Here is a 57671-nt window from a genome sequence, read left to right on the forward strand (position 1 = left end):
GATATTCGAAACAAAAACAGCCGAAAACCTGTGTTTAGGTTTCGGCTGTTGGGGGAAAGGAATTTTGCAAAGGTCTCCATCTACTCATCTATCGACATTTCAATGCCAAGCTGCTTATCTTCAGGCAAATAAAAAAGCACAACATTTCGTTGTGCTTTTTCTTGATGAACCCACATTACTTGTTTTTTTGCGAACGAAGGTAGTCCAAAGTTTTCAGCTGGGCAATGGCTGCTGCCAATGCTTTGTGCGCTTCGGCCAATGATTTTTCGTCTCTGGCTTCAGAAACACCAGTTTCGGCTGCTTTTTTAGCTGCTTCAGCACGCGCCTGATCCATTTCGGTACTGCGGACGGCAACGTCTGCCAATACGGTAATCTTATCAGGCTGTACTTCTAAAACGCCACCGGAAACGGCAACCAGCACTTCTTCAGCTTCACCCGGAACAGTCAAACGCAATGCGCCGGGGCGTACCAAACTCATAATCGGCTCGTGTCGTGGATAAATACCAAGCTCACCTTGAACGGTCGGAACCACTACAAAGCTGGCCTCGCCCGAATAGATGTTTTGCTCGCTACTAACCACTTCAACTTGCATGGTGCTCATGCCGGCCTCCTTAGTTTAAGGTTTTCGCTTTCTCAGCCGCTTCTTCGATGCCGCCTACCATATAGAACGCTTGTTCAGGCAGATGGTCGTATTCGCCGTTCAAGATGGCTTTAAAGCCGGCGATGGTGTCACGCAATGAAACGTATTTACCTGGAGAACCGGTAAATACTTCGGCAACGTGGAACGGTTGAGACAGGAAGCGTTGGATTTTACGGGCACGCATCACAGTCAGTTTGTCTTCGTCAGACAATTCGTCCATACCCAGAATGGCGATAATGTCACGCAATTCTTTGTATTTTTGCAGAGTAGACTGTACACCGCGCGCTACGTCATAGTGCTCTTGACCCAATACCATCGGATCCAATTGGCGTGAAGTAGAGTCAAGCGGGTCAACTGCCGGGTAAATACCCAAAGATGCAATATCACGGCTCAATACGACGGTGGCGTCCAAGTGGGCGAAAGTTGTCGCTGGAGACGGGTCAGTCAAGTCATCCGCAGGGACATATACGGCTTGGATGGAAGTAATGGAGCCGGTTTGGGTAGAGGTAATACGCTCTTGCAAACGACCCATTTCTTCAGCCAATGTCGGTTGGTAACCCACTGCAGAAGGCATACGGCCCAACAGTGCAGATACTTCGGTACCGGCCAAAGTGTAACGGTAGATGTTGTCAACGAAGAACAATACATCGCGACCTTTACCGTTTTCGTCTTTTTCGTCACGGAAGTATTCGGCCATGGTCAAACCGGTCAAAGCAACGCGCAGACGGTTGCCTGGAGGTTCGTTCATTTGGCCATACACCATGGCTACTTTATCCAATACGTTGGAATCTTTCATCTCGTGGTAGAAGTCGTTACCTTCACGGGTACGTTCACCCACACCTGCGAACACGGACAGACCGCTGTGCGCTTTGGCGATGTTGTTAATTAATTCCATCATGTTCACGGTTTTGCCCACACCGGCACCACCGAACAGACCTACTTTACCGCCCTTAGCAAACGGACACAGCAAGTCGATCACTTTAATACCGGTTTCCAGCAATTCGGTAGTTGAAGACAACTCGTCGAATTTCGGAGCAGTTTGGTGAATGGCGCGGCTCTTGTCGGTATCGATCGGACCTGCTTCATCAACAGGCGTACCCAATACGTCGACAATACGACCCAATGTACCTTTACCTACCGGCACAGTGATTGGCGCACCAGTATTGCTTACAGACATGCCGCGTTTCAGGCCGTCTGAACTACCCATTGCAATAGTACGGACAACGCCGTCACCCAGAAGCTGTTGAACTTCCAGAGTCAGACCGTTCTCGTCCAATTTCAGGGCATCGTAAACATGCGGGATAGCGTCGCGTGGAAATTCCACGTCAACCACCGCACCAATAACTTGTACGATTTTGCCTTGGCTCATTATCGTATCCTAATTTCCTGTTCAGGCTTCAGACGGCATTAAACTGCCGCTGCACCTGCTACAATTTCTGACAATTCTGTGGTAATCGCGGCTTGACGCGATTTGTTGTACACCAAGCGCAATTCTTTGATGGCATTACCTGCGTTGTCGGTTGCGGCTTTCATCGCTACCATACGCGCGGCTTGTTCAGATGCCATGTTGTCGCTCAATGCCTGATAAACCACAGACTCTAAATAGCGGCGAACCAAATATTCCAATACGGCGATAGGGCTCGGCTCGTAGAGGTATTCCCAAGTAAATGAAGAATGACCTGTTCCGTCGTCAATAACGTTTTCACCGATAGGCAGCAAAACTTCCATACGCGGCTCTTGGCGCATTGTGTTGATAAAACGTGAGTAAACCATATGGATACGGTCTAATTCATGTCTCTCATAACGTTGGAAGATTTCGGTCAAAGGGCCAAGCAACGCTTCCATTTTCGGGGTATCGCCCAAATTGGTTGCACTGGCAATAACGTTCAAACCGATGCTTTGGCATGCAGCCAAACCTTTACTACCCAGGCACACGACTTCGACTTCGATGCCTTGTTCCTGATACTCTTGAACTTGCGCCAAAAACTTTTTCAGTACGTTTGCGTTCAAGCCGCCGCACAAACCTTTATCCGAGGTAATCAAAATGAAACCGGCACGACGCACTTCGCGGTGTGGCTCCAACAATTTGATACCATGATCGGCATTGGTCTGTGCAAGATGGCTCATCACTGTACGCACTTTTTCGGCGTACGGACGCGCTAAGCGCATCCGGTCTTGAGTCTTCCGCATTTTAGAGGTCGACACCATTTGCATCGCTTTAGTGATCTTTTGGGTATTTTGAACACTACGGATTTTGGTGAGAATCTCTTTTCCGACTGCCATTTCAGACTCCTTTCATCTCAATACTTATGCTTGGTAAGCGTAAGAAGATTTGAAAGATTTCATGGCTTCGGTCAATGCTTTTTCGCTTTCGTCAGACATTGCGCCTGATGCATTAATCGCATCCAGAACCTCAGGATGTTGCGTACGTACGAAACTCAGGAATTCTGCTTCGAAAGCCAAGGCTTTGGATACCGGAACATCTGCGTAAGAACCGTTGTTGATCGCCCACAAAGTCAATGCCATTTCGGCAGTGTTCAATGTGCTGAATTGTTTTTGTTTCATCAATTCAGTAACCACTTCACCGTGTTGCAGCTGTTTGCGTGTTGCTTCGTCCAAATCGGAAGCAAATTGGGAGAACGCCGCCAATTCACGGTACTGCGCCAACGCCAAACGGATACCGCCACCCAGTTTTTTGATGACTTTGGTTTGTGCCGCACCACCTACGCGCGATACGGAAATACCGGCATTGATTGCAGGACGGATACCGGCGTTGAACAAGTCGGTTTCCAAGAAGATTTGGCCGTCTGTAATCGAAATTACGTTGGTTGGTACGAATGCTGATACGTCACCGGCTTGGGTTTCAATAATCGGCAACGCAGTCAGAGAACCGGTTTTGCCTTTTACTTCGCCATTGGTCAGTTTTTCAACTTCGTTTTCGCTGACGCGGGCTGCACGTTCCAACAGACGGGAGTGCAGGTAGAATACGTCGCCAGGATAGGCTTCACGACCAGGTGGACGGCGCAGCAGCAGGGAAATTTGACGGTATGCAACGGCTTGTTTAGACAAGTCATCGTATACGATCAATGCATCTTCACCGCGGTCACGGAAGAATTCACCCATGGTACAACCGGAGTAAGGAGCGATGTATTGCAGCGCAGCGGCTTCAGAAGCAGTCGCAGCAACCACGATAGTATGTTCCATCGCGCCATGCTCTTCCAATTTGCGTACTACGTTGGCAATAGAAGATGCTTTTTGACCGATAGCCACATAAATACAGATAACGCCTGTACCTTTTTGGTTAACGATGGCATCCAGTGCTACGGCTGTTTTACCGGTTTGACGGTCACCAATGATCAGCTCACGTTGACCGCGACCAACCGGAACCATAGAGTCAATGGCTTTCAGGCCGGTTTGCATGGGTTGGTCAACCGATTTACGCGCAATCACACCCGGTGCGATTTTTTCGATTGGAGCAGTCAAAGTTGTATTGATTGGACCTTTACCGTCGATAGGACGACCCAATGCATCAACTACGCGGCCAACCAATTCGCGACCGATCGGCACTTCCAAAATACGGCCGGTACAGGTAACTGTATCGCCTTCTTTAATGTGTTCGTACTCACCCAACACTACGGCACCGACGGAGTCGCGCTCCAAGTTCATGGCCAGACCGAAAGTGTTACCGGGGAATTCGAGCATCTCACCTTGCATCGCGTCTGACAAGCCATGAATGCGCACAATGCCGTCTGTAACAGAAACAACGGTACCACGGGTACGCACTTCTGCATTGACGGACAGATTTTCGATTTTGGCTTTAATCAAATCGCTAATTTCAGCAGGATTAAGCTGCATGAAAACTCTCCTAATTTGTCATAGTCGCATACAAAGCATTCAGTTTGCCTTGTACGGACAAATCCAAGACCTGATCACCCACTTCTACTTTGATGCCGCCGATTAATTCAGGGGCAACTTTAGTTACCACATCCAATTTGCTGTTGAAGCGTTTTGTCAGGATATCGGTAACATCGGCCAGCTGCTGAGAACTGAGCTCATACGCGCTGTAAATTACTGCCGATTTCGTATTGTTGTGTATCAAGGTCAAATCTTGATATTGGGCATAAATTTCCGGCAATACCAGCAAACGCTTTTGCTCGGCCAAAACGGTAATAAAATTTGCCAATTCGACATTTTTGATACCGACAAGACCTTTGAGCGTTTCTGCCTTTTCGGAAGCTCCCGTTTCCGGCTGCTCGATGAAAGCAATGACTTTCTCATCCTGAACAACCGCTGCGAGTTCTTTCAGTTCGCCCAACCAAGACTCGATTTGGTTTTTTTCCTGAGCCAGACTAAACAATGCTTTCGCATAAGGTCTGGCAATCGTTGCGAACTCTGCCATAAGATTACAGCTCCTGTTTTAAGGCACTGAGCAGATCTGCATGTTTGGAAGCATCGACTTCTTTACGCAGGATAGATTCCGCACCTTTAACAGCCAATGAAGCGACCTGTTCGCGCAACACTTCGCGTGCACGGTTAACTTCTTGCTCTACATCAGCTTTTGCTTGGGCTGCAATGCGTGCTGCTTCATGAGAAGCTTGCTCTTTGGCTTCTTCTACAATTTTCGCAGCACGTTTTTCGGCGTTGGCAACCATTTCGGTTACCTGATTACGCCCTTCGGCCATAAGTTCTGCAACTTTTTTCTCTGCCTGCTCAAAATCGCTCTTACCGCGCTCGGCGGCAGCCAAGCCCTCGGCGATTTTTGCGGCACGCTCATCCAATGCTTTGGCAATCGGAGGCCATACGAATTTCATCGTAAACCAAACCAAGCCAAAGAAAACTAGGATTTGCGCAAATAAGGTTGCATTAATATTCACGTTACTTAACCTTCGTATCTGGGTTAATCAAACAGACGGCAAGCCTGTATCTGAACGGATCGCTCCGTCTTGATTACGCACCACCAAACGGGTTAACGAAGGCGAACAACAGGGCAATAGCCACACCGATCAAGAAAGCCGCATCGATCAGACCAGCGATCAAGAACAGTTTGGTTTGCAGCGGACCGATCAGCTCAGGTTGGCGAGCAGAAGATTCCAAGTATTTAGAACCAACCATTGCAATACCGATAGAGGCACCCAATGCGCCCAAGGCAACGATCAAACCACATGCGATAGCAATCAAACCCATTTTTAAACTCCTTAAAATAGTAAAGGTTAAACTACAAAAAACAAACTACAAAAAAACTACTTGATTAGTGTGCATCATGCGCCTGTCCGATATATACGAACGCCAACGCCATGAAAATAAATGCCTGCAAGGTGATGACCAAAATGTGGAAAATCGCCCAAGCCAAACCGGCAATCAGGTGGAACACAAATAAAATCGGATCCAAAGTTTCGACACTGCCGGTTGACGCCCATGCACCGCCCAACAGGGCGATCAACAGGAACACCAGCTCACCGGCATACATATTACCAAACAACCGCATACCGTGGGATACGGTTTTGGACAAAAACTCTACCAAGTTCAGCAGGAAGTTGGCCGGAGCAAGCCATGGACCGAAAGGTGCGCAGAACAACTCGTGAATCCAACCGCCAAGGCCTTTGATTTTGACATTGTAGTAAATACAGATCAGCAATACGCCAATCGCCAGAGCCAAAGTCGTATTCAAGTCAGCTGTCGGCACAACGCGCAACAGGGCATGATGATTACCGGTAATGCCTTGCCATGCCATCGGCAGCAAATCAACCGGCAGCATATCCATGGCATTCATCAAGAGAATCCAGACAAACAAGGTCAGACCCAACGGGGCAACGGCTTTACGCGATTGTTCGTTATGGATAATGCTCTTACACATGTTATCCACGAATTCAAACAGAATTTCAACAGCCGCTTGGAAACGACCGGGAACACCGGCCGTCGCTTTTTTGGCACCGCGCCACAAAAGGAAGCTGCCGATTACGCCCAACAGAACGGCAAAAAAGATTGCATCAAGGTTAATGAACGAAAAATCAGCAATGTTTTTCAGTCCTTGACCCTGAGTAACATCCGACATACTGGTCAAGCTTTGCAAGTGGTGCTTGATGTAGTCGGCAGCGGTCATAGTTTCACCTGCCATAGTGTTTTACTCTCAACAATACTAAAAAAACCAAATGACTGACGCCAAGAAACGCCAATAAAAATGGGTAAAATACCAGTGATCGATGCCATATCGCAAAAACGACCAACATAGATACCAGCGACAGCACTACTTTTAAAACCTCTCCGCCGATAAACATCGAACTTTGCAGATCGGGATTTCGTCGGGAAAACTTTAAAAGTAAAACTGCAACTAGGGTAGGCAAAATGTACGAAAATCCTCCCGCCAAAGCAGAGAGGAAGCCGGGCAATCCGGAAAATAACGCACAAACAACTGAAATTATTAACAATACAATTACTTGCAATGGGACTATCCGATTCATTGTACTCCACACCCCAAAAACGCAAGGCAAATTAATATAATCAAGAAGTTTGTTAACGTCAAGCAATATGTTAATCTTTGTGAACCTTTCACAGATAAATGATTAACACATATAAAACAAATCTTTGCAGGAACGGAGTTTAACACAAATTACATGTTGCTACACAGATTTTACAGAAGATTTTGATTTGTATTGTAAGCATCTGTACGACCAGTCCTTTTATCAAAAACTCAGGCCGTCTGAAAATTTTTTTCAGACGGCCTGTTTATCAAACCGTTAAAACTCTTGATTAATGCCTAACTGTTTCAGCAGATATTCGAACGTTTCCGGCGTATCAAAATGCAGTACGATTTTGCCTTTTTTCTGATTACTGGTTTTGACTTCGGCATTGACACCCAATCTCTCGGTCAGGGCATCATTAATACGGCGGATATCCGGGCTGATGGTTTTGGCTGCTTCGGGCTTGGCTTTTTGATGTGCCAACTGGCTGCGGCGCTCTACCTCACGCACCGACCAACCGTTTTTGACTGCTTTTTGAGCCAACTCCAATTGGTCAACCACATGCAAGGTCAGCAATGCACGGGCATGACCCATTTCCAGACGACGTTGATAAAGCATTTCCTGAACCGGCTCAGGCAAACTCAACAGACGCAGGCTGTTGGAGATGGCACTACGGCTTTTGCCGACGGCTTTTGCGATGGTTTCGTGAGTCAGGCCGAATTCGTCGGCAAGGCGTTTCAAACCTTGCGCTTCTTCAATCGGATTGAGGTTTTCACGTTGCAGGTTTTCAATCAAACCCATGGCCAACGCGGTTTCGTCGCTGATGGTTTTGATGACGACGGGAATTTCAGTCAAACCGGCCAACTGGGAAGCGCGCCAACGGCGTTCGCCGGCAATCAATTCATATTGAGACAGACCACGTTCGCGTACGATAACCGGCTGGATAATGCCTTGCGCTTTAATGGAATCGGCCAACTCCTGCAAAGCTTCGTCATCAATTTGCACACGCGCCTGATAACGGCCGGGCTGAATATCGGCGATGGCAACCGTTGTCAGGCGGTCGCTACTGCTGCTGTCCACTGCATTGGAAATCAACGAATCCAAACCGCGTCCCAATCCACCTTTTGCTTTTGCCATATTGTTTTCCCTTTCAGACGGCCTCATTGTTGAAATGACGTATTCTATCGGATATTGCCGCTTTACGACAATTTGAATCACAATGATTTGACTATTGCCATTTATTTACGGAGCGAAACCGCAAACATGCCCCTTAAAGCGTTACTCAAGCGGATTTCTTCCGCATTTTCCAACATGGTGCGCGTGATGTGGGTTTCCTTGATTGTATCCGTACCTAAATATAGCTGCGGTTGCTTCAATACCGCTTGGCGCATTACTCCGTTCAAAATATCCAAATCCAAAGACGGCGTGAGCCATTGTCCTTGATATTTGACGAACACATTGCTTCTTCCGCCCTCTAACAAAAGGCCGTCTGAATTGAAAAACAGGCTGTCAAATGCGCCCTGCCCTTCTGCCGTTTTCCATGCTTGGTCAAAAATTTCACGGCGCGTGGTTTTGAAACGGCGTAGATAATCGCGTTGACTTAATGTGTGCTCACTCAAGATGACGTATTGTTGCCCATCCAATTCGGAAACAGCCGCATGGCTCAATGCAAGGCCGTTTGAAAACAAAGCAGCTTTGACTCTAAATAACCCACTTGGCAATGCATCTATATAGTGTTGGATTTGCTCTATTGCATTTTCAGGCCAAGCTAGATTGAGCGCTTGTACCGAGCTATTCAGACGGCCTAAATGCAAATCAAGCAAACGGCATTGTTTGTCTTCCACGCGCATGGTTTCAAAAATACCGAAATCAGGCCGCAATTCATTGAGAAAACGCGCCTTCCAACCGCACTCGCGATATTCGGCTTCAGGATCGCTATCAATCACAATCCCCGAACCCACACCATAAACACCTTGATAAAGGCCGTCTGAAACCGGTTTCAGGGATAAGGTACGAATCACAACATTAAATACGCCTTCAAACCCCAAACCCGTATCACACGGATGTAAAAAGCCGATGCTGCCTGTGTACAAACCGCGCGGTTCGGATTCAAGGGACTCAATAATCTGCATACTCATGCGTTTGGGCGCACCGGTAATACTGCCGCATGGGAAGGCTGCACGGAGAGTATCGGCAACCGAAACATCAGGCAGCACCTGCGCCTCGATGGCACTGGTCATCTGCCAAACACTGCCGAAACGGGAAACTTTAAACGGTTCAGGCACGCGTACTTTGCCCGTTTGCGCGATTTTGCCGAGGTCGTTTCGTAATAAATCGACAATCATCACATTTTCGGCGCGATTTTTCGGGTCATTTTGCAATTCAACGGCGCGGCGTTCATCTTGTCCGTCATGAAGAATCGGCGCAGTGCCTTTCATCGGCTCGGTTGTGATCAGTCCGTCCGAATCGATTTTGAGGAAAAGTTCGGGAGAAAAACACAAAGTCCACGCATCGTGCCCTGCCCCGTCGGGCAGACAAGACAACACGGCATACGGCACAGGCTGACGCAAACGGCGGTAAAGCTGAATCGGATTGCCGTAAGTTTGCAGGTGCAGGCGTGCGGTGTAATTGATTTGATAGGTATCGCCGCGGCGGATGGCTTCGTGGATTTGACGGATATGCTCGAGATAATCGGCTTCGGATACGGAGAATCGGGGAGTAGAGATACCTGCCTCAAGGCCGTCTGAATGATTGGCCAGCCAGCTTTCGGCATCGATTTCGGAATAATCGGCAAACCAGTGCAAACGCAAATTGCCACTGCGCGCGGATGAAATATCCATCAGTGGCAATCCGAATTCGTAGTCTGCAAACAACACTGCATGCAGGCCTTTTTTCCAACCTGCCTGCAAAACATCATCCAACGACGCCAGTTCGTTATGATGAAAAAGGCAGCTTTCCACATGATTTTGATAGAGTTTTGCACGACCGCTTAACGCATCGTCGAACAGGGCGAAATAAGGCATGATGTATGATACAAATAGGCTGATTATACGCTGGTTTTACAAAAATTATCAAACAAACCGGAAAAAATTGCTTATGTGTAATTTTATGTAGGCTAACACAGCATAAAGAGGTAAAATCAAGTCATACCACACCATATCATTTAAAACTTAATCGATAAGGAGACTTTATGGCAGACCACCAATTAGAACCGTTCGAGAATGTTGAACTGGGCGAGAAACAAGACCAGCTGCAAGTATTCGAAAAGGCTGTTTTGGAACACGAAGGACGCGGCACTGACGAAGATTCCAGCAGTGCACCGCTTCCTGCCAATTACCCGTACAAACAACGTATGCGCCGCTCTGTTTACGAAAAAGAAAAACAGAAGCTGCAAATCGAATTGTTGAAAGTACAAAGCTGGGTTAAAGATTCCGGTCAGCGTATCGTCAGCCTGTTTGAAGGCCGCGACGCAGCCGGTAAAGGCGGTACCATCAAACGCTTCATGGAACACCTGAATCCGCGTGGCGCGCGCGTGGTTGCTTTAGAGAAACCAACCACTACCGAACGCGGCCAATGGTATTTCCAACGCTACATCCAAAACCTGCCGACCGCAGGCGAAATGGTATTCTTCGACCGATCATGGTACAACCGTGCCGGCGTAGAACGCGTAATGGGCTTCTGCGAACCTAACGAATACCTGCTCTTCATGCGTCAAACCCCTGAATTGGAACGTATGCTTGTTGCCAGCGGCATCCATCTGTTCAAATTCTGGTTCTCCGTATCCCGTGAAGAACAACTCCGTCGCTTCATCTCCCGTCGTGACGACCCACTGAAACACTGGAAACTATCCCCTGTGGATATCCAGTCGCTCGACCGCTGGGACGACTACACCGAAGCCAAAAACGCCATGTTCTTCCACACCCACACCGGCGACGCGCCTTGGGTCATCATCCGTTCCGATGACAAAAAACGTGCACGTTTGAACTGTATCCGCTACTTCCTGCATCAGCTGGACTATCCGGGCAAAGACGTGAAAGCCATCGGCAAAGTGGACGAGAAAATCGTTTTGGTTCCTGATACACGTTACAAAGACAAAACTGTCGATCTCGGACACGATTAATTTGTAACATTACCAAAGGCCGTCTGAAATTTCATCTTTCAGACGGCCTTTTCTTAATCCTCGCGATTCCAGTACGTTTTTTGTGCGAATACCAATTTATTGTCAGTGAATTTCAAACTGTCCAAATTCAATGCCCAAACATCGCTTTTCATCACTCGAGCAGCAGGATGCGCTTTGTAATACAAAGACTGCGCCGCTTTCAAATCCGCTTCATCCTCAATCAAAGCGGCAGTCGCCGCAAACTGAATGCCGCTGATTTTTGCGATGCTGTCAGGTTGTCCGGCAATGGTACCGGCTACTTTGGCAGAACGACTCATCATTCCGCCATGCTTCGTTTTCAAAGAAGTCAGCACAATCAATCGGGCATTCGCCTCATCAAACACATAAAAACAGCAAGCTGCCCAAACTTCGCCCTCTTCCGCAGCAGCAATACTGACGACATGATGATTGCTCAAAAACTTCACTATATTGGCAGGAATCGTTTGCATGGCTTTTATCTTCCTTCTCAGTCGTAACTTATGCTCAGGCCGTCTGAAACATCAACCTTGCCAGCGCGGCACATCGTTTTGAATGATGCCGAACAAGTCCAAAGCATGAGAGACGCTGTGTGTAATCATATCTTCGATGGATTCGGGCTTCTGATATAAAGCCGGAACGGGAGGAAACACGATACCGCCCATCTCTGTCACGCGGCGCATATTTTCAATGTGCGCCAAGTTTAACGGTGCTTCACGCACCATCAATACCAACTTGCGCCGCTCTTTCAACGTTACATCCGCCGCACGGCTGAGCAAATTATCGGCAAATCCATGGGCAACCGAAGCCAAGGTTTTCATTGAACACGGCGCAATTAACATTCCATCCGTCAAAAACGATCCGCTGGCAATACTTGCCCCGACATTACGGACAGAATGTACGACATCCGCCAAAGCATAAACGTCTTCTTTGGTGTAATCCGTTTCCAAAGCGCGGGTCATCTCCGCCCCTTGCGAAACCACCAAATGTGTTTCTACCTGATGCTCACGCAAAAGCTGCAAAGCCTTCACGCCATACTGAAAACCGCTGGCACCGCTGATGCCGACAACCAAACGCTTCATTGTATTTCCCTGTCTCGGCCTAAAAATAAATGAAAGGCAGATTCTCAAGACGAAAAAATAACCGCTAAAAAGCGGTTAGATTTTCTAATGTGGTGCCGACAGCGAGATTTGAACTCGCACAGCCTACGGCCACTACCCCCTCAAGATAGCGTGTCTACCAATTCCACCATGTCGGCATAAATTAAATTGTCTTACTGCTGCTGAGGATTCGGAGCAACAGGAGTTGTATTGTTTTGTGCAGGCGTTGCAGGCTTAGGAGCTTGCTGGGTCTGCTTCACATCGCTGAAGTCTAAACCGTGCTTACTGGAATGGGTGTGAATATACACCATTGCCATGCAGGTCGCAAAGAAAAATGTTGCAGCAATAGCAGTCGAGCGGCTGAGGAAGTTGGCATTACCAGCAGAACCGAATACGCCTTGCGCGCTACCACTGCCGGAACCGAATGTTGCGCCGGCATCCGCGCCTTTACCGTGTTGCAGCAATACTAACACGATTACAAATAGAGCGGAAATAATATTAATAATCCAGATAAGGGTTTTAAAGGCTTCCATATGTTTTCTACGAGGCTTGTGCTGCGTTGATGATGGCGGTAAAGGAGTCATATGATAATGACGCGCCACCAACCAATGCGCCGTCTACATGAGGTACTGCGAAGATGTCGGCTGCGTTATCCGCTTTCACACTTCCGCCGTAAAGAACGCGGATTTTAACATCGCTTCCGCACAAAGACAAGATTTCTTTGTAGATAAATGCGTGCATGTCGGCGATTTGTTCGACAGTGGCGACTTTGCCTGTACCGATCGCCCAAACCGGCTCGTAGGCAACGGCGATGTTTTTGGTGTTCAAACCTTGCAGGATGGAAAGCTGGTGAGCAATGACTTCGTGTTCTTTACCGGCTTCGCGTTCTTCCAAGCTTTCGCCGACGCACAACAATGGGATCAGGCCGACGTTGAGGACGTTTTCCATTTTGCGGCGTTGGATTTCGTTTTTCTCGCCGAAATAAAGGCTGCGCTCGGAGTGGCCGATGAGGACGATGTCTGTACCGATGTCGGCAAGCATTTCGGCGGACACTTCGCCGGTGTACGCGCCATTATTGGGAAAACGGCTCACGTCTTGCGCACAGGTCAAGATGCGATTGTTCAAAACAATCTGCATGGCGTTGTGCAGTTGCAACAGATAAACGGTCGGAGCGGCCAGGCCGATTAACACGCGTTCTGCGGTTGGCATGACACGGAAGCGGTGCATAAGCGCATTGTTGTTTTGGAGTCGGCCGTTCATTTTCCAGTTGCCGATAACCCATTTTTGGTCCCACATTCCGATTTGGTGATACATCTTTATTGCTCCGTGTGTTGGTTGTTGCTTGTTGTAGCGTCGTGTAATGTGAAAGTTTAGTGGATATATGTGCGCTTGGCAATTATTAACGGGCCTCCGGGGCCGTCTGAAAGATGGCACACTCTCCGACAAGGATTTATAATGTATGCTTCGATAAAATTAAGAATTGAACGGAGCACAAATATGGACTTTGAAAAAGCGCGTTTCAATATGGTTGAACAGCAGATTCGTCCGTGGGATGTCTTGGACTTCGACATTTTGGATGCTTTGGAGGAGATCGAGCGCGAACATTTTGTCGGCGAGGCTTTTCAAGGTTTGGCCTATGCGGATATGGAGCTGCCGCTGGCCAATGGTCATAAGATGTTGGAACCCAAAGTCGTTGCCCGCCTGGCTCAAGGTTTGAAACTGAAAAAAGACGAAACCGTCTTAGAAATCGGTACAGGCTCAGGCTATGCAACTGCCCTGCTGTCCAAACTGGCCAGCAAAGTCGTAACCGATGACATCGATGCCGAACAGCAGCAACGCGCCAAAAAAGTTTTGGACGAATTGGGCTTTACCAACGTCGATTATGTGCAAAACAACGGCCTGACCGAAGCATCGCAAGGCGCTCCTTTTGATGCGATTTATGTAGGCGGCGCAGTAGACAGCGTGCCTGAAATCTTAAAAGAGCAACTGAAAGACGGCGGCCGTATGGTGGTCATCGTCGGCCGCAAACCGGTACAACGCGCGCTTTTGCTGACGCGCAACGGCAATGAGTTTTCCGAAAAGGTATTGTTCGACACCGTCGTGGCACACTTGGAAGACAAATCGACCAATCCGTTCGGCAATTTCGATTTTTAAATAATAGGCCGTTTGAAAGTTCAGACGGCCTCATACTTTTATACCCGACCCTATGACCGACATTATCCAACTCTCGCCCACCGAATTGAAACAATGGCAGGACGAAGGCCGCGCATTTCATCTGCTCGACGTCCGCACCGATGAAGAACGCGCCATCTGCACCCTACCCGCCGCCATTCATATCCCGATGAACCTCATCCCCCTGCGCCAAAACGAGCTGCCTGACGACGATTTGCCCATCGTCATTTACTGCCACCACGGCATCCGCAGTCTGCACACGGCAATGTATTTGGAAGACGCCGGGTTTGAAAACCTCTACAACCTGCAAGGCGGTATTGATGCTTGGGCAATGCAGGTGGACAGCAAAATGATGCGGTATTGAATCGGCTTTATCAATGAAAGGCCGTCTGAAACTGGATTTCAGACGGCCTTTTCAATTATTTCACAAACCGTGCATCTGCCATAAACGGCCGTGTAGCGGCTGGTTTGGCGGAATAGAAGCGGGAGAACGTGCTGTCGATTTTAGTCTGTATCGGCTTACCGTCCAATGTTGCCGATGCTTCCAATTTCACACCACCGCCACTGGTTTCGCCCAATTTCATATTTGGCAACGTCAGTTTGGCAATATTGAGTTTCGCATTTTCCACTTTGGTATCGGGAGACATCAGCTGTTTGCCGACCGGACGGATTTTTTCACCCTCATCATGAGGCGCAGCACCACCGTTATCGTCAACCACGCCGATATTAATCAATCTGGCAGACGCCAAATCCATCTTGCCGTTTTTGACCGGAATACCGACAAACAGTTTTACGCCGCGATGAATGAACGTATTGTCCCGCCACTGAGTTTGGCCCTCTTTCGGCGGTTTGGTTTCTGCCGCCACCGAATAAGTGCGGCCCATAATCATCAATTTATAACCTGGAATTTTTTTCGAACCGAATCCATCAGTGATATCTTCGACCAGTTGCGGCGCAGTCAGGGTTTCGTTTGCCAAAATACGGGCTGAAGTTTCTGCCAAATGGGCAGGCTTGCCGTCTATGGTCAATGCCTGTTCATGGCCGAAATCAGATGCAAATGCAGGCACGGCGGCCAGCGCGGCGGCCAATGCCAGAATACGGATGGTTTTCATTGCAGACTCCTGATAAAAATGTAATTGGGTTGATTACCCGATAAAATCCGGGCAATATTGATAGGAATCGGTATTTTCATACAAATGATACAGATTATCAAGAATATTTGGCCTTTAAAATAAAAAAGGCCGTCTGAAAACCAAGTTTCAGACGGCCTTTCAAATTTGCTTAAAACCTTCTATCAGTCTTTGAAGCGTTTGAATACCAATGTGCCGTTGGTACCGCCAAAGCCAAAGGAATTGGAGATGGCAACGTCGATTTTCGCGTCACGCGCTTCGTTGGCACAGTAGTCCAAATCGCAACCGGCTTCAACGTCTTGTTCAAAGATGTTGATGGTTGGTGGAGATTTTTGCTCATGTACTGCCAATACACTGTACAACGCTTCCACACCGCCGGCCGCGCCGAGCAAGTGGCCGGTCATGGATTTGGTAGAGTTAACGATGACTTTGCGCGCATGATCGCCTAAAGCGCGTTTGATGGCTTTGGTTTCGTTGGCATCGCCCAAAGGAGTCGATGTACCGTGTGCGTTGACGTAATCAACGTCTTCAGGATTCAGGCCGGCATCTTTCAGCGCACGAGTAACCGCCAATGCAGGGCCTTCTTCGTTAGGCGCGGTAATGTGGTAAGCATCGGAGCTCATACCGAAGCCGACGATTTCGGCGTAAATTTTCGCACCGCGTTTTTTCGCGTGTTCCAATTCTTCCAACACCAGCACGCCAGCGCCTTCGCCGATAACGAAACCGTCACGGCCTTTGTCCCACGGACGGGAAGCGGTAGCAGGGTCGTCGTTGCGAGTGGAAAGTGCCTTCATGGCGGCAAAACCGCCAACGCCCAAAGTGCTGATCGCACCTTCTGCGCCACCGGCAATCATAACGTCTGCGTCGCCGTATTTAATCAGTCGTGCAGAGTCGCCGATAGAATGCGCGCCGGTCGTACAGGCAGAAACCATACCGTAGCTCGGGCCGCGGTAGCCTTTAAGGATGGTCACGTGGCCGGAAATCAGGTTAATCAGCGAACCGGGAATAAAGAAAGGATTGATTTTGCGCGCGCCGCCTTCGATAACGGCTTTGCCGGTCGCTTCGATGCTGGGCAGGCCGCCGATACCGGAGCCGATGTTGACACCGACGCGGTCTTTGTCGAGGGTTTCCAAATCGTCCAAGCCTGAATCATTGATGGCTTGCAGGGCCGCGGCGATACCGTAGTGGATGAACACGTCCATGCGGCGCGCTTCTTTTGCGCTGATGTATTGGCCGATGTCGAAATCGCGCACTTCGCCGGCGATTTGGCTGTTGATGTCGGATGCGTCAAAGCGGGTAATCCGTCCGATGCCGCTTTTGCCTGCGAGCAGATTGCTCCATGCGGTGGCGACGTCGTTGCCGACCGGTGATACTTGGCCAAGACCTGTGATGACTACTCTTCTCTGACTCATGATAATCTCGCTGTTGGTTGTCGGGATTTTCGCGGCAGCCTTGCTCTTTCTCTTTGTGAAACGGGCAAAACTCATGCCGTCTGAAATTTCAGGGGTTTAATAATAAGGTAAAAGCCTCTATTGCGATGGCGCAGCAGAGGCTGGATGTTTGGTGCGACCGATTAGCCTTGGTGGGCGTTGATGTAGTCGATAGCCAATTGTACGGTAGTGATTTTTTCAGCGTCTTCGTCAGGGATTTCGCAGCCGAAAGCTTCTTCCAAAGCCATCACCAGTTCTACGGTGTCCAGAGAGTCAGCACCCAAATCGTCTTGGAAAGAAGATTCGTTTTTCACTTCGGCTTCGTTTACGCCCAGTTGTTCAGCAACAATTTTTTTAACTTGTTGTTCGATGTTTGACATGTCAGTCGTTCCTTTTCGCCTTGCGGCAGGTTGTTTAAGGGAAATAATTCGTCGGTATTGTACCGAATTCGGATAGAGTTTTCCATCTAATCCTGCATTTTAGCACAGATTATTCAGTAAAAACCTGTTGTTGTGCATATTAGCATAGCCTGATTTTAACCTACAAGCGGGAATTTGTTTTGTTACGTATTAACATTAACATTATTAAAAAAAGGGGCTGTACTAGATTAGCAGATATGTTACCCTCGAAATATGAAGATAACACACTGCAAATTAAAGAAAAAAGTACAGAAAGAACTGCTTCGTTTTTTTGTACTCGAAGTTACCGCCCATTCCGCTGCCGATATTTTGGGCATTCAGCCCAACTCCGCTATTCTGTTCTACTGCAAAATTCGTATGGTTATCCGCCATTATCTGGCCTTGGTTGCCGATGAGGTTTTTGAGGGCCCTGTCGAGTTGGACGAAAGCTATTTCGGCGGACGGCGTAAAGGCAGGCGTGGTCGCGGTGTGGCAGGAAAAGTGGTTGTCGTCGGCATTCTGAAACGCAACGGACGGGTCTATATCGTTGTGGTGGATAATGCCAAGTCTGAAACGTTACTCCCTGTCATTAAAAAGAAAATCATGCCGGACAGTATTGTTTATACCGATAGTCCGAGCAGCTACGACCAGTTGGACGTGAGCGGTTTCATCCATTACCGCATCAACCATTCCAAGGAATTTGCCGACCGTCAGAACCACATTAAAGGCATTGAGAATTTTTGGAATCAGGTAAAACGTGTCTTGCGAAAATACAACGGAATCGATCGCAAATCTTTCCCGCTGTTCTTGAAAGAATGTGAATTTCGATTTAACTTCGGCACACCGTCCCGGCAGCTAAAAATCCTACAAAAATGGTGTGAAATTTAGGGCTAATCTACTAGTACAGCCCCTTAAAAAATTTTGATGGCGGTTGCTGCTGAAAAAGTAGGAATTGGATTTGAGAGAAGGTTTTTGCATATGCTGGTTTCGTGAAGGCCTACGCAGGATCAGCGTTGTCAGCGTTTTCATGTGTATGCTAACCTTCTGCAAGGTATCTGCTTAATCATATTTGAAATCGGTATAAAGCATAATTATCAGTATCCGAAATTCCAGTTAATTAAATATTCAGAGACAATCGTTAAGATTGATTTAAGGATGAAAATGCAAGACCAAGAAAACATTAAAAACCAAGAAGAACAAGAAAATCAGCCAAAAGAAGACAATGGTGCCATGACCAAGTTGCAAGATGTGTTCAATCTTGCGCATGACCAGGCCCATCCCGATAAAATTGATGCCGTCATCCGCGCCAATACTCGGGTGTCCGGAACCAATATGTGGGTATTGATGTTTGCCATTGCCGTGGCGAGTATCGGTCTGAATGTAAACAGCACGGCGGTAGTGATCGGCGCGATGTTGATTTCGCCGTTGATGGGGCCGATTGTAGGTATGGGTTACGGTTTGGCGGTAGGGGATACTGCGCTGATCCGTCAAGCCGTGCGCAATATTATTATATTCGTCGTCATCAGCTTGATTACCGCTACGTTGTATTTCCTGTTAACCCCGCTTAAAGAGGCGCAAAGCGAGCTTTTGGCGCGTACTCAGCCGACCCTTTGGGATGTGTTGATTGCCTTCTTCGGCGGTAGTGCGGGTATTGTGGCGCTGACTCGAAAAGAAGGAGGCAATGCCATACCGGGTGTGGCGATTGCTACCGCATTGATGCCACCCCTGTGTACTGCGGGCTACGGACTGGCACATGGCAACTGGCACTACTTTCTCGGTGCTTCATATCTTTTTGCCATCAACTGCGTGTTCATCGCTTTTTCGACCTTGTTGTTTTCCAAGCTGCTCAAGCTGCCGCGCAGGGGGTTGGTAACGGAATCCAAACGCCGGTTGCAAAGCATCATTATTACTGCCGTCGTGTTGTCTGTGATGATTCCGAGCGGCTATATGGCATCAGGACTGGTGCGTCAGGAGATCTTCAACACCAGAGCCAATGCCGCCATTGCCACTGCGCAGCAACAGGAAGGTTTTTTCGTGCTGCGTAAGATGTTGAACCACAGAGAAAATAAAGTCGGTCTGATTGTCAATGGAACGGGCAATGCCGAGAAAATTTCCGCCTTGCTGGTGAAAAGCCTTAACGCGTCGGGGGTGAAAGAGCCGAAGGTCAACGTGGTCTATGCGGGAGGGAACGATGCCAAAATCGAAGAATTGCTGGCAAGCCGAAACAACCCGGTTCAGCAGAAAAATGAGCTGAAAGAGCAGCAGGCCTATATCGATACCATACTGGCAGGCAAAGCCTCCGATATCGACGATGCAGCGGTACTCAAGGAATTAAAAGCCCAATATCCGGAAGCGGAAAAAATCGTTGTCGGACGCGGCTTGGCTTGGGATAAAGCGCAAACAACGCCTGTTTCCGAACAGTCTGAAAGCCAAAAAAACGCAGAACCGAAGACAGATACATATGACGATATCGTCGTTGTCTCTCTCGAATTGGAGCAGCCACTACCTGCCAAAGATCACGAGCGGATACAGGCGTGGTTAAGCCAGCGTTATGAGGGTAAGGTAGTGCGCATATTGCAAACGCACAAGTCTCAGACAGATAAACCGTCTAACGAATAATCGCCTTCAGGCTTTATCCATTTCCGAGAAATCATTGATTGTTCCTAGTACACCAAATCCGCCTCAAACACGCCTCTCAAGGCGTTGGAGAGGCGGATTTTTTTCTGCGCGTTCGAGCATGTCGCGGGTGATGTGCGTTTCGATGATGGTGTCCGCACCCAAGTAGGTTTGCAGCTGCTGCAACACGGCTTGGCGCATGATGCCGTTGAGGATATCCAAATCCAGAGACGGGGTGAAACGGGTGTTTTTGTGCATGTTCATGTTTCAGTATTCTCCTGGAAATACTGTAAACAACGCTACTAGTTTCTACAGCATCGAGTTGATAACGGTTCGCCCACACCGGCAAGGTTTTCTGCGCCGAGGACGAGTTTGAGTTTCTCAAAGTCGATTTGGTCTTCGCAAAAGACTTCGGGAAAGATTTGTTTGAATTTTAATATATTGTTTTGTTTGAAATTATTTTCTAAATCGTGTATAATCCTTCAGTTCGGTTGCCATAATTGCGTCTTCCATCAATGATTACTTACAAAGTGTCCATTTTATCGGGATATGTTGAAAGTTAAAAGAAAAGAAGGCCGTCTGAAAAACGAATATTAAAGTTTTTCAGACGGCCTTCTTTTCACTTGCCAAAACAAGAGTATTTTGTTTCTCAACTTTACGAAACAGTCAGTCCTGCTGCTTGCTTCTACCCCAAAAACTCTTTCAAAAACAGCAAGACGCAGGCGAGTTCATCGGCGGATTCGCGTTGCGTGCCGTTGCCGGTATGACCGCCACCGTCAGGAGAGTAGAGCCAAGATTGCGGCGAGGTTTCGCGCAGTTTGGCGTAGAACTTGAGCGCGTGGGCGGGATGGACGCGATCGTCGCTGAGGCTGGTGGTAATGAGCGCAGGCGGATAATCGATGCCGTCTGAAAGATTGTGATACGGCGACAATTCGCCCAGCCAGCGTTTGCAGACTTCGTATTTCTGCGGATTGCCGTATTCGTCCGTCCAGCTTGAACCGGCGGACAGCAGCGGATAACGGATCATGTCGGTCAGCGGCACTTCGCACACCAGCGCGCCGATACTTTGCGGCTCGCGCACGAAGGCGGCAGCGGTAATCAGGCCACCGTTGCTGCCGCCCTGCAAACCGATGTGTTTGGGCGAACTCATGCCGCGTTCGGACAAATCGCGCACGACTGCTAATAAATCATCAACGCTTTTGTGTTTGCTGATTCCCTGCGCCGCCTGATGCCAGCGTGGGCCGAATTCGCCGCCGCCGCGAATGTTCGCCAATACAAAGGCATTGCCCTCTTCCAGCCAATATTTGCCGACACTGCCCAGATAATGCGGCAATTCGGGAATGCCGAAACCGCCGTAGGCATAGACCAAAGTCGGCGTGTCAGGCGTAGAGTTTTTACCGACGTGGAAATAAGGAATGCGCTCGCCGTCAGCTGAAGTCGTCCAAAACTGCTGCACGTTGATACCGTCTGAATCGAACTGCTGCGGCTGACGGCGCATGACGGTCAGTTCCATCACGTTCAAATCCAGCGCAAACAGCGTCAGCGGCGTGGTGAAATCGCTGGCGGCAAGGTAAACCACGTCGCCGCCCCAAGGCTGGTCGGTCATTTCCAACGCACCCGAAGGCAGGCGCGGCAGTTCGACTTCCTGCCATTTGCCATCGCTAAAGCGCCATGCTTTCAGACGGCCTTGTACGTTTTCCAGCAGGCTCGCCACCACAAAACGCTTGGTCGTTTCCACGCTTTCCAATGCCTGCCTTTCATCGGGTGCAAACAAAAGCTGCGCCGCACCCAATTCGCCGCGATTTAATTTTACTGCCACCAATGCGCCGCTCGGATAGCTTTGGTTCGCGCGGTTCCAGTCTTTGCGCAACGTCAGTAAAAGATGTCCGGCCAGATAGCCGACCACGTCGCAATCATTGGGCAGGTTTAACGGTTTCGCCTCGCCTTCGGCCGACACCTGCAAATAGGTTTTGGTGTAAAAACCGTCCGACGCTTCAATCAAATCAATCGGCGAACCCTGCGGATCGAGATAGCGCCAAGCGTTCACCATCATGCCGTCTTCAGCAATTTGATACACCGGCAGGCTTTCCTCGAAACTTTTGCCGCGCTCCACCAGCCACACTTCGCGCGGATAGCCCGATTCGGTCAACTGGCGTTCGTCCCAAGCCGGACATACCCACACGCTGTTTTCATCGCGCCACGACACATGGTTTTTGCCTGCCGGAAAGTGAAAACCGCCTTCTACCAATTCCCCTGCTTCCAAATCCACTTCCAGCGTGTACGCCGTATCGCCGCCCGATTTGCTCAGTGTTAACAACGCGCGGTTGGGCTTTTCCACCAAGTGCGACACGCCGCCCAAATACACATCGTCGCCGAGCAATTCGTCGAAATCCGCCACTGAAAACAGGATTTTCCACTCAGGATAGCCGGAACGGTAAGTCGCCGCTGTACACACGCGGTACACACCCTTCGGATATTCTGCGTCCTGATGGAAATGGTACATCCGCGCGCGGTGTTCCTGACAAAACGGAATCTGCCGCGTGTCCTGTAGCTGCGCCAAAATGCCGTCAGACAATTCGCGCGCCTTGTCGTTTTCTAAAAAACGGGCGCGCGTTTCAGCATGAGCCGCGGCGGCGAAATTTTGTGTTTCGGGAGATTCGAGGTTTTCAAAATGGAGATAGGAATCGGGGTAAGATTTCATAGGAAAAGGCCGTCTGAAAGATTGGGAAACGGAATTATAACGGCAAAATCAAAAAAGGCCGTCTGAAACCTGCATTTCAGACGGCCTGAGACATTATTTGACTCAACGTCCGTATATTTTCCACAAACCTTCCTGCAAACCAAACGCAGGCTCGCCGTCTTGCGGCTGGGTGCGGACGTAGCTGCCGTCAGGTTGCATCAGCCAAGCCTGGGTATTGTCTTCCAAGGCCATTTCCAAACCTTCGCGGATCACGCGTTCTTTGAGTTCGGGCGTGGTAATCGGCGTGGCGACTTCAATGCGGCGGAAGAAGTTGCGACCCATCCAGTCGGCACTGGAGATAAAGGTATCGTCTGCACCGTTGTTATGGAAGCAATACACGCGCGAGTGTTCGAGTTGGCGGCCGATAATGGAACGGACGCGGATGTTTTCGGACAAGCCTTTTACACCCGGGCGCAAAGTACACATACCGCGCACAATCAGGTCGATTTGCACGCCTGCCGCGCTGGCTTGATACAGCGCATCAATCACGCTCGGCTCGATGAGGGAGTTCATCTTGGCGGTAATCCGCGCCGGTTTGCCTGCTTTGGCGTGTTCTGTTTCCTGCTTGATGCGGTCGATGACCATTTTGTGCAGGGTAAACGGGCTTTGATAGAGCTTGTTCAGACGGCCAGGCTTGCCCAAACCTGTGATTTCCATAAACAAAGTGTTCACATCGGCAGTGATTTGGTCGTCGGCGGTGATGATGCCGAAGTCGGTGTAGATGCGCGATGTGCCTTGGTGGTAGTTGCCGGTACCTAGGTGTGCATAACGCTTGAGCACACGGTCTTCGCGGCGGATAACCAAAGCCATTTTGGCGTGAACTTTGTAGCCGAATACGCCGTACACGACGTGCGCGCCCGCCTCTTCCAGCTGTTTCGCCCAGTTGACGTTGTTGGCTTCGTCAAAACGCGCCATCAGTTCGACCACGACGGTAACTTGCTTGCCCGCCAGTGCGGCCTTCATCAATGCGCGCACAAGCTCGGAATTGCTGCCGGTACGGTAGATAGTCATTTTGACGGCCAACACATCCGGATCGGCGGCGGCTTCGCGTATCATTTGGACAACCGGATCGAAAGACTGATACGGGTGGTGCAGTAAAATCGGCGACTGTTTGACCAGCTTGAACACGGAGCCGTTTTTGCGCAAGGCTTTCAGACGGCCTGCGTTGCGCGGCGGAAACTTCAAATCCGGCCTGTCCACCAAATCGGGGACGGCATTGAGGCGCACCAAATTGACCGGCCCTTTGACCTGATACAGCTCGGCAGAAGTCAGCTTGAACTGGGCAAGCAGGAAGTCGTGAATATGCGCCGGACAAGTATCCGCCACTTCCAAGCGCACGCCGTCGCCGTATTCGCGGTCGTGCAACTCGTTTTGAATCGCGGCACGCAGGTTTTTCAAATCTTCTTCATCAACCGTCAAATCACTGTCGCGCGTGAGACGGAACTGATGGCAGTCTTTAACTTTCATGCCGGGAAAGAGTTTGCCGACATGGGCGTGCAAAATCGAAGACAAGAACACAAAGCCTGCATCACCGCCGCAAATTTCAGACGGCATGGGGACGACGCGCGGCAAAATGCGCGGAGCCTGCACAATCGCCATTCCGGACGGACGGCCGAACGCATCCGTACCTTCGAGTTCGACGGCGAAATTAAGCGATTTGTTTAACGGGCGTGGGAACGGGTGTGACGGATCAAGGCCGATGGGCGTGAGAATGGGCAACAGCTCGTTGTCGAAATAGTTTTCGATCCATTTTTTCTGCACGGCCGTCCATTTGTGGCGGCGATAGAAATGAATGCCGGCGCGGCCAAGTGCAGGCTGCAATACTTTGTTAAACAGATCGTACTGCTCGCGGATCAAGGCCTGCGCCTCTTTCGCCACCGCTTCGATGGTTTCGGCCGCGGTTTTGCCGTTGTCGAGCGGCTGATGCGGACGCAGTTTGTTTTCGCGTTTCAACCACGCCATGCGCACTTCAAAAAATTCGTCCAAATTGGAAGACACGATGCACAAAAAACGCAAACGTTCCAATAAAGGAACTTTCGTATCCTGCGCCTGAGCCAGTACACGACGGTTAAACGCCAACAGGCTGAGTTCTCGGCAAAGAATGCGGTTTTGCTCGGGCATGGTTCACTCCTGAAACATCGGTCATTAACACCATCAAGTATAACGTTTTGCCGCTGTTCCGTCAGGTTTCAGACGGCCTTGACAGAAAACCTTATCCCTATTTGAGGCAAGACAAAGGGTTATCCGTTTTTTTCTATGCCGAAACAGCGGTTTTTGCTATAATGCGCAGTTTAATGCAACCGCAATACCACTGCTAAAGGATAAGAAAATGGGCTTTTTGCAAGGCAAAAAAATTCTGATTACCGGCATGATCTCCGAGCGTTCCATCGCTTACGGCATCGCCAAAGCCTGCCGCGAACAAGGCGCGGAATTGGCATTCACCTACGTTGTCGACAAACTGGAAGAGCGCGTCCGTAAAATGGCGGCCGAACTCGGCTCCGAACTCGTGTTCCGCTGCGACGTTGCCAGCGACGACGAAATCAACCAAGTCTTCGTTGACTTGGGCAAACACTGGGACGGCTTGGACGGCCTCGTTCACTCCATCGGCTTCGCCCCTAAAGAAGCTTTGAGCGGTGACTTCCTCGACAGCATCAGCCGCGAAGCATTCAACACCGCTCACGAAATCTCCGCATACAGCCTGCCTGCGCTGGCAAAAGCCGCCCGTCCGATGATGCAGGGCCGCAACGCCGCAATCGTTGCACTGAGCTACTTGGGCGCCGTTCGTGCCATTCCTAACTACAACGTTATGGGCATGGCCAAAGCCAGCCTCGAAGCCGGCATCCGCTTCACTGCCGCCTGCCTGGGCAAAGAAGGCATCCGCTGCAACGGCATCTCCGCAGGCCCAATCAAAACCCTGGCCGCTTCCGGCATCGCCGATTTAAGCAAACTCTTGGGCCACGTCGCTTCCCACAACCCACTGGGCCGCAACGTTACCACTGAAGAAGTCGGCAACACAGCCGCCTTCCTGCTGTCCGACCTCGCTTCCGGCATCACCGGTGAGATTACCTACGTTGACGGCGGTTACAGCATCAACGCGCTGAACGACGAAGAGAACTAAACAGTTTTCACGCCAAACGCACTTTCATCATGAAAGTGCGTTTTTTATGACTATTACATTATGGCTTGAATAACTGCATAACCAAAAAGGCCGTCTGAAATTCAAATACACGCATGAAACATGATTGTCGTATGCTTTGGCACATTATGTTAATAACATTACAACATTATCATTTTATATCATTTAAAAGGCAAGATAGAGCATTGATTCTAAAGATAACATTCATGTTATCTGATACTTAACCACTGATAAAAAGTGGTGCAAAAAAGTAACAGAAAAAATTCAGACGGCCTATTTTTCATACAGAAGGCATAGAAGCAGGACATTTTTGGCATAAAATACAAAATTTAACATTAATGAATTTTTCTTAACTGATAAAGCGTTAATATGCCTGCCGATTTATTGAATCACATCTGATTTTGACTCAAACACATACAGGAGATTAATTATGTCAATCGCTTCAGAATTTAAAGAATTTATTATGCGTGGCAACGTGATCGACCTCGCAGTCGGTATGGTTGTCGGTACAGCATTCAGCGGCATCGTCAAATCATTGGTTGACGATGTAATCATGCCTCCTATCGGTCTGTTGATCGGCGGCGTTGATTTCTCCAATCTGTTCATCACGCTGAAAGACGGCGCACAAGCCGCTCCTGAAGCCGGTTACGCTAACCTGGCGGCTGCTCAAGCAGCCGGTGCCGTTACCCTGAACATCGGTCTGTTCATCAACACTGTAATCAGCTTCCTGATCATCGCCGCTGCCATCTTCTGCGTGGTTAAAGCCATCAACTCTGTGAAAAAAGCCGAAGCTCCTGCTGAAGAAGCACCAGCAGAGCCTAGCGAAGAAGTTCTGTTGTTGCGCGAAATCCGTGACTCTCTGAACAAAAACTAATCACAATACCTAAACATACACACACAAACCAAGGCCGTCTGAAACCATTTCAGACGGCTTTTCTCATACCAATTTTCATTAAGCCCTTCCTATTGAAAAAACCATGCCTTCCCTTTCTCAGCAATCTATCCTGCTTTTTCAACCATGAAGCAATGCTCATGGTAAACACAAAGAAAATAAGAGCAGCATAACTCCTTGCCAATAAAAAAGCCCGATGCGTTCAACATCGGGCTTTTAACTGGAAAACCAATCTTAATCTTTGCGTGTTTCCACCAAAATCATTTCGACTGCTACGTCTTCCACTTCTACTTTAGGCACATCCGAACGGCGTGTTTTGGCAACCGGTTCAGGTTGTGGCTGCGCAGCAAAAGCGGCAACGGCTTGCGGATCGGTTTCAACGAAGATCAAATCGCCCAAGCTCTCAGGTACAACGATTGCGACAGGCGCTGCTTCAGCGACGGTTTCAGTTTGTGTGGCAACAGTTTCGGCTGGTGCTTCAACCGGTGCAACAGTAGCCGTTGCATTCGGAGACAATACCGCAGAAATGGCTTCTTTGACGTTGCTGACTGCAGAAGCAAGCAGGGCTTGTTCGGCATCAGCGCCTTCAGTTTGCGCTACGGCAGGCTCGTCTTCGCTTTCAATCGCAAATACGAATGGCTCTGCGTTGGTCACTTCAGGCTCGGATACCACAATCACCAGCGGCTCGGCTTGGTCGCTTTCAGAAGACAATGTCGCATTTGCAGCTTCAACCTTTTCGTTCAAACCTAAAACATGCGCTACGGCAAAGAGGACTTTGTCGGCGGTATCGGTAATGTTCAGGTATTGCTCGATTTTTGCCGAAGACGGAATATTGCGTTTTTTGCTGTTAGAACGGCGGTCGTTGCGGTTGTTGCGCTGACGGTTGTTGCGGTCACGTCCTTGACGGCCATTGTTTTTCACACCCTCTTCGCTGCGGACGTTGTTGTCCTCTTCGACTTGCGCCTGTTCGCCATCGGCTTGAACGTTCACGTCCTCAACACGGTTTTCCGCAGATTGATTACGGTTGCGCTCGTTACGACTGTTGTTGCGGCGGCGTTTATTGCCGTTTTGTTCCGCTTGGTTTTCAGACGGCATTTCAGCCAGTGCAGCCACTTCTTGAACATTTACGTCTTCAACCGTTTCCTCAACACGGTTGCGCTCGTTGTTGCGATCATCACGGCGGTTGTTACGGTTGCGGTTGCGGCGAGTGTCTTTACGCTCGTCATTGCGGCTTTCGTTTGATTTGCTTTCTTCAAACTTGCTGTCGGCAGCTTCGGCATTCACTTCGCGCACTTCAACTTTGCTGCCGTCGTTTTTGTTGCTGCGGCGTGGATTTTGACGGCGGCTGTTTGCGCGGCGGTTGCTGGAATTGCTGTTGCGGTTGTTGCTGCCCGAAGTGCGTTTTTCTGCCACTTCGGCAACAGGCGCGGTTTCGGCTGCGGTATTGCCGCCAAAAATACGTTTCAACCAAGCTTTGAAGCTGTCCCACCAAGAGGCTTTTTTCTCAGGGGCGACAGTCGGCGCAGGCTGGGTATGGCGCACGCCTTTGACAGCTGGCTCAGGACGGGAAGCTTTGGCTTTTTCGCTGCCGAAAGGTTTGGCGGATTCGTCTTCTTCCGGCTCGGCAACACGTTTGTAGCTCGGTTCGCCGTCTTCTTCTACGTCATCAATGCGGATGCGGTTGATTTCGTAGTGCGGATTTTCCAAGTGAATGTTTGGAATCAGGACGACGTTCACATCCAAGCGCTCTTCCATCGCAAACAGCTCGGCGCGTTTTTCGTTCAACAGGAAGGTAGCAACATCGACAGGCACTTGTGCGTGTACTTCGCCGGTGTTGTCTTTCATTGCTTCTTCTTGAATGATGCGCAAAACGTGCAGGGCGGTGGATTCGATGCCGCGGATGACACCGGTACCGGCGCAACGCGGACACGCAACATGGCTGCTTTCGCCCAAAGCCGGTTTCAAACGTTGACGGCTCAATTCCAAAAGGCCGAAACGCGAAAGTTTGCCCATTTGCACGCGTGCGCGGTCTTTTTTGAGCGCGTCGCGCAGGACGTTTTCAACATCGCGTTGGTGTTTCGGATTTTCCATGTCGATGAAGTCGATGACGACCAAACCGCCCAAGTCGCGCAGGCGCATTTGACGGGCGACCTCTTCGGCGGCTTCCATATTGGTTTTGAACGCGGTGTCTTCAATATCCGAGCCGCGTGTGGCACGCGCAGAGTTGACGTCGATGGAAACCAAGGCTTCGGTGTGGTCGATCACAATCGCGCCGCCGGAAGGCAGACTGACGCTGCGTGAGAACGCACTTTCGATTTGGTGTTCGATTTGGAAACGGGAGAACAGCGGCGTGTGGTCTTGATAGAGTTTCAGACGGCCTACATTGCTCGGCATGACATAGCTCATGAACTCGGCAACTTGGTCGTAAACTTCTTGATTATCCACCAGAATCTCGCCGATATCGGGACGGAAATAGTCGCGAATCGCACGAATCAGCAGCGAGCTTTCCATAAAGAGCAGGTAAGGGTCATGGTGTGCTTTGCCTGCTTCTTCAATGGCTTGCCAGAGTTGCTTGAGGTAGTTCAAGTCCCATTCCAACTCTTCCGCGCTGCGGCCGATGCCGGCGGTGCGGGCAATAATGCTCATGCCGTTCGGAATATCGAGTTCGGCCATGGCGGCTTTCAACTCTTGGCGCTCTTCGCCTTCGATACGGCGGGATACGCCGCCGCCGCGCGGATTGTTCGGCATCAATACCAAATAGCGGCCGGCCAGACTGATGAAAGTAGTCAGTGCCGCGCCTTTGTTGCCGCGCTCGTCTTTTTCGACTTGGACGATAACTTCCATGCCCTCTTTGAGCACGTCCTGAATACGCGCCCTGCCGCCTTCGTAGTCGCGGAAATATGAACGCGATACTTCCTTAAACGGCAAAAAGCCGTGGCGGTCGGTTCCGTAATCGACGAAACACGCTTCCAGCGACGGCTCGATGCGGGTAATGATACCTTTGTAGATATTGCCTTTACGCTGTTCTTTGCCCAGCGTTTCGATGTCCAAGTCCAAAAGGTTTTGGCCATCGACAATGGCAACGCGTAGCTCTTCGGCCTGCGTTGCGTTGAATAACATTCTTTTCATAGTCACCTCGTGAACAGCGGCCGTTTGATTTGTGAATATCTTTTTCAGACGGCCTGTCTGTCCGGTTGGCACTCTTCAAAGGCAAGATGGGAAAATCCCCGTGTAACCAGTATTTGATTTGAAATCCGCAAGGTTGCATGCTTGAGCTCAAGCCATGTGCGGACGGATTCGGATAAAGAAGGAAATAAAGAACAATGCGGCGGAAAGGTTGATGGTTCCGCTGCCGTCCGAACGCTGATGCTTCGGACAAAATTAAGGCAGCCTACATCTTCTTATTATCGTAGCGCCGATAATTTCGGACGGTGCTGCGCGGACTGCGTCTTACACCCGGCCGGACGGCAGGTTCAATTCAAACTTAATTACGGGATTGCGTTTGCCGGCTTTGAACAAACACAAGGAAATGCTTTGCGGAGTGCGTTTTTAATATAAAATCTCGTTTTAACAATAAATCCGTTTCAGACGGCCTGCGATGGCAGGTTCGGGTCCCGAAACGGACGTTTGGGATTATAGAGAAAATGCACGCAATACGCAAAGATTCAGTCAGCCTGATTGCCGTTGCCGAACACGAGGAAGGCCAACGCCTTGATAACTATCTGATAAAAATCCTCAAAGGCGTCCCGAAAAGCCATATCCACCGCATTATCCGCGCCGGCGAAGTGCGGCTGAACAAAAAACGCTGCAAACCCGACAACCGCATTCAGGCAGGCGATACCGTCCGCATTCCGCCGATACGCATCGCCGAAAAACAAAGGCCGTCTGAAAGCCAGGCCGCGCCTGCGCGCGAGTTTGACATCGTTTACGAAGACGATGCGCTTTTGGTCATCAACAAACCGTCCGGCGTTGCCGTCCACGGCGGCAGCGGCGTGAGCTTCGGCGTCATCGAACAAATTCGCCGCGCCCGTCCCGAAGCACGTTATCTCGAACTCGTCCACCGCCTCGACAAAGACACCAGCGGCCTCTTGATGATTGCCAAAAAACGCAGCGCCTTGGTGAAACTGCACGAAGCCATCCGCAACGACCATCCGAAAAAAATCTATCTCGCGCTGGGTGTCGGCAGGCTGCCGAACGACTGCTTCCACGTCAAGCTCCCCCTGTTCAAATACACCGGTGCACAAGGCGAAAAAATGGTGCGCGTCAGCGAAGACGGCCAATCCGCCCACACCATCTTCCGCGTGTTAAACCGTTTTTCAGACGGCCTGTTGCACCAAGTCGGCCTATCCGACCTGACCTTTGTCGAAGCCACCCTGAAAACCGGCCGCACCCACCAAATCCGCGTCCACCTGCAATCGCAAGACTGCCCCATTGCCGGCGACGAACGCTACGGCGACTATCAAGCCAACAAACGCCTGCAGAAACTCGGTTTGAAAAGAATGTTCCTGCACGCCTCCGAGCTGCACCTCGCCCATCCACTGACTGGCGAAAAACTGATTCTGAAAGCCCCCCTGCCGCAAGAATTGGCGCAATTTGTTTTAATGTTGGAAAATCAGGAAAAGGCCGTCTGAAAGGAAACCCATGAAACCCAAACTCATCATTTTCGACTGGGACGGCACGCTTGCCGACACCACCAACCCCATCATCCACACCTTTCAACAAAGCTTTGCCGATTGCGGCCTGCCCGTTCCCGAAGCCGACCAAATCCGCCCGCTCATCGGATACAGCCTCTCCGGCATCATCCGCCGCCTTGCCCACAACGTCAGCGAACACGTTCAGGAAACCCTGATTGAGACCTATGCCGCGCACTACCTCAATCCCAACAACCGCAACATGACCCTGTTTCCCGAAGCCCTGCCCTGCCTGCAACGCTTGAAACAACAAGGCTATTGGCTTGCAGTAGCGACCGGCAAGGGTCGGAGCGGCTTGGACAAAGCCATCGCACAAACCGACACCCAAGCCTTTTGGCTAGAAACCGCCTGCGCTAGCGAATATCCGTCCAAACCCGCACCCGATATGGTACTCGCCCTCTGCGATCGACTGGGTGTTGAACCGGAAGAGGCCGTCGTCGTCGGCGACACCACCCACGACCTAGAAATGGCCGCCAATGCCAAAATCCGCGCCATCGCAGTCACCACCGGCGCACATACCTCCAAACAGCTTTCCTCCATGCCCCATGTCGCCATGCTCAACAGCTTGGCCGAGTTGCCTGATGTATTGGAAACCTTATAAAAGGCTATGCAACATCTATATTAAAGGCCGTCTGAAACCTACTTTCAGACGGCCTTTAATTTGTTTTATCGATCTGAGCGCACCCTGACAAATGTTGCAAATTTCGGCGTTCCCTTTTGCGTAAAACCACGATAACGGTAAGTAATCAGCGCACCGATTTTCGGCGGATGGTCGCGGTCTTTATCCTTAAAACCGCTGCCGATACGAAACTCGCCATATCGGTTTTTGCATCCTACCGCACCCAAACGCCCGACATTGCGCCCTTTGCCCTCATAATGACGCGTTACCGTACATTCATCATCATATTCACTTTTCAGCTTCAACAGCTGCCCATTTCTACCGCTTGCATAACGGGCTTCAGGTTGACGCAGCATCACCCCTTCCCCACCCAGCGCTTCAACTTGTTTCAAAAAATCCAAAGCATGCTGTTTGTCGCGCACCTTGACTTGCGGAATAACCGTAAACCGTGCCGACGGGTGTGATTTCAGCCATTTCGAAGCCATTTCCAGCCGCTGATACAGATTACCCTGCGCCTGCGGCACATCAAAAACATGCAAACGGATACCGTCCCAATTTCCCGAGGCAGAACGCACCATCGCGGAAATTTGCTCAAACCGCCCTCGTCCGCTGTACAACTCGCCATCCATCGGAAACGGCGGAAAACCTGCTGTAAAACCTTTGGGCGGTGTAAACGCATAACCCTGACGACTGACCAGCTGCCTGCCGTCCCAATACGCGCGCACGCCATCCAACTTTTCACTCATGGCCCAACCGGCAATATCTTGATTTTTATATTCCTGCGCCAACAACAAATCTGCACCAAACGCCGCAGAGATGAAAGAAGCCGCAAAAATCGGTATCTCTGTAAACCTTTATACCCATTCATAGCTCGTATTTAAGATATAAAGGTGTTATACGGTATTCTATAGAACTGTGTCAACAGGATGGACATGTGAGTTTTGTGAAAACACAGTTTTATCGTTACAATTTGACATCCCCCATGATTTCATGAATACTGTAAATAAGCAGTACCAAAGATTGGAGGAATTATTATGAGTGGTTCAAGCAAATTTTTCTTTATTTTATCGGGTATTTTAAGCATTATCCTGGGGATATTCTTACTCTTAAATCCCGTTATTAATCTCATGGCTTTTGCCTGGCTATTTTCTATTATCTTTTTTGTCAGTGCAGTCAGCTCCATTATAAATTATTTTATGTTACCCCCTGAATTGCGTAGCGGCTGGTATCTCATCAGCGGTATTATCAATGCTCTATTCGGTATCTTTCTCGTATGCGGCGGATTTGCATTCCTACCGTTAGTATTCCCGATCACAATCGGCATCTGGATGGTAATCGATGCTATCATCATTTTCATTAAATCAAGAAAGTCCGACAGCATGGTATCACTCATGGGACGTAATGCAAAATGGCTTGCACTAATTCTTTTACTATTAGGCCTATTACTCATATTCCAGCCGATTGCTTCCGGTGAGGTATTTATCTACTTTATCGCTTTCGGTTTCTTATTTGACGGAATTTATTCCATCGGTGAGGCTTTTAAAAAATAGAATATAACTAAATAATTACACTATAAGATCGACCAGGTACTGCCAAATAGCTGTCATAAATTACGATGTCTATTTCGTATTTGTGGCAGCTATTTTATTTGTTTTGGCTAGCCGTCATGGTAAATGTATTCGCCTACTACATTTGCAAGTGGTTAGACGCTTTTCTAGCTCTTTTATTTAGCAACTAGCCCAAAACGCTCTAACATTAGCGTAATATGGTTCGCATTACATTATTCATAAGACACTTTTCCAGACTTGCTTTTTTATTATATATGCATAATAACAAAAGGCCGTCTGAAATGTAAACAACATTAAATAAGCATTCCCTAGGAACACCCATGGCACTCCAATTTGAAATCAATGCCGTTACCCCCTTCCGTCAAAACTGCACGTTGATTTGGGATGATGAAACCAAAGAAGCCGTTTTGACCGATGTCGGCGGCGATGTACCCTATTTATTGCAACAAGTCCAAAACAAAGGCCTCAAGCTGACCGCCATTTGGCTGACCCACGGTCATCTTGACCACGCAGGCGGCGTGGTTGAACTTTTGAAAACCTGCGACGTACCCGTTCTCGGCCCGCACAAAGACGACGAATTCCTGCTCCAAGCCCTTCCGCAAACGACGGCGCAATACGGCTTCCCCGTTTCTCCGTCATTCACGCCGACACGCTGGTTGGAAGAAGGAGAAACGCTCAAGGTCGGCAATCACAGCTTCCAAGTCCTCCACATTCCCGGCCACACTCCCGGCCAAGTCGTTTTTTACAACGCCGAAAATGAACTTTTAGTCGCAGGCGATGTTTTATTTTATGAGACTGTCGGTCGCACAGATTTTCCACGCGGCAATCATGATGACCTCATAAACAATATCTGCGCTAAACTATTAACCCTGCCCGAAACCACGCAAGTTATAGCCGGACACGGCCGTATGACCAGTATCGGGCATGAGAAAAGGTACAATCCATTTCTGGTTCGCTAATATGAATGTTGTATAAAGCCAACATTTTGGCATACTCAGATTATGCGCATAAAAGAAAACTGGCATACAATTTGCAGGGATAACACCCGAAAGATTAAGTACCTAATCTCCGGCAAATGCCAAAATGAACTAAAGCACAAAGATAACAAGGTATTACGCAATACAACCTGATTTATCGAAAACCGGACATCTCTAAACCCCAAGCCTTACTCGAAGTGAAATTGTTACAAAGTGACAATAAATGTCAGTCAGGCCGTCTGAACGGTTCTGCCGATTCAGGCGGATACAACGGAGATGAGGCGCAATGCCCTGCCGGAATGTGCCGATGTTCTGTTTGTCAAACCGTCGGGTACATCTTTAAGAAGCACAACATTATTTGGGTAAACCGGCAAACTCGCTGCCGGCACTAACAGGCCGTCTGAAAAGTTCGGCCGGTAAAATCAATAAAAGGATTATCAAATGAAAAAAATCGCAAAAGTAGGCTTCGTCCTGCTGGCTACCGGCCTGCTGGCCGCCTGTGCTACTAAGAGCAAAATCACTCCTGAAGGCACTACAGACGAGCCACGCTTCCCTAAACCTTACTCCCTGACCTTCAACAAAGACCGCGGTACATTCCCGACTTTTGACGAGCTGGATCAAATGCGTCCTGGTCTGACCAAAGACGACATCTACAAAATCCTCGGCCGTCCTCACTACGACGAAGGCATGGTTGGCGTGCGTGAATGGGACTACCTGTTCCACTTCTACACCCCAGGCGTAGGCGTTGACCCTGAAAACACTTCTGGCGTTGAAGGCATCACTACTTGCCAATACAAAGTGATCTACGACAAAGACAAATTTGCACGCAGCTTCTTCTGGAATCCAGTATTCCCTAAAGATGCCGTATGTCCTCCTCCAGCACCTACACCTAAACAAGAGCCTCAAGTGATCATCCGCGAGATCATTAAAGAAGCTCCTAACCGCATCCGTCAATAAGGACAAATTTGAAACGGATCCTATTGGGTATAGCCTTGGCAGCAGGTCTGAATTCTTTGGCCGCTGCCGATGCTGTCAGCGACTATATCCAGCGTAAAAAAGTTGTGGTCAATACAGCTAAGGCGGAGCTTTGCTTTGCCGACGACGGTCAGTGCCATCCGGTACTGATTGGCAAGACCACGCCGAAAGGCAAATTCAATATGACGCCGATGATGACCAGCAAACCGGGTTACGGTGGCGAGGTTATCGGCTTCAAAGAAGAAAATGACTTTCTGTTTGCGTTACATAGGGTATGGACGCTCAAGCCACAAGAAAGACGCATGGAACGCATCGTCTCCCCTCATGTGGCCGACCGCATCATAACCAATGGTTGTATCAACGTACAAAATAATGTGTACGAAAAACTGCGTCAGTATTTCATTTTAGAAGTCATCTGATGTAGGCTTTAGTTTGAATAAAGGCCGTCTGAAACTTTTCAGACGGCCTTTTCTTTTTTATTGGCAAAAACCTTTATTGTTGGATATGATGATACGGTCTTGGACAGCACGGCAACTTCGTTGAGGCTGCTGATTCAGAAAAAGAAAACTCTATCAACCTAACGCGTATCTAAAAAAAGCTGCCTAAAAGTTCAGGCAGCCTTTATTGTTTATAAACAAATAATATGTTAACCTATTGTTATCGAATAGATTTAATTATTCGTAATATCATTTCACAAAGCAAAAAGGACTCTATCTTATGAACCGTCGTCAATTTATCGGCAACGCCGCTGCTGTTTCCCTTACCGCCGCCGCTTCTTTTGCCCGTGCTCACGACCATGCAGGCCATGCACACCACGCCGGTCATGCCGGTCACGCGCATTCTGCACCGCGCGCCTACGAAGCTGCGCGCAAAGCAGCCGCACATTGCGTTGAAGCCGGTCAAATCTGCCTGACTCACTGCATCACTCTGTTGAGCTCCGGTGATACTTCCATGAAAGACTGCGCAACCGGCGTTAACCAAATGTTGGCACTGTGCGGCACATTGCAAAACCTCGCCGCCCAAAATTCACGCCTGACCCCATCTTTGGCAAAAGTGTGCATCGAAGCCTGCAAACAATGTGCTGCCGCCTGCAAAGAACACGCCGGCCACCACGCTGAATGCAAAGCCTGCTACGAATCTTGCTTGGCTTGCATTAAAGAATGCGAAAAAATTGCCGCTTAAGCACTATTGAAAAAAGGCCGTCTGAAATTCAGACGGCCTTTTATTTTGCTATTTTGTTTACGCTATTCGGCTGCAAACTCTTGCTCATCCAGCAGTTTTTTCCGAACAATCGCAGGGTTGCCCGCAGCCACGCAATAAGGCGGCACATCTTTGGTAACCACCGAACCTGCACCGATTACCGCGCCCTTACCGATGGTAACGCCGCCCATGATAATCGCACGCCGGCCAATCCAAACATCATCTTCAATCACAATCGGGCTGATATCTGTATAACCTTCGAAGCGGCGGGTTTCAGGGTTGAATTTGTGGTTAGTCGAATAAAACAGGCATTCCGGCCCCATCATCACGTTCTTGCCGAGGGTCAAACCGCGGCAGATTTCGCAATTTACGCCGATACCCGAATTGTCGCCGACTACCGTATCCGGAAAGACGTATCCGCCTTTTTCAATATTGACGTTTTTACCGATGTTTGGAGAAATACACGCAGCCAAAGCAACACGGAATTTTTGCGCAATTCTGCCGAATGGTTTGCAATAAGACGGGGGCAACACTCCTCCCAAAACACGCAAAATGCACGTCAATATCTTTTTCCACATTGATTCCGTCTCCTGTTCGTACAAGCGTAAATATTATTCAGACTATTATTCTTCTTAAAGTTTCACATTTAGAGGAGGTTTTACATCCTCTTTTCAGTTAGATTACAATCTGATCGCATAATATTTGGTTCGATATTCTATTCTAAACTGTTCTCTTCTGTTGCGAAACTACCCTGCATACAAAATACCCTCTTGACGAAACAGCCAAAAATAGCGAAAATTCCACGCTTAACTGAAGTACAGGCAAAACCCCTGTGCCCGCTTAATCGAAAGGAAATAAAATGAAACAAGGTATTCACCCGAACTACCACGAAATCAACGTTACCTGCTCTTGCGGCAACAAATTCGTGACCAAATCCGCAATGGAAAAAGACAGCTTCAACGTTGAGGTTTGCTCTCTGTGCCACCCTTTCTACACCGGTACTCAAAAAATCGTCGACACTACCGGTCGCGTGGACAAATTCAACAACAAATTCGGCAACCTGTTCAAACGCTAATTGCCGCTTTGTCAAAAAGACTGCTTCGTGCAGTCTTTTTTGCATTCAGGCCGTCTGAAATATTCCTGTCAGACGGCCTGAGCTTTTTGTCGTCAACCGAATACCATATCATTCCAAACACCCGATAAAAACGAGCCGTAAGCATTATTTTACAAAGCCCTCCGGTCCGGCATATCGCGCAAACCCGTCAAACCCTGTACCATTGCTATTCAAACCAACCGTTTTTTGACCTTCCATGCTGACTTACACACCGCCCGATCCGCGCCGCCCCCAAAAAACCCATGAAAAACCATGGCTACTGCTGCTGATGGCTTTTGCCTGGCTGTGGCCGGGCGTGTTCTCGCATGACTTGTGGAACCCTGCCGAACCCTCCCTCTTTACCGCCTCCGAATCCATGAAAAACGGCGGCAGCCTGTTAATTGCACAAATCTTCGGCCAACCCGATTTCACCATCCCCCCTGCTTTTTTATGGGCGGCAACCGCATTCCAAACCCTATTTTCGCCTTGGGCAGCCGATGCCTATGATGCCGCACGTTTTGCCGACGTGGTATTTACCGCCATCGGACTGACTGCCTGCGGTTTTGCCGGTTTCAACTTTCTCGGCAGACACCACGGCCGCAGCGTTGTCTTAATCCTTATCGGCAGCATCGGTTTGCTGCCCATCGCCCACTTCCTCAATCCCATGTCGGCCGCTTTTGCCGCGTTTGGATTGATTCTGTGCGGCTTCTCACTGGCACGCCGCCGCGTCATTATTGCCATTTTGTTGTTGTGCAGCGGCTGGGTTTTACTCTCCCTATCCTCAGGCTATCTGCTGACCACGGCCATGATTTTTTTGGCACTTGCCCTATCGTTCCATTCCACTTGGCAGAGCAAACGCTATCTGCTGACCCTAATTGGCGCCATCGTCGTTTCCCTACCCCTGCTGATTTTGTATCCGCTAGTTTTATCAAAAACCAATCCCGAATGGTTTGATATTTGGTTCAACCATTATTCCTTAGGCGTATTCGGCGGTTTCCATCAGATTCAGACGGCCTTCAACCTGCCCTATTATCTGAAAAACCTGCTGTGGTTTGCCCTGCCTGCTTGGCCGCTGGCGGCATGGACGCTCAGCCGCACGCGTATCCACGATAAAAACTGGGGCATTCTGAGCCTGTCGTGGCTGGTTATCATGACAGCCCTGCTCGCCATCAACCCGCAACGCCTGCAAGACAACCTCGTTTGGCTGTTGCCGCCGCTCGCCCTGCTCGGCGCGGCACAACTGGACGGCCTGCGCCGCGGCGCAGCGGCATTTATCAACTGGTTCGGCATCATGGCATTCGGTTTGATTGCCGTCTTCCTGTGGCTGGGCTTCTTCGCCATGAACTACGGCTGGCCTGCCAAGCTGGCCGAACGCGCCGCCTATTTCAGCCCATATTACATCCCCGACATCGACCCGATTCCGATGACCGTCGCCCTACTGTTTACCCCATTGTGGCTCTGGGCGATTACGCGTAAAAACATCCGTGGCCGCCAAGCCGTAACCAACTGGGCAGCCGGCGTTACCTTAGCCTGGGCCTTGCTGATGACCCTGTTTTTACCGTGGCTCAACGCCGCCAAAAGCCATGCGCCGGTGGTACACCAAATGGAAACCGCACTTTCTTCCGAATTGAAACAGAAACTTTCAGACGGCCTCGAATGTATCAGCATCGACGGCCAAGACCAGCGCACACGAATCGCATGGACACAATACAGCCATATCAAAACCACGACCGACAACCCGACCTGCCGCTACCGCCTCATCCGCCAAGCCGCCAACATCGGCGTACCTTCAGGTTGGCAAACCTTGTGGCAAGGCGCAAGACCGCGCAACAAAACCGAAACTTTCCTATTGCTGGAAAAAACTGCGGCGCAGTAAATCACACCAGCCTCAAAACTGAATATTCCCAGTTCAACAAAGGCCGTCTGAAAGAACTTTTATCCTTTCAGACGGCCTTTGACTTACTTTAACACCGCTTCCCGTACAATGGCCCTTTTCCCTTATCTGCCTAAAAACATGAAACCCAACCGCCTTTTGCCCCTCGTCCTCTTATTGACCGCCCTCTCCGCCCATGCCAAAGATTTCATTATCTACGACCGCATGGACTATGTCGGCAAACCCGACCTGACTGCCGACAAACTCTCCAAAGTGTTCTTGGTTTACGAAAGCGAACTGGTCAAACCCGATCCGACGGGCAAACGCAAACACGGCGTACTCAACGAAGCGCATATCCGCGAATTGGCCAAACAATCGCGCCGCGAAGGCTACCGCACCATTTCTACCGACATCGAAAGCTGGTTTGCCGAAAAAGACGGCCAACTGCTGACACCTGACGAATTGAGAACCAACTTCGCGCGGATGTACCAAATCTTCAGAGAAGAAAACCCGCGCGCCGTCATCAGCAACTACGGCATGCCCTCCGAACACCTGCACGGCATCCGCCACTACCGCCCCAACGTTGACAACGAAGCCATTTTGGCCAAATGGCGACAAGTCAGCAAACGCCGTGCGCCCACCGCCGCCATCAGCGACTATGCCAATCCAGTGTTCTACATCACTTCCCCCGATTTGGTGCAATGGGAAAAAGACGTGAAAACCGCCGTTGACGACATCCATCAACGCTTTCCAAACAAAAAAATCATCGGCTACATCTGGCCGCAATATTATTCGGCCACCAACAGCCCTTATTTCAAACAATTCATCGACCCCGTCCGCTGGCGCAAAATGCTCGAAATCAGCAAAAAATACACCGACGGCGTGATTATCTGGTCGGACAAGCGCGATGAAAACAACCAAATAGTGCGCTGGAACGATCCGCGCATCCAAGCCACGATGAAAGCAACTCAAGCCTTCATCAATGCCAATGCCAAAGAAATCAAGGTAGAAGGTTTACAGAAATATTAAAAACAAGGCGGGCATGTTTGCCCGCCTCTTTATAATATGCAGTTAATTCCTAATAGTATTCATAAAGCTGTTAGGCATACTGGTCAAAATCGTTAAAGAAAGGTCAGTAAAAATGAGAAAACTATCAATATTATCAGATGAGGGATTGGTTCCAATAAGAACAATTCAACAATTTGCTGAAGATATAGGGGTCGTTTTTCCTGTTTCATATGTATCACTTCTTAGTAAACATGACTATTTATACCCTAAAGAAAATATTTTCAATTTTGTCAATCAATACGGTGAAAATGATGAAAGGGACATTTCATTTTTAGGGTATAAGCAAAATTTAGGCTATGAAGATATTTATAGCTATTCATGTATTGATGATGAATATGGGTATGCAAAAAAAGTGATTGCTTTTGGGATTTCAGCTAATGGCGATTATATCTGTTTTGATTATAGGAAATGCAATGAAAATCCATGTATCATTCTGATGTATCATGATGATTTTTATGAAGATGAGAATGGAGATACGAAAATGGTAACTAGCCATATTGCAGATAGTTTTGATGCCTTTTTGGATATGCTATATGAACTTTCAGATTAAGTGTGTAGGTTGAGTTGAAAACCCAACTAAATTAAAAAGATCGTCTAAAATCAGCGGCCTTAAAGAAGGACGAACAGACAGCTCTTAAAATTTATTCCGTCATAAAAGAGCAAGTCAAGCATGAATGTAGTTCCAAAGGAAGAATTACCGAATGTCATCAAAATGTAGGACGCATCACCGAATTTATCCAAGATAAACACTTTGACAGTCGGTTTAAGGACTTGAAAAACGAATCCATAGGCTATCTAAACCGACATCCCGATTGGGTGCCCGACTACCTGAAGGCCGAATATGAAAAGCTGGATGCGGAAGACAAAAGCATCCTACATCGCTACGTCAAACCCGGAGCTGAAATCGTTTCGGGCAGTTTGGGGGTTGTGCTTTCCAGTGTAACTGGAGGCGGATCTTGTGCCGAGACTTTCGGCTTAGGCTGTGCCGCCGCTTTGGTTGGTGTAACGTCTCCCTACGATCATGTCATTACTGGGACGAAAAACTTCGGAAAAAAAGCCAGCGAGCAACGACCGACGATTACGGTCCAGACCTTGAAGCAATTGGGGTTGTCGGAGCAAGCTGCGGAATATGTTCAGTTTTCTATAGATTTGTTCAGTGTGGGTAAATCAGGAGCCGGTATGCCTAAGGCTAAGCCTGTGTCTGATGCAAAACCGAGATGGGAGGTTGATAGGAAGCTTAATAAATTGACAACTCGTGAGCAGGTGGAGAAAAATGTTCAGGAAATAAGAAACGGAAATAAAAACAGCAACTTTAACCAACATGCTCAAATAAAAAAAGAAATTAAGAAATTAAGCAGAGGTCCATCTGGGCTAATCGGAAAAGAATTTGAAGATTGGTTAGTTAAATTTCATGGAGGAAATGGAAGCTTTAAAATGGGAGGGAGAGAGTTTGACGGTGCTATTACAATCAATCGTTGGTATGAAGCCAAATCTGGTAATTTCTGGAGAGATCACACTTCTACACCTCAAAAATTCGAAAGATTTAAATCAGATATGGGTGATAGACTGAAAATTGCAACAAAAAATGGAGCAACATATGAATTACATTCAAATACACCAATCCCCAAACATGTTAAAGAATTTTTGAACAAAAAAGGTATTAAATATTTTGAATATTAAAAGTTATAGGAGATTTAAAAATGTCAAGAAGTGTAAATTTAGATATTGATTTATCCATGAATAATAAAAAATTTTCTCGTTATGAAATACTAGAATGCTTATTGTATGGAGGTTGGAGTTTTCTAGATGATGGAAATTTTGTTTACTTACCACTTGGCGATAAAGACTATGATTGGAATTCAGCTTCTATGTCAGAAAAAGAAATTTTAAATTTTTTAAGAATAAAAAGCAATTTAGATGAAGTAATCGGATTTTCAATAACATGGGCTGACACCAATATTGGTGGACAAGTTTTATTTTTCCCTAATTTTGAATTCTCATTTAGCATCACCATTAATATTAAAAATTTTGATAAAGAAATAGTTGATGTTAACTGGTATTTGATTAAATTATTACCTATTTTTGATAAGAATGGTATTTTATATAATTCTATTAGATATCAGGAATATAGATAAATCATAAATTAGCAAGCCGTAGCCCATATGAAACCTAAACTCAATAAGTAGCATGTGTGCGGAACGCACGCATGCGGTTCTCAAGGTTTGAGCTAAAAGGCCGTCTGAAAACAGAAAAACCGTTTCAGACGGCCTTTGTTTAACGCCATCGATCCAGCAGGCCATAAAGCGCAATTATCCAAAAAGGTATATTAATGGGCAAATACAAAAAGGAGGAGAAGTCAATTTTACTATCTTCAAACATTTTCAATTTGGAGTATTTCCATGATAATTACTTATCAAGAAGCAAAGAAAATCGCAGTATCTTTTTTAAGTCAAATAGAGCAAGAAATGGGAATTTCATTGTTAATAGTTGAATCTCATGTACGAGAAAATGATGATGGATGGTTTTTCCCATATCAGTCAAAAGAATATTTAGAAACAATGGATATAAACAAATCTATTATTGGAAATTGGCCTATATTTGTTTCGAAAAATGGAGGAGTTCCTTCTATTCGTTGATTTTAGCTCATTAGCTAAGTCCGTATCCCACTAAATTTGAAACTATATGGATGAAAATAGACTCATAACGGGTGAAATATATGGACCAGCAGGACGCTTTAGGCGTGGAGCAAATAACAAAATTAAAGAAATATCCTTCTAACTCTATAATAGACTTAGAAAACTATTTAATAAAAACCTATCAAAAATATATTATTCTACAAGAGAGAGGAAAGGAGATTTATCGATGTTTTATTCTTTCTTTTCACAAAGAATTCAATAGATATTGGATTAGCTGTTTCCTGTCTAAGCTCCCCCCAAAAAAGTATTGATATTTGATGATAAAAATATTTTGGATTTGATTCAGTTGTTTTTTGTATTTCTATACAAATATACCTACACATCTGTCTGTATGTTTGACACAACACGCTGCAAAACGACCGTAGCACCAACGCTTCTGCATTCTTTCACACGTTTTTACCCGTTATTCCTACGCGCAGGCCGTCTGAAAATTGCTCGAATATCCAATACCCTTTACAATACCCGTAATTAAAATACATTTTTTGACACCCCTCTCCTGCATGAGTTCCACACCCTTCATCGAAATGAAAGACGTTGCCTTCGCATATGGCGACCGTCCTATTCTGAACAACATCAACTTCAGCATTCCACAAGGCAATTTCGCCGCCGTAATGGGTGGTTCGGGCAGCGGTAAAACCACGCTGATGCGCCTGATTACGGGTCAAATCCGCCCGCAATCGGGCAAAGTGCTGATTGAAGGGCGTGATTTGGCCGCATTTTCGGCGCAGGAGCTGTACGAACACCGCCGCCGCATGGGCGTTTTATTCCAGCACGGCGCATTGTTCACCGACTTATCCGTCTTCGACAACATCGCCTTCCCCATGCGCGAGCTGACGGATTTGCCCGAAGCGGTCATCCGCGATTTAGTATTGCTGAAACTGAATGCAGTCGGTTTGCGCGGCATTGAAAACCTGATGCCTTCCGAGCTTTCCGGCGGTATGTCGCGCCGCGTCGCCCTCGCGCGTACGATTGCGCTCGACCCTGAAATCATGTTGTACGACGAGCCTTTCACCGGCCTCGACCCGATTTCGCTGGGCGTTATCGCCCACCTCATCAGCCGCGCCAACAAAGCCCTGCGCTCCACCAGCGTGATGGTAACGCACGACATCGAAAAATCGCTGGAAATCGTCGATCAAGTCATTTTCTTGGCACACGGCGAAATCATGTTCTCCGGCTCGCCCAAAGAAATGCGCGAACTCGACTCGCCTTGGGTGCGCCAGTTTGTCGGCGGCTTGGCAGACGGCCCCGTCGCCTACCGCTATCCGGCGCAAACGACTTTAAAACAAGACTTGCTGGGCTGATGTTCAGACGGCCTGAAACTTAAACCAGGCCGTCTGAAAACCATTTAACCAATCAACTGAAACCTATGAATTTTATCCGTTCCGTCGGGGCAAAAACCCTCGGCTTCATCCAATCGCTGGGCAGCATTACGCTGTTTTTCCTGCAGATCCTGGCCAAATCAGGCACGGCGTTTGCCCGTCCGCGCCTGAGCATCCGCCAAGTTTACTTTGCAGGCGTGTTGTCCGTCCTGATTGTCGCCGTCTCCGGCCTATTTGTCGGCATGGTGTTGGGCTTGCAAGGCTATACGCAGCTGGCAAAATTCAAATCCGCCGATATTTTGGGCTATATGGTTGCCGCTTCCCTGTTGCGCGAATTGGGTCCCGTATTGGCGGCCATTCTGTTTGCCAGCAGTGCGGGCGGTGCCATGACCAGCGAAATCGGTTTGATGAAAACCACCGAGCAGCTTGAAGCGATGAACGTGATGGCGGTCGACCCCGTGGCGCGCGTGGTTGCGCCGCGCTTTTGGGCGGGTGTGTTTTCCATGCCTTTGTTGGCATCGATTTTCAACGTTGCCGGCATTTACGGCGCGTATTTGGTCGGCGTCGAATGGCTGGGTTTGGATGGTGGTATTTTCTGGTCGCAAATGCAAAACAACATTACCTTCCATTACGACGTCCTCAACGGCTTAATCAAATCCGCCGCTTTCGGCGTGGCCGTTACGTTGATCGCCGTACATCAGGGCTTCCACTGCGTACCGACTTCCGAAGGTATTTTGCGCGCCAGTACACGCACGGTAGTGTCTTCCGCCCTGACCATCCTCGCTGTCGACTTCATGTTGACTGCGTGGATGTTTACCGACTAAAGGCCGTCTGAAACGGCACTTAAAAAGAATGAAACAAGGACAATAGCACATGAAAAAAAATGCTTTGGAATTTTGGGTAGGACTGTTTGTCTTACTGGGCGCAGCCGCTATCGGCTTTCTCGCCTTCCGCGCCGCCGGCGGACAATCGTTCGGCAAATCCTCTCAAACCTACACCGTCTATGCCGATTTCAGCGACATCGGCGGCTTAAAAACCAACGCTCCGGTCAAATCCGCAGGCGTACTGGTGGGACGTGTTGCCTCCATTCAGCTCGACCCTAAATCCTATCAGGCAAAAGTCGCCCTCAATCTGGACAGCCAATATCAGTTCAGCAGCGACGTTTCCGCACAAATCCTGACTTCAGGCTTGTTGGGCGAACAATACATCGGCCTGCAACAAGGCGGCGATACTGATTCTTTGGCGGCAGGCGACACCATTACCGTCACCAGCTCCGCCATGGTTTTGGAAAACCTTATCGGCAAATTCATGACCAGCTTTGCCGAAAAAAACGCAGACAGTGAATCTGCCGGTCAAAACGAACAATAAACACATATCAACCCAATATTCAGGACACTCCCATGAAAAAAACTTCCTTCATCAGCGCATTGAGCATCGGCGTATTGAGCATCAGCATGGCCTTTGCCTCTCCTGCCGACGCAGTCAACCAAGTCCGTGAAAACTCCGTTCAAGTGCTGAAAATCCTCAACAGCGGCGACGCCAACACTGCACGCCAAAAAGCCGAAGCTTACGCCATCCCTTACTTCGACTTCCAACGCATGACAGCTTTGGCCGTCGGCAACCCATGGCGTACTGCAACTGACGCACAAAAACAAGCGTTGACTAAAGAGTTCCAAACCCTGCTGATCCGCACCTACTCCGGCACCATGCTGAAATTCAAAAACGCCAAGGTCAACATCAAAGACAACCCGGTCGTAAACAAAGGCGGTAAAGAAATCGTCGTCCGCGCCGAAATCAACGTTTCCGGCCAAAAACCGGTCAACATGGACTTCACCACCTACCAAAGCGGCAGCAAATACCGCGCATATAATGTCGCAGTAGAAGGCGCAAGCTTGGTTACCGTATACCGCAACCAATTCGGCGAAACCATCAAAGCCAAAGGCATCGACGGCCTGATTGCCGACTTGAAAGCCAAAAACGGCGGTAAATAATCCACCCCTGCACCATGCCGCCTGATGTTCAGACGGCATGGTGCCTTACATCATAAAGACACCATGCAAACAGAAATCCGCAACGGCACGCTCTACATCAGCGGCGACGTTACCGTCAAAACCCTGACTGCCTCCGCCTTTGCGCGCTACGAACAACAATGCCGTCTGAAAGAAACAGACAGTATAGACTTCAGCCAAGTAGGCAAAGCAGATTCAGCCTGCGTTTCCCTGCTGCTCAACGCTCTGCGCCGGACAGACAAAAAACCGACCATTCAAAACATTCCCGATTCCGTCCGCGCACTGGCCGAACTTTACGAAATCAAAGACTGGTTGCAATCATGAAAAAAACCACCGCTTCACTCTGCCTCCTCATCAGCATAGCCTCCGCTCCCGCACTTGCCGAACGCAATCCAGCCGACCCTTACGAAGGCTACAACCGTACCGTTTCCAAGTTCAACGACAAAGCAGACAAATACGTCCTTTCCCCTGTCGCACGCGGTTATCGCAAAATAACGCCCAAACCGGTGCGTACCGGCGTGATCAACTTCTTCAACAACCTGCGCGATGTCGTCAGCTTCGGCAGCAATGTACTGCGCCTTGACGTCAAACGCGCCAGCGAAGACCTCGTCCGCGTCGGCATCAACACCACCTTCGGCCTTGGCGGTTTAATCGACGTAGCCGGTGCAGGCGGTGTGCCCAGCAATAAAAACACCCTCGGCGATACCTTCGCCTCATGGGGCTGGAAAAACAGCAACTACTTCGTTGTCCCCCTACTCGGCCCGTCTACCGTACGCGATACCGTCGGCAACGCCGTCACCACCGTCTATCCGGTTAAAAATGCCGTCTTCCACACCAGAGCAGGACGCTGGGGCACAATCGGCCTGCAAGCCATCAACACCCGTGAAGAACTGCTCGACCTGACCGACAGCCTCGAAGGTGCAGCCATCGACAAATACAGCTACACACGCGACCTTTACATGAAAGTCCGCACCCAACAAACCGGCGGCACGCTCCCTCAAAGCGAAGACGACAACATCGACATCGATGACTTGGTGGACAGCAACACCACTTCCGAACCGGTAGCACCCCAATCCGCTCCGGCAGAAATCCCCGATACAGCCAATCCTCAAACTCTGTATCAAACACCATCAGAAAATCCCTGATTGTTTCCAAAAATAAAGGCCGTCTGAAATTCAGACGGCCTTTATCCCCCAAAAGATAGCCAGTCCCCCACCTTTGCTATATCATTCAACTATACAGAAACCAAGGAAAACACCATGTACGAAGTCAACCGCAGCGTCTTCCTGCTTATCCCCCTCGATCCTTTTTGGAACTGGCTAAAATCCCTACCCGGCAATCACTTGGATGGCCTGACGCTTGAAGACATCCAAGCCGATGCCAATTCTTACCTCGTTCGCCCGTGCGAAACCGCCGACGAAGTATGGGATGAAATCGAAGCGCGTTTCGAAGACATTTTTGCTGCCGAATTGGCCGACTGGTGCGAAGACGAAAGCGAATGGCCGGATTTGGACGCCGACATTTTCAACGAATGGTTCGACATCCAACTCTCCACCGTAATTACCGACCTCGAACACGAACCAATCGCACGCGAAGAGTTCCAACCCATCAATCTCAACTGATGAAACTGACCGTCCGCAACTACCACCTCGACGGCTACGGCCACGTCAACAATGCGCGCTATCTCGAATTTCTCGAAGAAGCGCGCTGGACGTTTTTTCAAGAGCATGACCTTCTGTCCGAACTCAAAGACATCATGCTCGTTGTTGCACGCGTTGACATCCGCTATCGCCGCCCGTCGCTTGAAGGCGATGTCTTGACCTTTACAGGCCGTCTGAAAGACATCGGCACACGCCACATCATCCTCAGCCAAACCGCGACCCTGCCCAACGGCAAAGCCGCCATCGAAGCTGAAGTTACCCTTATGCCCGTCAGCAGCGAAAGCGGCCGCAGCATCAGCGTTCCCCAAACCTTAGCACACGCCATTCAAAATCTAGAATCATGAAAAAAATACTCACACTCCTTGTCGTTGCCACGATTGGCGCGCTTCTTGCCTTCGTCCTTATCCCCAGCAACAAAGCCGCCCCTGATTTCGCCCTGTCCGACCTGCAAGGCAAAACCATTACCAACGCTGATTTAAAAGACAAAGTTACCCTCATTAACTTCTGGTTTCCCTCCTGCCCCGGCTGCGTGAGCGAGATGCCTAAAATCATCAAAACCGCCCAAGACTATCAAGGCAAAAATTTCCAAGTCCTCGGCATTGCCCAGCCCATCGATCCTATCGAAAGCGTCCATCAGTACGTCAAAGAATACGGCCTTCCCTTCACCGTCATGTACGATGCCGACAAAACTGCCGCAAAAGCCTTTGGTACACAGGTTTACCCGACTTCCGTCCTGATCGACAAAAACGGCAACATCCTTAAAACCTACGTTGGCGAACCCAATTTCACCCAACTCTACCAAGAAATCGACCAAGCCCTCGCCCAATAAATCCAAGGCCGTCTGAAACCATATTTCAGACGGCCTAAAACCGAAATATCCTTTATAATAAGCAACATTTTATCCGTTCAGACACCAAGCTCCTCTATTAACAAAGGCCGTCTGAAACAACCGAATACCCATAAGAGAACATCATGAAATTTATCGACGAAGCAAAAATCGAAGTCGCCGCAGGCAAAGGCGGTAATGGCGCAACCAGTTTCCGCCGCGAAAAATTCGTACCGCGCGGCGGCCCCGACGGCGGCGACGGCGGCAAAGGCGGCAGCGTCTGGGCAGAAGCCGACGAAAACACCAACACCCTCGTCGAATACCGCTTCGTCAAACGCTACCAGGCCAAAAACGGCGAAAAAGGTCACGGTTCCGACCGCTACGGCGCAGGTGCGGACGACATCGTCCTCAAAATGCCCGTCGGCACCCTCATCCGCGACCTCGACACCGACGAAATCGTCGCCGACCTCACCCACCACGGCCAGCGCGTCTGCCTCGCCAAAGGCGGCAAAGGCGGCTTGGGCAATATCCACTTCAAATCGTCCGTCAACCGCGCGCCCAAACAATCCACGCCCGGAGAAGAAGGAGAAACCCGTTCTCTACAACTCGAACTCAAAGTCCTCGCCGATGTCGGCTTGTTAGGCATGCCCAATGCCGGTAAATCCACCCTGATTACCGCCGTATCCGCCGCACGCCCCAAAATCGCCAACTACCCCTTTACCACCCTGCATCCAAACTTAGGCGTCGTGCGCATTGACGAAAACCACAGCTTCGTCATGGCCGACATCCCCGGCCTGATTGAAGGCGCGGCAGAAGGTGCAGGCCTCGGCCACCGCTTTCTCAAACACCTATCGCGCACCGGCCTGCTGTTGCACGTCGTCGATTTGGCGCCCTTCGACGAAACCGTCAACCCCGCCGAAGAAGCCCTCGCCATCATCAATGAATTGCGCAAATACGACGAAGAACTCTACGATAAACCGCGCTGGCTGGTGCTGAACAAACTCGACATGCTTGATGAAGAAGAAGCCCAAGCGCGTAGCGCCGCCTTCCTCGAAGCCATCGGCTGGGACTATCCGAAACCAGACGACCGCTTCCAATTCGACATGGAAACTCCGCGCCTCTTTCAAATCAGCGCCCTGACCCACCAAGGCACGCAGGAATTGGTACACCAAATCAACCAATACCTGACCGAGAAAAAACGCATCGAAGCCGAGAAAGCCGAAGCGGAGCAGGCAGCGGCAAAAGCCGAAATTGTGGCAAATCAGCCAAAAACGAATACTAACGTTTTACAGGCTGAATAAAGTTTCAGGTGGCATTTCTGCGTGAAATCCCACCCAAAAATAAAAACAAAGGAAAATTTGATGAATCCAGAAAATATATTTGTTTCTTCTTCAAACGACACACCTATGATGCAACAGGATTTTGACGAATTGAAACAAGCCGTTGCCCTGCTGACCAGTCCGTCATTAACTGCCAAAATGACGGCAATAGTCGGTTCGCCTGTGGAGTACCTATTAGACAAGCTACCCAAAGGTGCGGCAGACAAAGTTAATCAAATTATTCAGACAGCATTGCATAAAGTATTCGATGCCAGTGCATCCACTATGAATAGTGAGAAAACTGAAGCCTCTACTAAAACTCATAAATTAATGGCAGGCGTAACGGGTGCGGTTGGTGGTTTTTTCGGCTTCACTGCTTTGGCAGCCGAGTTGCCAATTTCCACCGCCATTATGATGCGTTCCATTTTGGACGTAGCACGCAGTGAAGGTTTCAACATCAACGATTACCAAACCAAATTGGAATGTATTGCCGTCTTCGGTTTTACCGTCAATGAAGACAAAGATGATGACAGCGCTGAAAGCGGTTATTATGCCAGCCGTATCGCATTGAGCCAAATCATGAACGTAACCTCAAAAGAACTACTTGTTTTGACACAGGGTACAACTGCCAAAGTGATTGACACTTCGACTATCGGCAAAGCATTAGCTCAAATCATTCAGGCTGTTGCCACACGTTTGGGCGTTCCGCTTACCGAAAAAGTGGCAGCGCAATTAGTTCCTGGCATCGGTGCAGTTGCAGGTGCAACCCTAAACGTCATGTTTACTGATTTTTATCAAGACATCGCTCGCGGACATTTTATTGTCAAACGCTTAGAAAGCAAATATGGCGAAAGCCATGTCCGCCAGCAGTTTAATCTGATTCGTCATCAAAATATATTATCATCACAATAACCTATTGAATATGCTAACCATCTACAACACCCTTACCCGTCAAAAAGAACCCTTCACCCCCATCGATCCTGCCAACGTGCGTATGTACGTTTGCGGCATGACGGTTTACGACTACTGCCATCTCGGCCATGCCCGCGTGATGGTGGTGTTTGACATGATTGCGCGCTGGCTGCGCGAGTGCGGCTATCCGCTCACTTATGTGCGCAATATCACCGACATCGACGACAAAATCATCGCCCGCGCGGCTGAAAACGGCGAAACCATCGGCGAACTGACCGCGCGTTTCATTCAGGCTATGCACGAAGATGCCGATGCTTTGGGCGTATTGCGTCCAGATATTGAGCCGAAGGCGACGGAAAACATTCCGCAAATGATTGCCATGATTGAAACCCTGATTCAAAACGGCAAGGCATATCCTGCCGCAAACGGCGACGTTTACTACGCCGTGCGCGAGTTTTCCGCTTACGGACAATTGTCGGGCAAATCGTTGGACGACCTGCGTGCAGGCGAGCGTGTAGAAGTGGACGGTTTCAAACGCGATCCGCTTGATTTTGTATTGTGGAAAGCGGCCAAAGCAGGCGAACCTGCATGGGAAAGCCCTTGGGGTAACGGCCGTCCGGGTTGGCATATTGAATGCTCTGCCATGAGTGAAAACCTGTTCGGCGATACTTTCGATATTCACGGCGGCGGCGCGGACTTGCAGTTCCCGCACCATGAAAATGAAATCGCCCAAAGCGTCGGTGCCAGCGGTCATACCTGTGGCCACGACCACGCGCAAACCCATCACGGTCAAAGCATCGCCAGCCACGTCAAATACTGGCTGCACAATGGCTTTATCCGCGTGGATGGCGAAAAAATGTCCAAATCGTTGGGCAACTTCTTCACCATCCGCGAAGTGTTGAAACAATACGACCCTGAAGTCGTGCGTTTCTTCATCCTGCGCGCCCACTACCGCAGCCCGTTGAACTACTCCGACGCGCATTTGGACGACGCAAAAGGCGCACTGACCCGTCTGTACACCACGTTGAAAAACACTCCTGCGGCTGAGTTTGATTTATCTGAAAACGCCAACGACTACACCCGCCGCTTCTACGCCTCCATGAACGACGATTTCGGTACGGTCGAAGCGGTTGCCGTGTTGTTTGAGCTGGCAGGAGAAGTGAACAAAACCAATGATGCGCACCTCGCCGGCTGCCTGAAAGCTTTGGGTGGCATCATCGGCCTGCTGCAACGTGATCCGATTGAGTTTCTGCAAGGCGGCGCGGTTTCAGACGGCCTGTCCAACGAGGAAATCGACGATTTGATCGCCCGCCGCAAACAAGCGCGCGCGGATAAAAACTGGGCGGAATCCGACCGTATCCGCGACCTTCTGAACAAACACAAAATCATTCTGGAAGACAACGCCGGCGGTACAACTTGGCGCCGCGGCTAATTTGATTTGATATAAAAAGGTCGTCTGAAAACATTTTCAGACGACCTTTTTATATCTGGTTGAAAACCGTGATGTGTGTACTTAATCTTCTAACAGGTTCTTCTTGATGACCGCAGGATTCCCAGCAGCGACGCAATACGGCGGCACATCTTTAGTTACCACAGCCCCTGCGCCGATAACCGCTCCTTTGCCTACTCGGACACCGCCCATAATAATCGCGCGCCGTCCGATCCAAACATCATCCTCAATCACAATCGGAGACCTTTGCAAAAAAGCCCTTCCCCAACAGCCGAAATCCAAACACAGGTTTTCGGCTGTTTTTGTTTCAAATATCCGCTGACTCTACTCAAATACCCTCTTAATCCTCCTTGAATACCTGATAATCAGGCATCCGGCCGCCTTTTAGGCGACAACAGGCACACTTAGCCTGTTAGCCGCTTTCAACAGGTTCAAACACATCGCCTTCAGATGGCTTTGCGCACTCACTTTGAGCAGACCAAAATAGGCTGCCTGGGCATAGCGGAATTTACGGTGCAGCGTACCGAAGCTTTGTTCGACCACATAACGGGTCTTCGACAAATGTCGGTTGCGTTTGGTTTGCGCTTCCGACAGCGGATGTTTGCGGTGGGCTTTGCGCATAATGCCGTCCTGTAGCCGATACTCTTCCAGATGTTGCCGGTTTTCCTCACTGTCATAGCCTTTGTCGGCATAGACGGTCGTACCTTTGGACAGTCCTTCCAGCAAAGGCAACAGGTGTTTGCATTCATGGGCATTGGCAGGGGTAATGTGCAGTTTCTCGATATAGCCTTCCGCATCGGTACGGGTATGTTGTTTATAACCGAGTTTGTAGAGGCCGTTTTTCTTGATCCATCGGGCATTGCTGTCTTTACTCGGTGTGGTTTGGCCGCTGACTTGTCCTTCCTCATCAACTTCTATGGCCTGGCGCTGTTTGCTGCCGGCGGTCTGAATAATGGTGGCGTCAATGACGGCGGCGGATGCTTTCTCTACTTTTAAGCCTTTTTCAGTCAATTGGCGGTTAATCAGTTCCAATAATTCGGACAGGGTGTTATCTTGCGCCAGCCAGTTGCGGTAGCGGCATAAGGTGCTGTAATCGGGGATGCTCAGTTCGTCAAAACGGCAAAACAGGTTGAAGTCGATGCGGGTGATGAGGCTGTGTTCGAGTTCGGGATCGGAGAGGCTGTGCCATTGTCCGAGCAGGACGGCTTTGAACATGGACAACAGGGGATAGGCGGGACGGCCGCGGTGGTCTCGGAGGTAACGGGTTCTTTGACGATTCAGGTATTGTTCGATCGGTTGCCAATCAATCACCTGATCCAACTTCAATAGTGGGAAGCGGTCGATGTGTTTGGCAATCATGGCTTGGGCGGTTTGCTGGAAGAAGGTGCTCATGAGAAATCCCCTAAATGTCTTGGTGGGAATTTAGGGGATTTTTGGGGGGATTTTGCAAAGGTCTCTATTTGCGTTATTTTTTGTGCTCCTTGCATCTTATCCGAATGATGTATATGTACAACATATTTTCATGATATGTGAAAAATCTATACAGAATACTTGCATTTAAATTTCATTTTTTTACAATGGAGGGTGCAACTTTCTTCAAGTGACTATCACCGTTAAGACCATGCGATGTCCCTTTTTCAGTTTATGGGGAAAGAGAAGCTTGAATAACGTCCTTACACCCACCACAAAAAGGTAAAAAACATGAAAAAATTCAACGTTAAAGCATTAAGTTTGGCTATTGCGGCAGCTGTGGTAAGCAGCGCAGCGGGCGCGGCTGAAAGAGATCTGGGTTCAATTCCCGAAAAGGCACAAAATGCTATGGCATTTCAGACCGTTTTTGGTGAAAACACCAAATTCGATCAAGATACTGGGAAATTCACTTTTGACAAGGAGAGCTCAGCCCTGTTGTTGAAAACTATGGAGCTGGAGCAGGCAGTTAATGGCTTTGCTGCCGGCAGCAACTTCGTCGCTACTAATGAAGATGGCAGCAAAACCGTCCGTGAAGCTACACAAGCAGATGTTGAAGCTGACGGCTTTGGCGGATTGGGTTTGAAAGAAGTTGTAGCTGCACACGATGAGGCATTGGGTGACTTGACTGAAACCGTCAACGACAACAGCGAAGCATTGGTAAAAACTGCAGAAGTTGTTAACGCCATCAGCGCAGATGTAAATGCTAATAAAGCAGCATTGGAAGAGCAAAAAGAAGCTAACGAAGGCTTCAATAATGCGATTGCCAGCTTGGATAAAGACATCGTTGACTTGGCACAAGCAGGTCTGAAAGCAACTGAGGCTTTGGAAGCCAACCGTAAAGATATTGATGCCAACACAGCAGCAATCAAAACTAAAGCCGATAAAGCTGACTTCGAAGAATTGGCAAAATACACTGCCGACATGGGTAAAAAAGTTAACGACATCGGTGATGAAGTAACTGCCCTAAGCGACGCGACTAGCGCAGCTATCACTCGTCACGATAAAGACATCGTTGACTTGGCACAAGCAGGTCTGAAAGCAACTGAGGCTTTGGAAGCCAACCGTAAAGATATTGATGCCAACACAGCAGCAATCGAAACTAAAGCCGATAAAGCTGACTTCGAAGAATTGGCAAAATACACTGCCGACATGGGTAAAAAAGTTAACGACATCGGTGATGAAGTAACTGCCCTGAGCGACGCGACTAGCGCAGCTATCACTCGTCACGATAAAGACATCGTTGACTTGGCACAAGCAGGTCTGAAAGCAACTGAGGCTTTGGAAGCTAACCGTCAAGACATTGATGCTAACAAAGCAGCAATTGACAAAAAAGCCGACAAAGCCGACTTCGAAGAATTGGCAAAATACACTGCCGACATGGGCAAAAAAGTTAACGATATCGGTGATGAAGTAACTGCCCTGAGCGACGCGACTAGCGCAGCTATCACTCGTCATGATAAAGACATCGTTGACTTGGCACAAGCAGGTCTGAAAGCCACCGAAGCTTTGGAAGCTAACCGTCAAGACATCGACGCCAACAAAGCGGCAATCGCTGAAAATACTGCTTCTCTGAAAGAGCAAGAGAAAGCCAATGAAGGCTTCAACAATGCGATTGCCAGCCTGGATGAAGATATCAGTACTTTGAAAAAAGTAGGTTTGGCTGCAGCTGATGCGTTAGAAGTTAACCGTCAAGATATTGATGCCAACAAAGCAGCAATTGACAAAAAAGCCGACAAAGCTGATTTCGAAGAATTGGCAAAATACACTGCCGACATGGGCAAAAAAGTTAACGATATCGGTGACGAAGTAACCGCCCTGAGCGATGCAACTAGTGCAGCCATCACTCGTCACGATAAAGACATCGTTGACTTGGCACAAGCAGGTCTGAAAGCGACCGAGGCTTTGGAAGCTAACCGTCAAGACATCGACGCCAACAAAGCGGCAATCGCTGAAAATACTGCTTCTCTGAAAGAGCAAGAGAAAGCCAATGAAGGCTTCAACAATGCGATTGCCAGCCTGGATGAAGATATCAGTACTTTGAAAAAAGTAGGTTTGGCTGCAGCTGATGCGTTAGAAGTTAACCGTCAAGATATTGATGCCAACAAAGCAGCAATTGACAAAAAAGCTGATAAAGCTGATATCGAGACTGCTAAAAATGCAGCTGTTGAAGCTGAAAAATCAGCTAAGTCTGCACAAGGTTCTGTTGAAGTTGCCCAAAAATCTGCTGAAACTGCTGAAAGCCATGCCAAAGCTGCAAAAACATCCGCTGATGCTGCCAATAATGTAGCAAGTGCGGCGCAAACTGCTGCTGCTCAAGCTCAAGATGCAGTTAAAGCTAATGCCACACAAGTTGCCGCTAACAAAGCCGATATTGCTACCCTGCAAACAGCAAGCAACCAACACGCTGCCGGTATTGCTAAAAACTCAGCGCGTATCGACAACTTGGACAAAAACGTAGCTAATCTGCGCAAAGAGACCCGCCAAGGTCTTGCTGCACAAGCAGCCCTCAGCGGTCTGTTCCAACCTTACAGCGTTGGTAAGTTTAACGTTACCGCTGCTTTGGGTGGTTTCAAATCTGACACCGCAGTTGCAGTCGGTGCAGGCTACCGCTTCAATGAAAACTTTGCAGCCAAGGCCGGTCTTGCAGTCGGCACCTCTTCAGGCGGCTCTGCATCTTACAACGTAGGCGTGAACTACGAATGGTAATACTGGTTTAGTGTTAAATAGGTATCAAACCCGCAGCTATGCTGCGGGTTTTTTGTTTTGTTTGGCGGGTTTGCTCAACTGGACATGAATCTCGAATAAAAGACTTATAGTGGATTGACTTTAAACCAGTACGGCGTTGCCTCGCATAGCCGTACTATCTGAGACCTTTGCAAAATTCCCCAAAATCCCCTAAATTCTCACCAAGACATTTAGGGGATTTTCCATGAGCACCTTCTTCCAGCAAACCGTCCAAGCCATGATCGCCAAACACATCGACCGTTTCCCACTATTGAAGTTGGATCAAGTGATTGATTGGCAACCGATCGAACAATACCTGAATCGTCAAAAAACCCGTTACCTCCGAGACCACCGCGGCCGTCCCGCCTATCCCC

The 57671-nt window shown here is 49.0% G+C and carries 57 protein-coding genes, 1 tRNA gene and 5 pseudogenes (1 of these 63 running past the window's edge); 35 read left to right on the top strand and 28 right to left on the bottom strand.

The genetic code is table 11. The features are described 5' to 3' along the window. Positions 1–175 precede the first annotated feature (175 nt). The 11 genes from ACTHR7_RS08935 to ACTHR7_RS08985 all read right to left on the bottom strand — a co-directional run bounded on the left by ACTHR7_RS08935 (position 176) and on the right by ACTHR7_RS08985 (position 10121). The gene (locus ACTHR7_RS08935; protein ID WP_003683708.1) at positions 176–601 is read right to left on the bottom strand and encodes a F0F1 ATP synthase subunit epsilon; all 426 of its coding nucleotides are present in this window, start codon (positions 599–601) and stop codon (positions 176–178) included. Positions 602–611: 10 nt separating this feature from the next. Beyond that, positions 612–2009 carry a F0F1 ATP synthase subunit beta gene (gene atpD / locus ACTHR7_RS08940; RefSeq protein ID WP_003683789.1) on the bottom strand — a complete coding sequence of 466 codons (1398 nt, stop codon included), beginning with the start codon at positions 2007–2009 and terminating at the stop codon, positions 612–614. Positions 2010–2047: 38 nt separating this feature from the next. Continuing rightward, positions 2048–2923: a F0F1 ATP synthase subunit gamma gene (gene atpG, locus ACTHR7_RS08945; RefSeq protein WP_049323104.1), complete on the bottom strand. Its 876-nt coding sequence runs from the start codon at positions 2921–2923 to the stop codon at positions 2048–2050. A 24-nt stretch (positions 2924–2947) separates the two neighbouring features. Continuing rightward, positions 2948–4495, bottom strand: a complete 1548-nt coding sequence (atpA, locus tag ACTHR7_RS08950; RefSeq protein ID WP_036492075.1) for a F0F1 ATP synthase subunit alpha — start codon at positions 4493–4495, stop codon at positions 2948–2950. 10 nt (positions 4496–4505) lie between these two features. Beyond that, complete coding sequence (locus ACTHR7_RS08955; protein WP_003683778.1) at positions 4506–5039, bottom strand: F0F1 ATP synthase subunit delta; 534 nt, start codon at positions 5037–5039, stop codon at positions 4506–4508. A gap of 4 nt (positions 5040–5043) precedes the next feature. After that, complete coding sequence (locus ACTHR7_RS08960; protein WP_003708446.1) at positions 5044–5514, bottom strand: F0F1 ATP synthase subunit B; 471 nt, start codon at positions 5512–5514, stop codon at positions 5044–5046. A 73-nt stretch (positions 5515–5587) separates the two neighbouring features. After that, positions 5588–5824: a F0F1 ATP synthase subunit C gene (atpE, locus tag ACTHR7_RS08965; protein ID WP_003748101.1), complete on the bottom strand. Its 237-nt coding sequence runs from the start codon at positions 5822–5824 to the stop codon at positions 5588–5590. Between the two features lie 64 nt (positions 5825–5888). After that, positions 5889–6755 (bottom strand): F0F1 ATP synthase subunit A, encoded by an 867-nt coding sequence (gene atpB / locus ACTHR7_RS08970; RefSeq protein WP_049331702.1) that lies wholly within the window; start codon positions 6753–6755, stop codon positions 5889–5891. After that, positions 6745–7098 carry an ATP synthase subunit I gene (locus ACTHR7_RS08975; RefSeq protein ID WP_293203771.1) on the bottom strand — a complete coding sequence of 118 codons (354 nt, stop codon included), beginning with the start codon at positions 7096–7098 and terminating at the stop codon, positions 6745–6747. Before ACTHR7_RS08975 ends, atpB begins: the two co-directional genes overlap by 11 nt. Before the next feature lie 276 nt (positions 7099–7374). Further along, entirely contained in the window at positions 7375–8235 is an 861-nt protein-coding gene (locus ACTHR7_RS08980) for a ParB/RepB/Spo0J family partition protein (RefSeq protein ID WP_039863743.1), read from the bottom strand. A gap of 101 nt (positions 8236–8336) precedes the next feature. Further along, positions 8337–10121: a chorismate-binding protein gene (locus tag ACTHR7_RS08985; RefSeq protein WP_440370680.1), complete on the bottom strand. Its 1785-nt coding sequence runs from the start codon at positions 10119–10121 to the stop codon at positions 8337–8339. A gap of 167 nt (positions 10122–10288) precedes the next feature. Here ACTHR7_RS08985 and ppk2 point away from each other — a divergent pair, with 167 nt between their 5' ends. Further along, a complete protein-coding gene (gene ppk2, locus ACTHR7_RS08990; protein WP_070583865.1) occupies positions 10289–11218 on the top strand; it encodes a polyphosphate kinase 2 in 930 nt (309 codons plus the stop codon). 53 nt (positions 11219–11271) lie between these two features. Here the strand turns inward: ppk2 and ACTHR7_RS08995 are convergent, their stop codons facing one another. The 5 genes from ACTHR7_RS08995 to tpiA form a co-directional block, all read right to left on the bottom strand. Further along, positions 11272–11706 carry a pyridoxamine 5'-phosphate oxidase family protein gene (locus ACTHR7_RS08995; RefSeq protein WP_293203768.1) on the bottom strand — a complete coding sequence of 145 codons (435 nt, stop codon included), beginning with the start codon at positions 11704–11706 and terminating at the stop codon, positions 11272–11274. Positions 11707–11757: 51 nt separating this feature from the next. Next, positions 11758–12315, bottom strand: coding sequence for a UbiX family flavin prenyltransferase (locus ACTHR7_RS09000; protein ID WP_004464450.1), 558 nt, complete (start codon positions 12313–12315; stop codon positions 11758–11760). A gap of 90 nt (positions 12316–12405) precedes the next feature. Then, positions 12406–12491, bottom strand: a tRNA-Leu gene (locus tag ACTHR7_RS09005). Between the two features lie 15 nt (positions 12492–12506). Then, positions 12507–12866, bottom strand: coding sequence for a preprotein translocase subunit SecG (secG, locus tag ACTHR7_RS09010; RefSeq protein WP_293203767.1), 360 nt, complete (start codon positions 12864–12866; stop codon positions 12507–12509). Between the two features lie 7 nt (positions 12867–12873). Continuing rightward, positions 12874–13647, bottom strand: coding sequence for a triose-phosphate isomerase (gene tpiA, locus ACTHR7_RS09015; RefSeq protein WP_004519014.1), 774 nt, complete (start codon positions 13645–13647; stop codon positions 12874–12876). A gap of 183 nt (positions 13648–13830) precedes the next feature. Between tpiA and ACTHR7_RS09020 the strand changes: the two genes are divergently transcribed. Both ACTHR7_RS09020 and ACTHR7_RS09025 read left to right on the top strand, forming a co-directional pair. After that, positions 13831–14487 (top strand): protein-L-isoaspartate O-methyltransferase family protein, encoded by a 657-nt coding sequence (locus ACTHR7_RS09020; protein WP_440370681.1) that lies wholly within the window; start codon positions 13831–13833, stop codon positions 14485–14487. A gap of 52 nt (positions 14488–14539) precedes the next feature. After that, positions 14540–14869: a rhodanese-like domain-containing protein gene (locus ACTHR7_RS09025; protein WP_107868203.1), complete on the top strand. Its 330-nt coding sequence runs from the start codon at positions 14540–14542 to the stop codon at positions 14867–14869. Between the two features lie 55 nt (positions 14870–14924). Here ACTHR7_RS09025 and ACTHR7_RS09030 read toward each other — a convergent pair whose 3' ends face one another. The 3 genes from ACTHR7_RS09030 to acpP all read right to left on the bottom strand — a co-directional run bounded on the left by ACTHR7_RS09030 (position 14925) and on the right by acpP (position 17445). Continuing rightward, positions 14925–15617, bottom strand: a complete 693-nt coding sequence (locus ACTHR7_RS09030; RefSeq protein ID WP_063068368.1) for a hypothetical protein — start codon at positions 15615–15617, stop codon at positions 14925–14927. 182 nt (positions 15618–15799) lie between these two features. After that, positions 15800–17047, bottom strand: coding sequence for a beta-ketoacyl-ACP synthase II (fabF, locus tag ACTHR7_RS09035; protein ID WP_039861923.1), 1248 nt, complete (start codon positions 17045–17047; stop codon positions 15800–15802). Between the two features lie 161 nt (positions 17048–17208). Further along, entirely contained in the window at positions 17209–17445 is a 237-nt protein-coding gene (acpP, locus tag ACTHR7_RS09040) for an acyl carrier protein (protein ID WP_003679644.1), read from the bottom strand. A gap of 252 nt (positions 17446–17697) precedes the next feature. Here acpP and ACTHR7_RS09045 point away from each other — a divergent pair, with 252 nt between their 5' ends. Together ACTHR7_RS09045 and ACTHR7_RS09050 are read left to right on the top strand one after the other, a co-directional pair. Then, positions 17698–18351 (top strand): IS1595 family transposase, encoded by a 654-nt coding sequence (locus ACTHR7_RS09045; RefSeq protein ID WP_293203765.1) that lies wholly within the window; start codon positions 17698–17700, stop codon positions 18349–18351. Between the two features lie 273 nt (positions 18352–18624). Further along, complete coding sequence (locus ACTHR7_RS09050; RefSeq protein ID WP_440370682.1) at positions 18625–20082, top strand: DUF389 domain-containing protein; 1458 nt, start codon at positions 18625–18627, stop codon at positions 20080–20082. Positions 20083–20126: 44 nt separating this feature from the next. Here the strand turns inward: ACTHR7_RS09050 and ACTHR7_RS09055 are convergent. From ACTHR7_RS09055 to ppk1, 4 genes and pseudogenes are all read right to left on the bottom strand, one after another. After that, positions 20127–20316: pseudogene (locus ACTHR7_RS09055) on the bottom strand (aminotransferase class IV); the annotation flags it as partial. A 79-nt stretch (positions 20317–20395) separates the two neighbouring features. After that, a pseudogene (locus ACTHR7_RS09060) lies at positions 20396–20599 on the bottom strand (hypothetical protein); the annotation flags it as partial. A 165-nt stretch (positions 20600–20764) separates the two neighbouring features. Next, a complete protein-coding gene (locus ACTHR7_RS09065; RefSeq protein ID WP_440370683.1) occupies positions 20765–22780 on the bottom strand; it encodes a prolyl oligopeptidase family serine peptidase in 2016 nt (671 codons plus the stop codon). Between the two features lie 102 nt (positions 22781–22882). Then, on the bottom strand, positions 22883–24940 hold the full coding sequence (ppk1, locus tag ACTHR7_RS09070; RefSeq protein WP_440370684.1) for a polyphosphate kinase 1: 2058 nt from the start codon (positions 24938–24940) through the stop codon (positions 22883–22885). Between the two features lie 208 nt (positions 24941–25148). Between ppk1 and fabI the strand changes: the two genes are divergently transcribed. Then, a complete protein-coding gene (fabI, locus tag ACTHR7_RS09075; RefSeq protein ID WP_003748060.1) occupies positions 25149–25937 on the top strand; it encodes an enoyl-ACP reductase FabI in 789 nt (262 codons plus the stop codon). Between the two features lie 448 nt (positions 25938–26385). After that, entirely contained in the window at positions 26386–26829 is a 444-nt protein-coding gene (gene mscL / locus ACTHR7_RS09080; RefSeq protein WP_070461139.1) for a large conductance mechanosensitive channel protein MscL, read from the top strand. Positions 26830–27081: 252 nt separating this feature from the next. On the opposite strand, the gene ACTHR7_RS09085 is transcribed toward mscL, so the two are convergent. Further along, a complete protein-coding gene (locus tag ACTHR7_RS09085; protein ID WP_107868197.1) occupies positions 27082–29976 on the bottom strand; it encodes an Rne/Rng family ribonuclease in 2895 nt (964 codons plus the stop codon). A 515-nt stretch (positions 29977–30491) separates the two neighbouring features. On the opposite strand from ACTHR7_RS09085, the gene ACTHR7_RS09090 reads away from it, so the two are divergent. Together ACTHR7_RS09090 and ACTHR7_RS09095 are read left to right on the top strand one after the other, a co-directional pair. Further along, positions 30492–31478 carry an RluA family pseudouridine synthase gene (locus tag ACTHR7_RS09090; protein WP_440370685.1) on the top strand — a complete coding sequence of 329 codons (987 nt, stop codon included), beginning with the start codon at positions 30492–30494 and terminating at the stop codon, positions 31476–31478. A gap of 10 nt (positions 31479–31488) precedes the next feature. Next, positions 31489–32139 carry an HAD-IA family hydrolase gene (locus tag ACTHR7_RS09095; protein WP_070646535.1) on the top strand — a complete coding sequence of 217 codons (651 nt, stop codon included), beginning with the start codon at positions 31489–31491 and terminating at the stop codon, positions 32137–32139. A gap of 65 nt (positions 32140–32204) precedes the next feature. On the opposite strand, the gene ACTHR7_RS09100 is transcribed toward ACTHR7_RS09095, so the two are convergent. Beyond that, positions 32205–32999 (bottom strand): DNA ligase, encoded by a 795-nt coding sequence (locus ACTHR7_RS09100; RefSeq protein WP_440370699.1) that lies wholly within the window; start codon positions 32997–32999, stop codon positions 32205–32207. A 192-nt stretch (positions 33000–33191) separates the two neighbouring features. Between ACTHR7_RS09100 and ACTHR7_RS09105 the strand changes: the two genes are divergently transcribed. The 5 genes from ACTHR7_RS09105 (at position 33192) to ACTHR7_RS09125 (ending at position 36859) form a co-directional block, all read left to right on the top strand. Continuing rightward, complete coding sequence (locus tag ACTHR7_RS09105; RefSeq protein ID WP_049344974.1) at positions 33192–33707, top strand: DUF308 domain-containing protein; 516 nt, start codon at positions 33192–33194, stop codon at positions 33705–33707. A 338-nt stretch (positions 33708–34045) separates the two neighbouring features. After that, complete coding sequence (locus ACTHR7_RS09110; RefSeq protein WP_070646533.1) at positions 34046–34684, top strand: MBL fold metallo-hydrolase; 639 nt, start codon at positions 34046–34048, stop codon at positions 34682–34684. Positions 34685–35143: 459 nt separating this feature from the next. Next, positions 35144–35659: an outer membrane protein assembly factor BamE gene (locus tag ACTHR7_RS09115; protein WP_070461158.1), complete on the top strand. Its 516-nt coding sequence runs from the start codon at positions 35144–35146 to the stop codon at positions 35657–35659. Between the two features lie 8 nt (positions 35660–35667). Beyond that, complete coding sequence (locus ACTHR7_RS09120) at positions 35668–36096, top strand: hypothetical protein (RefSeq protein ID WP_049329449.1); 429 nt, start codon at positions 35668–35670, stop codon at positions 36094–36096. A gap of 298 nt (positions 36097–36394) precedes the next feature. Beyond that, positions 36395–36859 (top strand): four-helix bundle copper-binding protein, encoded by a 465-nt coding sequence (locus ACTHR7_RS09125; RefSeq protein WP_070824107.1) that lies wholly within the window; start codon positions 36395–36397, stop codon positions 36857–36859. A gap of 62 nt (positions 36860–36921) precedes the next feature. Here the strand turns inward: ACTHR7_RS09125 and ACTHR7_RS09130 are convergent, their stop codons facing one another. After that, on the bottom strand, positions 36922–37455 hold the full coding sequence (locus ACTHR7_RS09130; protein WP_070824106.1) for an acyltransferase: 534 nt from the start codon (positions 37453–37455) through the stop codon (positions 36922–36924). A 281-nt stretch (positions 37456–37736) separates the two neighbouring features. On the opposite strand from ACTHR7_RS09130, the gene rpmE reads away from it, so the two are divergent. The 19 genes and pseudogenes from rpmE to cysS all read left to right on the top strand — a co-directional run bounded on the left by rpmE (position 37737) and on the right by cysS (position 53085). Next, positions 37737–37952, top strand: coding sequence for a 50S ribosomal protein L31 (gene rpmE / locus ACTHR7_RS09135; RefSeq protein ID WP_003681847.1), 216 nt, complete (start codon positions 37737–37739; stop codon positions 37950–37952). Positions 37953–38187: 235 nt separating this feature from the next. Next, entirely contained in the window at positions 38188–39846 is a 1659-nt protein-coding gene (locus ACTHR7_RS09140) for an ArnT family glycosyltransferase (RefSeq protein WP_107868192.1), read from the top strand. 138 nt (positions 39847–39984) lie between these two features. Continuing rightward, entirely contained in the window at positions 39985–40872 is an 888-nt protein-coding gene (locus ACTHR7_RS09145; RefSeq protein ID WP_440370686.1) for a hypothetical protein, read from the top strand. Between the two features lie 112 nt (positions 40873–40984). Further along, positions 40985–41461, top strand: coding sequence for an SMI1/KNR4 family protein (locus tag ACTHR7_RS09150; RefSeq protein WP_107868190.1), 477 nt, complete (start codon positions 40985–40987; stop codon positions 41459–41461). A gap of 617 nt (positions 41462–42078) precedes the next feature. Next, positions 42079–42264: pseudogene (locus tag ACTHR7_RS09155) on the top strand (septum formation inhibitor Maf); the annotation flags it as partial. 347 nt (positions 42265–42611) lie between these two features. Continuing rightward, positions 42612–43046 carry a hypothetical protein gene (locus ACTHR7_RS09160; RefSeq protein ID WP_293203758.1) on the top strand — a complete coding sequence of 145 codons (435 nt, stop codon included), beginning with the start codon at positions 42612–42614 and terminating at the stop codon, positions 43044–43046. Between the two features lie 264 nt (positions 43047–43310). Continuing rightward, positions 43311–43547, top strand: a complete 237-nt coding sequence (locus ACTHR7_RS09165; RefSeq protein ID WP_083325215.1) for a YrhB domain-containing protein — start codon at positions 43311–43313, stop codon at positions 43545–43547. 560 nt (positions 43548–44107) lie between these two features. After that, positions 44108–44908, top strand: a complete 801-nt coding sequence (locus ACTHR7_RS09170; protein WP_003748015.1) for an ABC transporter ATP-binding protein — start codon at positions 44108–44110, stop codon at positions 44906–44908. 65 nt (positions 44909–44973) lie between these two features. Beyond that, a complete protein-coding gene (gene mlaE / locus ACTHR7_RS09175) occupies positions 44974–45750 on the top strand; it encodes a lipid asymmetry maintenance ABC transporter permease subunit MlaE (RefSeq protein ID WP_003683792.1) in 777 nt (258 codons plus the stop codon). A 49-nt stretch (positions 45751–45799) separates the two neighbouring features. Then, positions 45800–46294 carry an outer membrane lipid asymmetry maintenance protein MlaD gene (mlaD, locus tag ACTHR7_RS09180; protein WP_003681819.1) on the top strand — a complete coding sequence of 165 codons (495 nt, stop codon included), beginning with the start codon at positions 45800–45802 and terminating at the stop codon, positions 46292–46294. 32 nt (positions 46295–46326) lie between these two features. Continuing rightward, positions 46327–46917 carry an MlaC/ttg2D family ABC transporter substrate-binding protein gene (locus ACTHR7_RS09185; protein WP_003681817.1) on the top strand — a complete coding sequence of 197 codons (591 nt, stop codon included), beginning with the start codon at positions 46327–46329 and terminating at the stop codon, positions 46915–46917. 63 nt (positions 46918–46980) lie between these two features. After that, positions 46981–47259: an STAS domain-containing protein gene (locus ACTHR7_RS09190; protein WP_036493932.1), complete on the top strand. Its 279-nt coding sequence runs from the start codon at positions 46981–46983 to the stop codon at positions 47257–47259. Further along, entirely contained in the window at positions 47256–48080 is an 825-nt protein-coding gene (locus tag ACTHR7_RS09195) for an MlaA family lipoprotein (RefSeq protein ID WP_314512770.1), read from the top strand. The genes ACTHR7_RS09190 and ACTHR7_RS09195 overlap by 4 nt, the downstream gene beginning before the upstream one ends. 114 nt (positions 48081–48194) lie before the next feature. Beyond that, on the top strand, positions 48195–48557 hold the full coding sequence (locus ACTHR7_RS09200) for a hypothetical protein (protein WP_003681812.1): 363 nt from the start codon (positions 48195–48197) through the stop codon (positions 48555–48557). Continuing rightward, on the top strand, positions 48557–48940 hold the full coding sequence (locus tag ACTHR7_RS09205; protein WP_293203756.1) for an acyl-CoA thioesterase: 384 nt from the start codon (positions 48557–48559) through the stop codon (positions 48938–48940). Before ACTHR7_RS09200 ends, ACTHR7_RS09205 begins: the two co-directional genes overlap by 1 nt. After that, positions 48937–49425: a peroxiredoxin family protein gene (locus ACTHR7_RS09210; RefSeq protein WP_070587947.1), complete on the top strand. Its 489-nt coding sequence runs from the start codon at positions 48937–48939 to the stop codon at positions 49423–49425. The genes ACTHR7_RS09205 and ACTHR7_RS09210 overlap by 4 nt, the downstream gene beginning before the upstream one ends. A gap of 143 nt (positions 49426–49568) precedes the next feature. Then, positions 49569–50723: a GTPase ObgE gene (obgE, locus tag ACTHR7_RS09215; protein WP_440370687.1), complete on the top strand. Its 1155-nt coding sequence runs from the start codon at positions 49569–49571 to the stop codon at positions 50721–50723. Between the two features lie 60 nt (positions 50724–50783). Further along, on the top strand, positions 50784–51653 hold the full coding sequence (locus ACTHR7_RS09220; RefSeq protein ID WP_070629708.1) for an EcsC family protein: 870 nt from the start codon (positions 50784–50786) through the stop codon (positions 51651–51653). A 10-nt stretch (positions 51654–51663) separates the two neighbouring features. Then, complete coding sequence (gene cysS / locus ACTHR7_RS09225; RefSeq protein WP_440370688.1) at positions 51664–53085, top strand: cysteine--tRNA ligase; 1422 nt, start codon at positions 51664–51666, stop codon at positions 53083–53085. Between the two features lie 81 nt (positions 53086–53166). On the opposite strand, the pseudogene ACTHR7_RS09230 reads toward cysS, so the two are convergent. Next, a pseudogene (locus ACTHR7_RS09230) lies at positions 53167–53346 on the bottom strand (DapH/DapD/GlmU-related protein); the annotation flags it as partial. 141 nt (positions 53347–53487) lie between these two features. Then, the gene (locus ACTHR7_RS09235) at positions 53488–54495 is read right to left on the bottom strand and encodes an IS5 family transposase (RefSeq protein ID WP_440370689.1); all 1008 of its coding nucleotides are present in this window, start codon (positions 54493–54495) and stop codon (positions 53488–53490) included. Between the two features lie 309 nt (positions 54496–54804). Here ACTHR7_RS09235 and ACTHR7_RS09240 point away from each other — a divergent pair, with 309 nt between their 5' ends. After that, positions 54805–57279, top strand: a complete 2475-nt coding sequence (locus ACTHR7_RS09240; protein WP_440370690.1) for a YadA-like family protein — start codon at positions 54805–54807, stop codon at positions 57277–57279. Positions 57280–57502: 223 nt separating this feature from the next. Further along, positions 57503–57671 (top strand): annotated as a pseudogene (locus ACTHR7_RS09245) (transposase); its annotated part runs 356 nt beyond the window's last position; the annotation flags it as partial.

Origin of the sequence: Neisseria sp. P0007.S010, from assembly GCF_051962875.1 — a bacterium.
Taxonomy (GTDB): domain Bacteria; phylum Pseudomonadota; class Gammaproteobacteria; order Burkholderiales; family Neisseriaceae; genus Neisseria; species Neisseria subflava_A.

Coding starts and splice junctions, on each gene's coding strand:
- rpmE (WP_003681847.1), top strand. CDS start 37,737: ATGAAACAAGGTATTCACCCGAACTACCACGAAATCAACGTTACCTGC.
- ACTHR7_RS09195 (WP_314512770.1), top strand. CDS start 47,256: ATGAAAAAAACCACCGCTTCACTCTGCCTCCTCATCAGCATAGCCTCC.
- ACTHR7_RS09240 (WP_440370690.1), top strand. CDS start 54,805: ATGAAAAAATTCAACGTTAAAGCATTAAGTTTGGCTATTGCGGCAGCT.
- ACTHR7_RS09110 (WP_070646533.1), top strand. CDS start 34,046: ATGGCACTCCAATTTGAAATCAATGCCGTTACCCCCTTCCGTCAAAAC.
- ACTHR7_RS08955 (WP_003683778.1), bottom strand. CDS start 5,039: ATGGCAGAGTTCGCAACGATTGCCAGACCTTATGCGAAAGCATTGTTT.
- ACTHR7_RS09000 (WP_004464450.1), bottom strand. CDS start 12,315: ATGAAGCGTTTGGTTGTCGGCATCAGCGGTGCCAGCGGTTTTCAGTAT.
- cysS (WP_440370688.1), top strand. CDS start 51,664: ATGCTAACCATCTACAACACCCTTACCCGTCAAAAAGAACCCTTCACC.
- ACTHR7_RS09210 (WP_070587947.1), top strand. CDS start 48,937: ATGAAAAAAATACTCACACTCCTTGTCGTTGCCACGATTGGCGCGCTT.
- secG (WP_293203767.1), bottom strand. CDS start 12,866: ATGGAAGCCTTTAAAACCCTTATCTGGATTATTAATATTATTTCCGCT.
- ACTHR7_RS09125 (WP_070824107.1), top strand. CDS start 36,395: ATGAACCGTCGTCAATTTATCGGCAACGCCGCTGCTGTTTCCCTTACC.
- ACTHR7_RS08985 (WP_440370680.1), bottom strand. CDS start 10,121: ATGCCTTATTTCGCCCTGTTCGACGATGCGTTAAGCGGTCGTGCAAAA.
- ACTHR7_RS09185 (WP_003681817.1), top strand. CDS start 46,327: ATGAAAAAAACTTCCTTCATCAGCGCATTGAGCATCGGCGTATTGAGC.
- ACTHR7_RS09150 (WP_107868190.1), top strand. CDS start 40,985: ATGAGAAAACTATCAATATTATCAGATGAGGGATTGGTTCCAATAAGA.
- atpA (WP_036492075.1), bottom strand. CDS start 4,495: ATGCAGCTTAATCCTGCTGAAATTAGCGATTTGATTAAAGCCAAAATC.
- ACTHR7_RS09065 (WP_440370683.1), bottom strand. CDS start 22,780: ATGAAATCTTACCCCGATTCCTATCTCCATTTTGAAAACCTCGAATCT.
- ACTHR7_RS09025 (WP_107868203.1), top strand. CDS start 14,540: ATGACCGACATTATCCAACTCTCGCCCACCGAATTGAAACAATGGCAG.
- ACTHR7_RS09160 (WP_293203758.1), top strand. CDS start 42,612: ATGTCAAGAAGTGTAAATTTAGATATTGATTTATCCATGAATAATAAA.
- ACTHR7_RS09085 (WP_107868197.1), bottom strand. CDS start 29,976: ATGAAAAGAATGTTATTCAACGCAACGCAGGCCGAAGAGCTACGCGTT.
- mlaE (WP_003683792.1), top strand. CDS start 44,974: ATGAATTTTATCCGTTCCGTCGGGGCAAAAACCCTCGGCTTCATCCAA.
- atpG (WP_049323104.1), bottom strand. CDS start 2,923: ATGGCAGTCGGAAAAGAGATTCTCACCAAAATCCGTAGTGTTCAAAAT.
- mlaD (WP_003681819.1), top strand. CDS start 45,800: ATGAAAAAAAATGCTTTGGAATTTTGGGTAGGACTGTTTGTCTTACTG.
- ACTHR7_RS08995 (WP_293203768.1), bottom strand. CDS start 11,706: ATGCAAACGATTCCTGCCAATATAGTGAAGTTTTTGAGCAATCATCAT.
- ACTHR7_RS08975 (WP_293203771.1), bottom strand. CDS start 7,098: ATGAATCGGATAGTCCCATTGCAAGTAATTGTATTGTTAATAATTTCA.
- ACTHR7_RS09095 (WP_070646535.1), top strand. CDS start 31,489: ATGAAACCCAAACTCATCATTTTCGACTGGGACGGCACGCTTGCCGAC.
- ACTHR7_RS09030 (WP_063068368.1), bottom strand. CDS start 15,617: ATGAAAACCATCCGTATTCTGGCATTGGCCGCCGCGCTGGCCGCCGTG.
- atpE (WP_003748101.1), bottom strand. CDS start 5,824: ATGGGTTTGATTGCTATCGCATGTGGTTTGATCGTTGCCTTGGGCGCA.
- ACTHR7_RS09045 (WP_293203765.1), top strand. CDS start 17,698: ATGAAGATAACACACTGCAAATTAAAGAAAAAAGTACAGAAAGAACTG.
- ACTHR7_RS09115 (WP_070461158.1), top strand. CDS start 35,144: ATGAAAAAAATCGCAAAAGTAGGCTTCGTCCTGCTGGCTACCGGCCTG.
- ACTHR7_RS09200 (WP_003681812.1), top strand. CDS start 48,195: ATGTACGAAGTCAACCGCAGCGTCTTCCTGCTTATCCCCCTCGATCCT.
- ACTHR7_RS09145 (WP_440370686.1), top strand. CDS start 39,985: ATGAAACCCAACCGCCTTTTGCCCCTCGTCCTCTTATTGACCGCCCTC.
- ACTHR7_RS08935 (WP_003683708.1), bottom strand. CDS start 601: ATGAGCACCATGCAAGTTGAAGTGGTTAGTAGCGAGCAAAACATCTAT.
- ACTHR7_RS09105 (WP_049344974.1), top strand. CDS start 33,192: ATGAGTGGTTCAAGCAAATTTTTCTTTATTTTATCGGGTATTTTAAGC.
- ACTHR7_RS09140 (WP_107868192.1), top strand. CDS start 38,188: ATGCTGACTTACACACCGCCCGATCCGCGCCGCCCCCAAAAAACCCAT.
- tpiA (WP_004519014.1), bottom strand. CDS start 13,647: ATGTATCACCAAATCGGAATGTGGGACCAAAAATGGGTTATCGGCAAC.
- ACTHR7_RS09170 (WP_003748015.1), top strand. CDS start 44,108: ATGAGTTCCACACCCTTCATCGAAATGAAAGACGTTGCCTTCGCATAT.
- mscL (WP_070461139.1), top strand. CDS start 26,386: ATGTCAATCGCTTCAGAATTTAAAGAATTTATTATGCGTGGCAACGTG.
- ACTHR7_RS09190 (WP_036493932.1), top strand. CDS start 46,981: ATGCAAACAGAAATCCGCAACGGCACGCTCTACATCAGCGGCGACGTT.
- fabF (WP_039861923.1), bottom strand. CDS start 17,047: ATGAGTCAGAGAAGAGTAGTCATCACAGGTCTTGGCCAAGTATCACCG.
- ppk2 (WP_070583865.1), top strand. CDS start 10,289: ATGGCAGACCACCAATTAGAACCGTTCGAGAATGTTGAACTGGGCGAG.
- obgE (WP_440370687.1), top strand. CDS start 49,569: ATGAAATTTATCGACGAAGCAAAAATCGAAGTCGCCGCAGGCAAAGGC.
- ACTHR7_RS09165 (WP_083325215.1), top strand. CDS start 43,311: ATGATAATTACTTATCAAGAAGCAAAGAAAATCGCAGTATCTTTTTTA.
- atpD (WP_003683789.1), bottom strand. CDS start 2,009: ATGAGCCAAGGCAAAATCGTACAAGTTATTGGTGCGGTGGTTGACGTG.
- ACTHR7_RS09130 (WP_070824106.1), bottom strand. CDS start 37,455: ATGTGGAAAAAGATATTGACGTGCATTTTGCGTGTTTTGGGAGGAGTG.
- ACTHR7_RS09220 (WP_070629708.1), top strand. CDS start 50,784: ATGAATCCAGAAAATATATTTGTTTCTTCTTCAAACGACACACCTATG.
- ppk1 (WP_440370684.1), bottom strand. CDS start 24,940: ATGCCCGAGCAAAACCGCATTCTTTGCCGAGAACTCAGCCTGTTGGCG.
- ACTHR7_RS09235 (WP_440370689.1), bottom strand. CDS start 54,495: ATGAGCACCTTCTTCCAGCAAACCGCCCAAGCCATGATTGCCAAACAC.
- fabI (WP_003748060.1), top strand. CDS start 25,149: ATGGGCTTTTTGCAAGGCAAAAAAATTCTGATTACCGGCATGATCTCC.
- ACTHR7_RS09050 (WP_440370682.1), top strand. CDS start 18,625: ATGCAAGACCAAGAAAACATTAAAAACCAAGAAGAACAAGAAAATCAG.
- ACTHR7_RS09020 (WP_440370681.1), top strand. CDS start 13,831: ATGGACTTTGAAAAAGCGCGTTTCAATATGGTTGAACAGCAGATTCGT.
- atpB (WP_049331702.1), bottom strand. CDS start 6,755: ATGGCAGGTGAAACTATGACCGCTGCCGACTACATCAAGCACCACTTG.
- acpP (WP_003679644.1), bottom strand. CDS start 17,445: ATGTCAAACATCGAACAACAAGTTAAAAAAATTGTTGCTGAACAACTG.
- ACTHR7_RS09205 (WP_293203756.1), top strand. CDS start 48,557: ATGAAACTGACCGTCCGCAACTACCACCTCGACGGCTACGGCCACGTC.
- ACTHR7_RS08980 (WP_039863743.1), bottom strand. CDS start 8,235: ATGGCAAAAGCAAAAGGTGGATTGGGACGCGGTTTGGATTCGTTGATT.
- ACTHR7_RS09090 (WP_440370685.1), top strand. CDS start 30,492: ATGCACGCAATACGCAAAGATTCAGTCAGCCTGATTGCCGTTGCCGAA.